Origin of the sequence: Erythrobacter sp., assembly GCF_036351135.1 — a bacterium.
Taxonomy (GTDB): domain Bacteria; phylum Pseudomonadota; class Alphaproteobacteria; order Sphingomonadales; family Sphingomonadaceae; genus Erythrobacter.
In genome coordinates this window covers 225,000-268,010 of the sequence record NZ_JAZBON010000026.1, presented here as the reverse complement: position 1 = coordinate 268,010, position 43,011 = coordinate 225,000, and the positions used below count along the sequence as shown (strand labels likewise).

40 protein-coding genes and 2 pseudogenes (1 of these 42 cut by a window edge) are annotated in these 43,011 nt (G+C 59.8%); 23 read left to right on the top strand and 19 right to left on the bottom strand.

The genetic code is table 11. From position 1 onward, the window contains the following. Positions 1-330, bottom strand: a 330-nt coding sequence (locus tag V2I30_RS09580; protein ID WP_330661921.1) for a multicopper oxidase domain-containing protein, incomplete at its 3' end; no start/stop codon positions are given. 79 nt (positions 331-409) lie between these two features. Here V2I30_RS09580 and V2I30_RS09575 point away from each other — a divergent pair. Together V2I30_RS09575 and V2I30_RS09570 are read left to right on the top strand one after the other, a co-directional pair. Then, positions 410-679, top strand: coding sequence for a metal-sensitive transcriptional regulator (locus tag V2I30_RS09575; protein ID WP_330661920.1), 270 nt, complete (start codon positions 410-412; stop codon positions 677-679). Between the two features lie 60 nt (positions 680-739). Continuing rightward, positions 740-1,237, top strand: coding sequence for a DUF411 domain-containing protein (locus tag V2I30_RS09570; RefSeq protein WP_330661919.1), 498 nt, complete (start codon positions 740-742; stop codon positions 1,235-1,237). 170 nt (positions 1,238-1,407) lie between these two features. Here V2I30_RS09570 and V2I30_RS09565 read toward each other — a convergent pair whose 3' ends face one another. Continuing rightward, positions 1,408-1,920, bottom strand: a complete 513-nt coding sequence (locus V2I30_RS09565; protein ID WP_330661918.1) for a DUF305 domain-containing protein — start codon at positions 1,918-1,920, stop codon at positions 1,408-1,410. Positions 1,921-2,001: 81 nt separating this feature from the next. On the opposite strand from V2I30_RS09565, the gene V2I30_RS09560 reads away from it, so the two are divergent. Beyond that, entirely contained in the window at positions 2,002-2,748 is a 747-nt protein-coding gene (locus V2I30_RS09560) for a glutaredoxin family protein (RefSeq protein ID WP_330661917.1), read from the top strand. 81 nt (positions 2,749-2,829) lie between these two features. Here V2I30_RS09560 and V2I30_RS09555 read toward each other — a convergent pair. Then, positions 2,830-3,461: pseudogene (locus tag V2I30_RS09555) on the bottom strand (tyrosine-type recombinase/integrase). Between the two features lie 169 nt (positions 3,462-3,630). Between V2I30_RS09555 and V2I30_RS09550 the strand changes: the two are divergent. Then, positions 3,631-4,800, top strand: a pseudogene (locus V2I30_RS09550) (IS3 family transposase). Between the two features lie 259 nt (positions 4,801-5,059). On the opposite strand, the gene V2I30_RS09545 reads toward V2I30_RS09550, so the two are convergent. From V2I30_RS09545 to V2I30_RS09520, 6 genes are all read right to left on the bottom strand, one after another. Continuing rightward, positions 5,060-5,764: an endonuclease/exonuclease/phosphatase family protein gene (locus V2I30_RS09545; RefSeq protein ID WP_330661916.1), complete on the bottom strand. Its 705-nt coding sequence runs from the start codon at positions 5,762-5,764 to the stop codon at positions 5,060-5,062. Next, positions 5,764-7,152, bottom strand: coding sequence for a cardiolipin synthase (gene cls, locus V2I30_RS09540; protein ID WP_330661915.1), 1,389 nt, complete (start codon positions 7,150-7,152; stop codon positions 5,764-5,766). Before cls ends, V2I30_RS09545 begins: the two co-directional genes overlap by 1 nt. Positions 7,153-7,282: 130 nt before the next feature. Continuing rightward, positions 7,283-8,335: a TIGR00341 family protein gene (locus V2I30_RS09535; protein ID WP_330661914.1), complete on the bottom strand. Its 1,053-nt coding sequence runs from the start codon at positions 8,333-8,335 to the stop codon at positions 7,283-7,285. A 113-nt stretch (positions 8,336-8,448) separates the two neighbouring features. Beyond that, a complete protein-coding gene (locus V2I30_RS09530) occupies positions 8,449-9,153 on the bottom strand; it encodes a VIT1/CCC1 transporter family protein (protein WP_330661913.1) in 705 nt (234 codons plus the stop codon). 95 nt (positions 9,154-9,248) lie between these two features. After that, positions 9,249-9,614: an STAS/SEC14 domain-containing protein gene (locus V2I30_RS09525; RefSeq protein ID WP_330661912.1), complete on the bottom strand. Its 366-nt coding sequence runs from the start codon at positions 9,612-9,614 to the stop codon at positions 9,249-9,251. Positions 9,615-10,348: 734 nt separating this feature from the next. Next, on the bottom strand, positions 10,349-10,651 hold the full coding sequence (locus tag V2I30_RS09520; protein ID WP_330661933.1) for a formyltransferase family protein: 303 nt from the start codon (positions 10,649-10,651) through the stop codon (positions 10,349-10,351). A gap of 326 nt (positions 10,652-10,977) precedes the next feature. Between V2I30_RS09520 and V2I30_RS09515 the strand changes: the two genes are divergently transcribed. Together V2I30_RS09515 and V2I30_RS09510 are read left to right on the top strand one after the other, a co-directional pair. After that, positions 10,978-12,012, top strand: a complete 1,035-nt coding sequence (locus tag V2I30_RS09515; RefSeq protein WP_330661911.1) for an ester cyclase — start codon at positions 10,978-10,980, stop codon at positions 12,010-12,012. Between the two features lie 107 nt (positions 12,013-12,119). Next, positions 12,120-13,148 carry a LacI family DNA-binding transcriptional regulator gene (locus tag V2I30_RS09510; protein ID WP_330661910.1) on the top strand — a complete coding sequence of 343 codons (1,029 nt, stop codon included), beginning with the start codon at positions 12,120-12,122 and terminating at the stop codon, positions 13,146-13,148. Here V2I30_RS09510 and V2I30_RS09505 read toward each other — a convergent pair. Continuing rightward, complete coding sequence (locus tag V2I30_RS09505; protein ID WP_330661908.1) at positions 13,131-14,027, bottom strand: amidohydrolase family protein; 897 nt, start codon at positions 14,025-14,027, stop codon at positions 13,131-13,133. The two genes, V2I30_RS09510 and V2I30_RS09505, sit on opposite strands and share 18 nt — an antisense overlap. On the opposite strand from V2I30_RS09505, the gene V2I30_RS09500 reads away from it, so the two are divergent. From V2I30_RS09500 to V2I30_RS09480, 5 genes are read left to right on the top strand one after another with little or no spacing between them, the layout of a single operon-like run. Next, entirely contained in the window at positions 14,010-15,107 is a 1,098-nt protein-coding gene (locus tag V2I30_RS09500) for an arginine N-succinyltransferase (RefSeq protein ID WP_330661906.1), read from the top strand. The two genes, V2I30_RS09505 and V2I30_RS09500, sit on opposite strands and share 18 nt — an antisense overlap. Before the next feature lie 9 nt (positions 15,108-15,116). Further along, positions 15,117-16,190, top strand: a complete 1,074-nt coding sequence (locus V2I30_RS09495) for a nuclear transport factor 2 family protein (RefSeq protein WP_330661905.1) — start codon at positions 15,117-15,119, stop codon at positions 16,188-16,190. A 10-nt stretch (positions 16,191-16,200) separates the two neighbouring features. Then, positions 16,201-16,926, top strand: coding sequence for an alpha/beta fold hydrolase (locus tag V2I30_RS09490; RefSeq protein ID WP_330661903.1), 726 nt, complete (start codon positions 16,201-16,203; stop codon positions 16,924-16,926). Next, on the top strand, positions 16,923-18,050 hold the full coding sequence (locus V2I30_RS09485) for a cobalamin-independent methionine synthase II family protein (RefSeq protein ID WP_330661902.1): 1,128 nt from the start codon (positions 16,923-16,925) through the stop codon (positions 18,048-18,050). The genes V2I30_RS09490 and V2I30_RS09485 overlap by 4 nt, the downstream gene beginning before the upstream one ends. Next, positions 18,047-18,811 carry an HpcH/HpaI aldolase family protein gene (locus V2I30_RS09480; RefSeq protein WP_330661901.1) on the top strand — a complete coding sequence of 255 codons (765 nt, stop codon included), beginning with the start codon at positions 18,047-18,049 and terminating at the stop codon, positions 18,809-18,811. Before V2I30_RS09485 ends, V2I30_RS09480 begins: the two co-directional genes overlap by 4 nt. On the opposite strand, the gene V2I30_RS09475 is transcribed toward V2I30_RS09480, so the two are convergent. Further along, the gene (locus tag V2I30_RS09475) at positions 18,808-20,283 is read right to left on the bottom strand and encodes an MFS transporter (RefSeq protein ID WP_330661899.1); all 1,476 of its coding nucleotides are present in this window, start codon (positions 20,281-20,283) and stop codon (positions 18,808-18,810) included. The two genes, V2I30_RS09480 and V2I30_RS09475, sit on opposite strands and share 4 nt — an antisense overlap. A gap of 73 nt (positions 20,284-20,356) precedes the next feature. On the opposite strand from V2I30_RS09475, the gene V2I30_RS09470 reads away from it, so the two are divergent. After that, positions 20,357-21,397 (top strand): ester cyclase, encoded by a 1,041-nt coding sequence (locus tag V2I30_RS09470; RefSeq protein WP_330661897.1) that lies wholly within the window; start codon positions 20,357-20,359, stop codon positions 21,395-21,397. A gap of 85 nt (positions 21,398-21,482) precedes the next feature. Further along, positions 21,483-24,365, top strand: coding sequence for a TonB-dependent receptor (locus V2I30_RS09465; RefSeq protein ID WP_330661896.1), 2,883 nt, complete (start codon positions 21,483-21,485; stop codon positions 24,363-24,365). Between the two features lie 104 nt (positions 24,366-24,469). Here V2I30_RS09465 and V2I30_RS09460 read toward each other — a convergent pair whose 3' ends face one another. Then, positions 24,470-25,417, bottom strand: coding sequence for a cupin domain-containing protein (locus tag V2I30_RS09460; RefSeq protein WP_330661895.1), 948 nt, complete (start codon positions 25,415-25,417; stop codon positions 24,470-24,472). Positions 25,418-25,519: 102 nt separating this feature from the next. Here V2I30_RS09460 and hisD point away from each other — a divergent pair, with 102 nt between their 5' ends. After that, complete coding sequence (gene hisD / locus V2I30_RS09455; protein WP_330661894.1) at positions 25,520-26,848, top strand: histidinol dehydrogenase; 1,329 nt, start codon at positions 25,520-25,522, stop codon at positions 26,846-26,848. Positions 26,849-26,859: 11 nt separating this feature from the next. Next, positions 26,860-27,630, top strand: coding sequence for an SDR family NAD(P)-dependent oxidoreductase (locus tag V2I30_RS09450; protein WP_330661893.1), 771 nt, complete (start codon positions 26,860-26,862; stop codon positions 27,628-27,630). Here V2I30_RS09450 and V2I30_RS09445 read toward each other — a convergent pair. Both V2I30_RS09445 and V2I30_RS09440 read right to left on the bottom strand, forming a co-directional pair. Beyond that, positions 27,627-28,865: an MFS transporter gene (locus V2I30_RS09445; RefSeq protein WP_330661892.1), complete on the bottom strand. Its 1,239-nt coding sequence runs from the start codon at positions 28,863-28,865 to the stop codon at positions 27,627-27,629. The genes V2I30_RS09450 and V2I30_RS09445 overlap by 4 nt on opposite strands. Further along, positions 28,862-29,806: an ornithine cyclodeaminase family protein gene (locus tag V2I30_RS09440; RefSeq protein ID WP_330661891.1), complete on the bottom strand. Its 945-nt coding sequence runs from the start codon at positions 29,804-29,806 to the stop codon at positions 28,862-28,864. Before V2I30_RS09440 ends, V2I30_RS09445 begins: the two co-directional genes overlap by 4 nt. A gap of 114 nt (positions 29,807-29,920) precedes the next feature. Here V2I30_RS09440 and V2I30_RS09435 point away from each other — a divergent pair, with 114 nt between their 5' ends. From V2I30_RS09435 to V2I30_RS09420, 4 genes are all read left to right on the top strand, one after another. Next, positions 29,921-30,646, top strand: coding sequence for a hypothetical protein (locus tag V2I30_RS09435; protein WP_330661889.1), 726 nt, complete (start codon positions 29,921-29,923; stop codon positions 30,644-30,646). A 132-nt stretch (positions 30,647-30,778) separates the two neighbouring features. Continuing rightward, positions 30,779-32,509: an FAD-dependent oxidoreductase gene (locus V2I30_RS09430; protein ID WP_330661888.1), complete on the top strand. Its 1,731-nt coding sequence runs from the start codon at positions 30,779-30,781 to the stop codon at positions 32,507-32,509. A gap of 54 nt (positions 32,510-32,563) precedes the next feature. Next, the gene (locus V2I30_RS09425) at positions 32,564-33,634 is read left to right on the top strand and encodes an ester cyclase (protein WP_330661887.1); all 1,071 of its coding nucleotides are present in this window, start codon (positions 32,564-32,566) and stop codon (positions 33,632-33,634) included. Beyond that, on the top strand, positions 33,631-34,278 hold the full coding sequence (locus V2I30_RS09420; protein WP_330661886.1) for a hypothetical protein: 648 nt from the start codon (positions 33,631-33,633) through the stop codon (positions 34,276-34,278). The genes V2I30_RS09425 and V2I30_RS09420 overlap by 4 nt, the downstream gene beginning before the upstream one ends. A gap of 539 nt (positions 34,279-34,817) precedes the next feature. Here the strand turns inward: V2I30_RS09420 and V2I30_RS09415 are convergent. From V2I30_RS09415 to V2I30_RS09400, 4 genes are all read right to left on the bottom strand, one after another. After that, positions 34,818-35,540 carry a hypothetical protein gene (locus V2I30_RS09415; protein ID WP_330661885.1) on the bottom strand — a complete coding sequence of 241 codons (723 nt, stop codon included), beginning with the start codon at positions 35,538-35,540 and terminating at the stop codon, positions 34,818-34,820. Beyond that, a complete protein-coding gene (locus V2I30_RS09410) occupies positions 35,537-36,868 on the bottom strand; it encodes an O-antigen ligase family protein (RefSeq protein WP_330661884.1) in 1,332 nt (443 codons plus the stop codon). Before V2I30_RS09410 ends, V2I30_RS09415 begins: the two co-directional genes overlap by 4 nt. 208 nt (positions 36,869-37,076) lie before the next feature. Continuing rightward, a complete protein-coding gene (locus V2I30_RS09405) occupies positions 37,077-37,394 on the bottom strand; it encodes a hypothetical protein (RefSeq protein WP_330661883.1) in 318 nt (105 codons plus the stop codon). Positions 37,395-37,565: 171 nt separating this feature from the next. Then, complete coding sequence (locus tag V2I30_RS09400) at positions 37,566-38,048, bottom strand: lasso peptide biosynthesis B2 protein (RefSeq protein ID WP_330661882.1); 483 nt, start codon at positions 38,046-38,048, stop codon at positions 37,566-37,568. A gap of 133 nt (positions 38,049-38,181) precedes the next feature. Here V2I30_RS09400 and V2I30_RS09395 point away from each other — a divergent pair, with 133 nt between their 5' ends. From V2I30_RS09395 to V2I30_RS09380, 4 genes are all read left to right on the top strand, one after another. Then, the gene (locus V2I30_RS09395) at positions 38,182-40,050 is read left to right on the top strand and encodes an asparagine synthetase B family protein (protein WP_330661881.1); all 1,869 of its coding nucleotides are present in this window, start codon (positions 38,182-38,184) and stop codon (positions 40,048-40,050) included. A 16-nt stretch (positions 40,051-40,066) separates the two neighbouring features. Next, the gene (locus V2I30_RS09390) at positions 40,067-40,195 is read left to right on the top strand and encodes a lasso RiPP family leader peptide-containing protein (protein ID WP_330661880.1); all 129 of its coding nucleotides are present in this window, start codon (positions 40,067-40,069) and stop codon (positions 40,193-40,195) included. 558 nt (positions 40,196-40,753) lie between these two features. Continuing rightward, entirely contained in the window at positions 40,754-41,446 is a 693-nt protein-coding gene (locus V2I30_RS09385) for a hypothetical protein (protein WP_330661879.1), read from the top strand. Beyond that, entirely contained in the window at positions 41,443-41,739 is a 297-nt protein-coding gene (locus V2I30_RS09380) for a PqqD family protein (protein ID WP_330661878.1), read from the top strand. The genes V2I30_RS09385 and V2I30_RS09380 overlap by 4 nt, the downstream gene beginning before the upstream one ends. Here V2I30_RS09380 and V2I30_RS09375 read toward each other — a convergent pair. Beyond that, positions 41,736-43,011 carry the 3' portion of an ABC transporter ATP-binding protein gene (locus V2I30_RS09375; protein ID WP_330661877.1) on the bottom strand. Its footprint extends 404 nt past the window's final position, so only the last 1,276 of its 1,680 coding nucleotides appear in the window; its start codon lies off the right edge, out of view; its stop codon occupies positions 41,736-41,738. The two genes, V2I30_RS09380 and V2I30_RS09375, sit on opposite strands and share 4 nt — an antisense overlap.

Below are 43,011 nucleotides of genomic sequence, written 5' to 3'. Positions count from 1 at the left end.
GAACGGCAGCAAAAGGCCATGCCAGTGGATCGAGCTGTCCTCGTCGAGGTTGTTGGTGACGTGCAGGCGAATGTCCTGCCCTTCGCGCAGGCGGATCAGCGGGCCGGGCACGGTGCCATTGACAGCAAAAGCATGGCCTGAACGCGAGCCGGTCGTAAAATGCGCATCGCCGATCGATAGCTCGATGTCTTCGCCGGAAAGCTCGCCGAAACCGTTCTTCGCATGGGCCAGCGCCTTTCCGCGTGCCCAAGCGGGCATGGGCAGAGAGCTGGCAGCTGCAAGCGCAGCGGTGGACGCGATGAACTTACGGCGGTTGAGGCATATGGTCATTCTTGACGATACGGTAGGTTGCTTCGAAAGGTTCACTTTCATATATACCCCCGCGGGGTATTTCAACGGAATCTGACCTATGAACGACAAAACCACCGCTAAGATCAATCGCCTGAACCGGATCGCGGGGCAGGTGCGCGGCGTTGCCAATATGGTCGAAGAGGACCGCTATTGCATCGATATTCTCAATCAGATCCAGGCCGTTAAGTCTGCGCTCTCCCGGGTCGAGGCGCAGGTGTTGAAGGATCACGCCGCTTGCTGCGTCGCCGAGGCCATCGCAAGCGGTGACGCGGACGAACAACGCGAGAAATTCGAGGAGCTGGTCGAGCTTTTCGAAAAACGGCGCTGATTTCGCAGCGGGGCGAGCGAACTTGGCTTCCGCTACATTCGTTTGAACAAAGGGAACACGATGATCGCAACTCTCAAACGGTTTGCCCATTCCGCTCCGGGGCTGGCGGCCGCTGCATTTCTCATGGCGTGCACCGGCGGGGCTCAGGCGGCCGAGATCGTGATGCACCGAGACCCCAATTGCGGCTGCTGCATCAAATGGGCGGAGCACGCCCAAGAGCATTTCGCCGAGGCGCACGGTGCGCAAAACAGCTCGGTAGAAATCAAGAACGAGCCCGATATGCGCGCGGTCAAGGAACGCCACGGCGTGCCGGCCGATCTTGCTTCGTGTCATACGGCGATCGTCGAAGGCTATGTCATCGAAGGTCATGTGCCTGCCGCCGATATAGCCCGCTTGCTTCGTGAAAGGCCGGAGGGCGTAAAGGGGCTAGCCGTACCCGGAATGCCGCTTGGTTCGCCGGGGATGGAGATGGGCGATCGTCAGCACGCCTATCAGGTCATTGCGTTCGGCGATGACGAACGCAGCGTATGGGCGAGCTATTCCGCGTCGGGCGGCTGAACCAGATGCCAAATGGTTGGGTGTCTTTCGGTTCCGAAAAAGCGCCAGGGCTTCCTAGCTGCCAGCGGCAACCACCTCCCGAATTTCCGGTGTTACTTCGCGCCCACCCTCGCGGATGCGCTCTTCTGCTTGGTCCAGCAGTTCGGGGCTAAGCACTGCAGGGACAGATTTCAGCGGGGTGCCGTGCCCCACTCGCCGTTTAGCTCGATGTCCTTCAGCAGCATTTCCATCTCCGCGATCTCGCGCAGCTGTGCCTCGATGATCTCGTCGGCAAGTCTCCGCACGCGCGGATCGCTGATCTCGGCGTAGGTCGAGGTCTGAATAGCGATCGAATGGTGCGGAATCATCGCTTTCATCCAGGCTTCGTCTTCGACCGTGGCCTGCGAACGGGCGAGAAACAGGAACAGCGCAAAGCCGATTACCGCCCCGATCATCACCAGCAGTTTGGTCATAAGCGATTTATACATCCCCCACATGAAGCCGAGCATGATGACGATCATCGCCATTCCCATCATCAGCGCCATCCACATACGCGTCTGACTGAAGAAAATGTGGTCGGCCTCGTATATGTTGGAGTACTTGAGCACGAACATCGTTACGATCGAAGTCGCGATCATCGCGAAGAATGTGGTCCATTTGCTGTGCTGGCCCGAGCTTTGGTGCAGATTTTTCAGTTTCGCCAAAATTTCCTCCTTATTTCGGAACAAACCCCCGGGGGGTATATTGTTCTTTGTGAGAGATACGAAAATTCGGGACTGGAAGCCATGAAACAGCCGCGCACCGCAAAGCTCTATCGCATGGTCATGGAGGACCATGTTTGCCCTTACGGGAACAAGTCGAAATGGCTGCTTGAGCGTAAAGGATATCAGGTCGAGGACCACCATCTAACCACCCGCGAGGAGACCGACGCCTTCAAGGAAAAGCACGGCGTAAAGACAACCCCGCAGACCTGGATCGGTGGCGAGCGGATCGGTGGCTACACCGATCTCGCGGCCCATTTCGGGAACCCGGTCGAAAAGGGCGGCACAAGCTATCAGCCGGTTGCCGCGTTGTTCGGGATGATGGCGTTAATGGCGGTGGGCGCGGCATGGGTCGCGACCGGCCAAGCACTGTCGATCCTGACCGCGGAGTGGTTCGTCAGCTTCTCGATGTGCGGCTTGGCGTATCTCAAGCTGCGCGATGTCGAGAGCTTCTCGACCATGTTCCTGAATTACGACCTGCTGGCGAAGCGCTGGGTGCCATACGGCTATATCTACCCGTTCGCAGAGGGCCTCGCGGGAGTGCTGATGACGGCGCATGTCCTCAACGTCATTTCGGTCCCGGTCGCGCTCTTCATCGGGACCATCGGCGCGGTGAGCGTGTTCAAAGCGGTCTATATCGACAAGCGCGAGCTAAAATGCGCCTGTGTCGGCGGGGACAGTAACGTGCCACTCGGCTTCGTCTCGCTGACCGAGAACCTGTTCATGATCGGCATGGCGATCTGGATGCTGGCGAAGCCGGTCCTGCTTTAATCGGGCGGAGTTTGTCGCGGCATCAGCATAATCCCGCCTTAAAAGGAGCGCCGAAAATGAAGGCGCTCCTTTTACTCGAGGTCAGACCTCGGTCGCTTCGGCAAGCTCGAGCGCATCCTCGATATCGACACCGAGATATCGCACCGTCGTTTCGATCTCGGTGTGACCTAGTAGGATCTGAAACGCTCGCAAATTCCCGGTTCGCTTGTAGATCAAAGCCGCTTTCGTCCTGCGTAATGAATGCGTTCCGTAGTCTCGCGGTCGCAATCCTATGGCACTGACCCATTCATCAACGAGGCGGGCGTATTTACGTATGCTCAAGTGCCGAGAATTATCGACGCGGCTTGGAAACGCTTGCTCGTCAAAGCTCCCACCGCGTTCTTCAAGCCAGTCAAGCAGGCTTTGGCGCGCCGTGCTCATAAGCTCGAATTGGACGGGCTTGTTGGTCTTTCGCTGGACGACCATCGCGCGATGTTTGATCTCCGGTCCATTCGTCAGGTCCCCTGTCTTGATCGAAACCAGGTCGCAGCCCCTGATCTTGCTATCGATAGCAAGATCAAAGAGAGCCGGTCTCGAACTCTGCGCCCTCGCTCTAGCCAGAACCGGATCTTCCAGACCTGTTTCGGTTTCAGGGGTTTCTTCGCGCCAACAATGCGCCCGGCATTCCAGGGTTTGCGTCCCATTCCAGCTGGATCATATCGTGAATAGCCCATCTTACTTCTCCTTCGGTCGGTGTCGCCGAAGTGATTTTACCATTGTCTATTCAACTGGTTGATGGTTGGTGGTGTGCGGGCCGGAAGCGGACGGTCCGCTTTCTGGTCTGAGCCCCTAGATTTCCTCCAGCGATGAGTAGAGTCCGGCCTTCGACAAGGAGACGGACGAATGAAGCGGAGCAGGTTTAGCGAGGAGCAGATCATTGCTGTTTTGAAGGAGCAGGAAGCCGGGATGCCAACGGCGGAGGTTTGCCGCCGTCACGGGATCAGCTCTGCGACCTTCTACAAGTGGAAGTCCAAGTATGGCGGGCTGGAGGTGTCGGACGCCCGTCGGCTGCGCCAGCTGGAGCAGGAGAACGCACGGCTGAAGAAGCTGCTGGCGGACTTGATGCTGGACAACGCCATGCTCAAGGAGATCAGCGCAAAAAGTTTTAGCGCCCAGTGCCAGGCGGCAGGCGGTGGCTCATCTCCAGGAGGTTTTCGAGGTGAGCCAGCGCCGTGCCTGCACGGTGCTGGGCGTAGACCGGACCATGGTGCGCTGCGTCAGTCGTCGGTCTGACGATGCCAAGGCGCGCGAGCGTATCAGGGAACTGGCCAGCCAGCGACCTCGGTTCGGCTATCGGCGGCTGCACTGGCTGCTGTGCAGGGAAGGATGGGCGATGAACCACAAGGAGTTCCGGCGGCTGTATCGCGAGGAACGGCTGCAGGTGCGCCGCCGTGGCGGTCTCAAGCGGGCTTTGGGCACACGGGCACCGATGGTGTTACCACAAGGACCGAACCAGCGCTGAAGCCTGGACTTCGTGTCCGATGCCTTTGCCTGCGGACGGCGGTTCCGCATCTTCGCCGTGGTCGATGATTACAGCCGGGAGTGCGTACGCCTCATCGCCGATACGTCGATCTCCGGCGCACGGTCGGGCGTGAGCTCGATGCAGGGGTGTTCGAGCGGATGGCGCGGCCCCACACGATCGTCAGCGATAACGGCACCGAACTGACCAGCATGGCAATCTTGCGCTGGAGCAAGGAGCGCAATGTCGAGTGGCACTACATCGCGCCGGGCAAGCCCTAACAGAACGGGTTCATCGAGAGCTTCAACGCACGCCTGCATGACGAGTTCTTGAACGAGACGATCTTCACCAGCCTCGCCCATGCCCGACAGGAGCTGGAGGCTTGGCGGCATGACTACAACCACTTCCGGCCCCACTCGAGCCTCGGGAACAGAACCCCGGCAGAGATAGGAGCAGGATAAAACGGCAAACCGTATTGGGGGCATGCCCCCAATACGGTTGTTGCCATCACGCCCAGCGACGGGCATCAAGACGGCCTAAGGCTCTACTCGTAGTTGGTAGAAACTTCGGGCTCAGACCACCGACGATCGCAGCCGCAATCAGAAAGGAAATCGGCGCGTAGATGCCTGCCTGTTCAGCAGTCGCCCCGACAATCACATACATCCCTGCCCCAAGAGTGACGCCTAGACCGTAAAGGCTGAGCAAAGGCCATGAGAGGGCGCGTTTGAGCTTCGGGCTACCCTCGGGCTCCTGCGCAATCGCGGGGCCGGCAAATGGGTCTGATCCGGTCATGCAGCGGTTTCTCTGCCCATTTCAGACCCTCAACCTCGCCCATACCGGGAGATGATCGGATGCTTGTGTAGCAAGGGAGCTATGATGGACGCCCCATTCTAGCGCTTCGACCCGGTCGCAGTGCATAATGCGGTCAAGACGGGCGAGAGGGCGCTGGCTATGAAAGCTGCGCCCACAGTCCAGCACTGAAAAATGCTTGCCAAATACTTTGAGGCATCCGGCGTTTCGACGCCATTCGTTGAGATCACCGGTCAGGATGGTTGGACTGTGCTCTTGTTCTTCCCTCGCACGATCGGCAATCACATTGGCCTGCTTTGTCCGCCACAGGCCGGATAGATCGAGATGCATGCCGAACACTGAAAGTGCTTGGCCTTTCACACCAAGTCTTGCGGTGATTACGCCCCGCGGTTCGAGATAGGGAATATGGATGATATCGTGATGCCTGACTTCGATATCCTCGCGCACCAGGATGGCATTGCCATGCCATCCCATCGAGTCTCGCTGGACGTCCAACGGTACAGGTTTGTAGTCGGAATGCGCCTCGATCAGAAATGCAGGTAGCGCACTTTGACGTCTGCCAAATCGACGATCGGCTTCCTGCAGGATGACGATATCCGCATCGATTTCTTCAAGGACATTCAGGATGCGGATGGGCCTGCGGGTCCGGTCGGTGCCGATCGCCTTGCGAATATTGTAGCTCGCAACCTTGATTTCGATGCTTGTCATCAGATCAGATCGGCCATCAAACGTGCTGTGTTTTGAGCCACTTTCGAGGGCAGAGAGCGCTGGGTCCACGCCTCCAGATGCAGCCTTTTGCAGCTTTCCAAAAGCTGTTGCTCGATCTGCCGCAACTCTTCCGAGAAACCGGGATCGAAGGAGATTAAATCGATCTCCGCGTTCAGCTCAAAGGATCGTACATCCATGTTGCTCGTACCGACGATAGATACCTCGTGATCGACCCGGAAGTGTTTGGCGTGGAGGAATTCTGGACCGTGAAGATAGATCTCGAGACCGGCTGCCATAAGCTCGGAGTAATAGCTCTGCTGCGCCAGGCCGACCAATCGGTGGTCGCTGCGCTCCGGAGTGATCAGACATACTCGCACCCCGCCCAGTGCCGCAGCCTTGATGGCCGAGATCATTGCATCGTTTGGAATGAAATACGGGGTTGTGATGACGATCTCTTCGGCCGCGTTATACATCGCTTGCGCGAAGATCAGGTCCACTCCGACTTCCGGGTTCTCCGGTCCTGTCGCCACGATTTGCGCACTGCAGCCTTGTGAATTCGCAGCGCGAGGAAAGAACTCCGCGCTCACTAACTCTTCAAGAGTTTCGAGATACCAATCTAAGGCAAACACTGCTTGGAGCTGTGTGACTGCCGGCCCCACAATCCGTAGCAGCAAATCCTTGTTGACCCTGCGCGAATGCTGGGCCGGGTCCCAGATGTTTTGCGAGCCTGTGTAGCCCACTTTGCCGTCGACAATCACGATCTTGCGGTGATTACGCAGATCGACTCTCGAGCTTCGAAGACGACGGCGCAGCGGGAGAATATCGTGGACTTCAACCCCAACACTTTTCAGGCGTCGTTTTAGCTTTCGCAGCGAACCATAGGAGCCGAGCGCATCGACTAGGACACGGCAAACAACACCTCGCTCTGATGCCTTTTCGAGCGCTTCGATGATGAGCCTGCCTATGCGATCATCCCTGAAGATGTAGAACTCAAGATGGACATGATGGCTGGCCGCATCGATATCCTTGATAATCGCATCGAAAGCCTGCTCATAGACATAGAGCATCTCGATCCTGTTCCCCGCGGTTGCCGGAAAACCGGAGATGCCTCTGGCAAGGCTCTCGACTGACTTGTTGTCGGAAGACAGTTCTGGTCGTGGGCCTGTATCTTCGATCTGCGACTGGATGCGATCCAAGAGCGCAGGAAGCCGGTCGATCCGGGACCGCCGATCTGCGGCGAAATACGGTCGCCCGATCATGGCGTAGAGAACCAGCGCGACCCACGGGAGACCGAGAAAGACAAGCAGCCAGCTGCGCGCTTCGGCAGGTGCCCTGCGAAAAGGAACGAGCACGAAGGCGACGGCGGCAATGATCCATCCGGCAACCACGAACTTGTTCGTCCACAGCCATGATGTCCAGCTAGGCAGCAGGTCTGCAATAATCGTAGGATCGAGCGGCGTCAGAGCAGTGCTCCTGCCAGCGACATTCGCTGCGATTGCGTGGCATCGAACGCCAGCATCAGCTTCGCCTCGAGATGAAATCGAGCACGACTTCCCAAGACCCGAAGCCCAGGATGATCCGGCCAGCCATCATGGAAAGAAGCATAACCAGTAAGACAGACCAAACGAACAGGATTCCGCCGGTAATGCGCCAGCTTTTTGGCGGCAGCCCCTGACACAGGAACGTGGCGATTCCGGCGACATTCACGCAGACCAGATTGGCGGCGAAGAGAAACGCCGCGTTCGCGCTGGCGACCGGAAAACCAGCGCCCATGTAGATGCCGACAGCAGCGAGCGGAGGAACCAATGCAACCGCTATCATGACTCCCACAAGTGCAAGTGACGCACCGCGGCTGAAGGCAAGAACACCCGCGGCACCGCATGCAAGAGCCAAGGCCACGTCCGCAGGTTGGACAAGGGTGCGGTTTCTGAGCTCAGGAGTTAAAGGGTCGATCTCGACTATCAGTCCCAGTATCAATCCCGAAATCACCGCAAAAAAACACCCGATGGCCAGAGTGAGAGAGGCTTGCTTGCCGAGTTTGCTATCGCCAACTGTGGCAGCGAGCGCCACTCCCATCGTTGGGCCCAGCAAGGGCGCGATAATCATCGCACCGATGACTACCGCTGTCTGACCGCTGTGCATTCCAAGCCCTGCGATGATGGCCGAAAGCGTGACCGTGATGAGGTACGATGGCCTGACATGCAGGCTTTCTTCGATATCATCGTACAGCTCATCGGTGCTGAGCCTGTCGCGACTGAAAAACCGCTCCAGCGCCGTCGGGGGAGGAAGATCGGTATCGAGCGGCAGTTCTGTGTCAGGAGTTTCCTCGATAGGGGGTATGACAGCTTCAATTGCTTCGACATAAGCGGTGAATTGGGGCTCTTGTTGAAAGACTTCCCATAACTCATTCAGCAGGCGCTCTGTGTAGCGTTGCTGGACGATGCAGCTGAACTTTTCCTGTCCACCTGGGACGGCTTCCCTCCAGAAGCGCCGCACATGCTTTTGCAGAATCTCTTCCAGCTCCTCGATGCGCGTTTCCAGCAGATAGATTTTTACAATCCGTGCGGACATCCAACCTCTTTCAGATCTGCCCAATGAACCCATCTACGCCCTAGCGAGGTCGCCAAGGCTGTATCTATGGAAACATCCTTAGTCGCTGTTCATCTTCAGTGCGCCCGCGCGGATCAGACTTTCACATCGAACAATGAGCCGATGAGAGCGGTTACAGCCATGGCGAGAGCGCCCCAGCCTACGACCCGGATGATTGCCCTTCCCACCGGTGCGGCTCCGGCTTTCGCTCCTGCGGCACCGAGTATGGCCAACGATAGGAGGGCGGTCGCGACAATGCTTGTGACAATCGCGGATGAGGGAGCAACAACTGACGCCAGAACTGGCAAGAATGCCGCTACACTGAACGTAACGCCAGAAGCAATAGCGGCCTGAAGAGGCCGGGCTCTTTGCGCTTCGATGATCCCGACTTCATCGCGAAGATGAGCGCCAAGCGCATCGTGCGCCATCAGCTCTCTTGCAACTGTCGCTGCTGTGTTGTCACTCAATCCGCGCTCTCGATAGATTGTTTCCAGTTCGTTGAGCTCTTCATCGGGTGCGTCGGAAAGTGCTTGCCGCTCCCGGTTGATATCGGCCTTCTCTAAATCCCGCTGCGATGAGACGGAGATGTACTCTCCAGCAGCCATGGACATCGCGCCGGCGGTCAAACCTGCAATACCAGAGAGAACAACTACGGCTTGATCGGCGCCTGCGGAAGCGACGCCGATGATCAGAGAGGAAACGGAGATAATTCCGTCATTGCCACCGAGCGTAGTTGCCCGCAGCCAGCCACCACGATGGACGTAATGCGGATCGTCAGGATGAGCGCTTGTGATACCCATTCATGTCCAGCTTTGTCTGTTGCGACTCCGCCATGTGGCTCTTGAGAGAAGCCACGCTACTCAACAGGCGAGGTGCCTCCATCAAGCCCATAAGACTATTTCGACAACCAACTCTCGGCGGCTTCGCTTTCCTGTAGTTCGAAGCTCTTGATCTTGATACCTGGAAACACCGCCCCTTCAATCTCTGCGGTAGTCCTGATCCACGCGGAATCGCTGAGAACTGCGCATTTGTCGAATTTGCCGAGCAGCCCAAAGAGTTTGGGCAAGCGGCTGAACTCCACTGCAATCGCTCCTACGGTCGGCAGCTCGAAGTCGGTAATTCGATAGAGCATCACACCATTCCTAACGCCTTCAGATGCCTCAATTAGCTTATCAAGAGCCCTTCGCATCTGGTCCGAATTGAGCTCGCCGTCGAGTTCGATATCGACCCGGCTGGATGATGTCTTCGTTACGTTGAGCATTTGTGAACCTCTCGTGTCGGTGGGGCCTCGTCTGTGCAAAAGCTACAGACCACCAACAGAAAGCGCGGTGATGAGCATTGCAGCGTGGCTTGTGGCTCATCCTAGGTGGGGAGGAAAAATCCGCTCTCAGTAATTGTCCGTAGTCGACCGCCGCACTGCTGCGGTCGGGACGCGTAGGCCTTTCGGAAGGCTTATCCAGGCTGTGGCTGGCTTTTGTGGGCCGTTAGCGGAACGTCGGCTTCTCTTTTTTGGGATCGTCAGAATTTCATCGAGTTCTCGGAGAATGAACGGCAGAATCGAATACTTAGATATATCTGCACTTAGTTCTCTTTTGAGATGCGCTAGAGATCCGAAAGAGCGATTAGTACATCAGGCGTTCATGAGAAAAAATAAACGCACAATTCCCGAAATTCGAGCTCGTTTGCGTGAAATCGCTGATGAATGTCACTTAGAAAAATCGTCCGATCTCGTGGGCGAGTGTGAAGTTTATTCGCCCGGGCGACGTTATCGCAGAGTTATAGATGATTGCCCACTCGCCGCGGTCGCTCGGGTGCTTATAAATTCCACCCTCAAACCAAATGAGGTCCCCGCCCTACACAATAGTGATCGGATCATCCGAGAAGACCTGATGAGAATAGTCTTTGGCCAGCGACTTAACTTTTACGGGAAAGCGATCATCTCCATCTTGTTCAGCGTTAACCCCCTCTTCTTGCGCCGTTCACGAATCTTGTCGCCTAGGACATTGGCCATAAGCGTCCTTCGAGAGCAGGAGGAGCCTCACTGGAAAGGACTTGCATGTAACGGGCCAGCACGACGAAGTCGGCGCTGAAGTCCTGCACCAGATCGAGCGTGGATCGTTCGGCTGAACGCTTTGTCTCGGCGGTGACCGGGATATAATGAAAGGTGATCCCGTTTACCTCCGCGTGCCAGCAGGCCGTTTCATAGTTTGAGACGATCGCGACGATGTCGGGTCCGAGCTTGTTTCGTCGCGCTCGGTACAGCAGATCCATCACGCAATGGTCGGCCTCCGAAGCCATAACTAGCATCAGCGGTCTCAAAGGTCTGCCGGATATAGAAGCGGGATGTATCCAGATCTGCAAAAATCACTGCTTTTGAAAGTATCGATGTGGTTTTGCGCGGCAAGCGTCGAGATGTCCGCAATGATACCGATCGCGTCGGGCGCAAAGGCTCGGAATATGTATCGCCCGCCGCTCACCCTGTTTCACCTTAAGTTTGCCGGCGCATTGCCGTGTCGCCCGCTACAGATTCGCAGCGCGCCATATTGCGAAAGATCGACAATGACTACGCATTCAAGATACCGAATGTGCGGGGTCAAACATCAAGTTCAAATCGGAGTCCTAAAATGGACGAATTCACGTCGCAGCGCATCCAATCAGCGAAAAAAGTTGTTCTGGCCATAGGCGAAACCCTGGCCGACAACGGGTCCGAAACAGCCGCACAATGTCTGGCGCATCATACAGCCACCGATTGGTTGTGGCGAGGAATGCACCCGTTTCACGAACAGCGCGGGGCGGAGGCGGTCGCATCGATATTCTGGGATCCGCTGAACGCCGCGCTTACCAGCCTTCAGAGGAGGCCCGATATCTTCATCGCGGGCCTAAACGCGATCGATGACTTCGAGAGCGTTTGGGTGGTTGAAATGGGGCACCTCATGGGTCTTTTCGATCAACCCTGGCTTGGCATCCGTCCGACGAAACGCATTGCCATGCTGCGATATTGCGAGTTTCACCGCGTAGAGGACGAGCACGTCGTCGAAAGCGCGCACTTCATCGACATACCGCACTTCATGGCGCAGGCGGGGCAATACCCGTTTCCGCCGGAAACCGGAGTCACTCTTGTCCAGCCGGGGCCCCGCACGCATGATGGGTTGTGCATTGAGCCTCGCGATCCGTCGACTGGCGCTGCAACCCTGGCAGCGATCGATGCCATGCTGGCCGACATGTCACCCGAGGCTAGAAGCCAGAGCCCCGATGCGGCTAGTCATCTGAGGCGAACCTGGGTCGAAGACATGACGTGGTGGGGCCCAACCGGAATTGGAGCGACCTACACCATCGAGCGTTACCTCAAGCAGCATTCGCAGCCTTTTGCGAATGCACTGACCGAAGGCTATCGCTTCAACGGACACGTCGCCAAGATTGCCGAGGGCAGCTGCGGCGGGTTCTTCGGATGGCCCAATCTGACCGTCGCCAATGCGGGGGGGTATCTGGGTATGCCGGCAGGTCCGGACCCCGCGGATATGCGCGTGGTTGATATGTACCGGGTTGAAGACGGCAAGATCGCGGAAAACTGGATTTTCATTGATCTGTTGCATTTTCTGGCAATGCAGGGTCTGGACGTTCTGGCTCGCATGGAAGCTATTCAGGAAGGAGCCGGTTGACATTACGGCGATTTATCGTCTGCAACACCGTTCATGATCTTGTTCCCTAAGCTCTGTCCCGGGAAAACCATTTTTGAACGGCGGGCTCTGCGCCAGAGGGGTCGATCATGACAGAGGCACCCGCATCCCCCTCGTCTGAACCATCCGTTCGTCCAACTTCATACGATGTTGCGAAAAGGGCGGGCGTCTCGCAATCAGCGGTCTCGCGCTGTTTCAGGCCGGGCTCGAGCATTTCCAAAAAAACCAAGGCCAAGGTTCTCAAGGCCGCGCGCGAATTGGGCTATTTCCCTAATGCCATGGCCTCCGGCTTGATGACCAGGCGCACGGGCATGGTCGCGGTCATCATTTCAAGTCTGACCAATCTCTATTATCCCGAAGTTCTCGCCGAAATTACCCAGCGACTGTCGGACAAAGGCGCGCGCGTCCTTCTCTTCGCGCTGAGAGCGGAGAGCGAAGTGGGCGAGATACTGGAGCAAGTCTGGCGGTATCGTGTCGACGGGGCGATCGTCGCGGCGCATCTTTCGCCCGAACAGATCCGTCAATTCGTTCGGCATGAAGTGCCGGTGGTCCTCTATAATCGCAGTGGAGGAGACGAACCGGTTTCCAGCGTAAGCTGCGATTCTTTCGGGGGTGAGAAGTTACTGGTCGACAAGATGGTCAAGGCCGGACACAGGTCCTTTGGCATTCTATCCGGCCCGCCGGATTCCTTTGTTGGTTGTGAACGCGTTCAAGCCGCGATCGATAGTCTCGCCGCTCATTCGCTCAATGCAGCTGTTGCATCGGGGAACTTCGATTATGCTAGTGGGCGATCGGGGCTTGCACAGCTGATTGAAGACGCGGGGGGGCAGCTCGATGCGGTTCTTTGTGCCAACGATCTGATGGCAATCGGCGCGCTGGACGAAGCCCGGGCGCGTGCGATTACAGTGCCAGACAATCTCTCGATCGTCGGGTTCGATGGCGTGGCCCCGGCCTCATGGGAGAGTTATCGCCTGACCACGATCCGTCAGCCGGTCCGCAGAATGAGCGCTGCCGCGGTCGAAATGATACTAGCCCGTATTGCCGATCCCTCGTGCCCCCCGGAAGCGCGCAATTTCGCCGGGTCATTGATCGAGGGTGCATCAGCCCGCCTCGCTTGAGAGGCCGAGCCTGTAAAATCGGTTCGCCGTATCGAAGAAAACCTGATGACGAAGTTCTGCCGGGACGATCGAGCGGACGGCTTCGAACATGTCGCGATATTCGTGGTAAAGGCTATCGACCGGAAAGTTCGAGCCCCACATTACCCGACGGCCGTCGAATATTTCAAGCACGGTTTCAACGATGGGTCTAAGGCTTTCCGCCGACCATTCGCGATCGAACATTCCGAGACCTGACAGCTTGCAAACGACAGACGGAATCTGTGCCATCGCCTTCAGGCCTTCGCGCCATCGAGCAAGCCCTGCCGCGTCCTGCGACCATGGTGAGCCGGCATGACATATTGCGACCGGCAGGCCTTGGGCAAATGAGAATACTTCGGCTGCGCGAAGCAGGTGGGGCGGTGTAAGCTGCAGATCGAACGAAAGATCCTGTTTGCGAAGGTAGCGCAGATTGTGCGCAAATTGAAGGTCGTCTAGGAGTGCGCGCCCCTCCGTGCCGGTATCCTCCGATGGATGGCGGCTGACTATGTGCCGAATGCCCCGCACTCGGCGGCTAGCGGCGAGATGATCTTCAATCACCTCCGCGGCGTTTGCCCTCGATAGATCGGCAAAAGCCACGATCGCGCTGGGCAGGCCAGTCGCGTCGGCTCGCTTTGCGAGCCACTGCGTTTCCTTAACCGCATGATCGAGCGTGGCGCCGACCTGGATATGAACGCTGCCTGCGATTGGAAGATCGGACCAGTCGCCGCGAAAGTCCTCGACATCGTAGTTGCGCTGAATGGGAGTCGGATCACCGAAGAAGCGCTTGACGCCTTTCGCTTTGAGCCAAGGGTAATCGACCACCGCCAGGTCCCAAAGGTGATGATGAGCATCGATGATCATTCGATGCTTCTTGCATGCGAATGCAAATCTTGGCAACACAGCGCCGTGGCGGGAGAGAATTCAGGAGGTGGTGTCACATCGGGCAAGCCGTTCGTACGCGTAGCGCGGACGGGCGATATCGATGACTTGCTCCGTCTGGCGATGGTGGGCGGAGACGGCCTTACCAACCTCCCGCCGAACCGCGCCAAACTGCAAGCCAAGCTTGAGGCAAGCGAAGAGGCGATCGCGTCGCCCGAGGCCCGGGAGGCGGGGGCCGCGATATTGCTGATGGTCGAGTATAAGGGGCGCATCGTAGGCACGTCCTGCGTGTTTCCGAAGGTCGGCGCTGAATGGCCGTTCTACAGCTATCGATTGACCCGCCAGGCCGCTCTGTCCACCGCCGTAGGCCGCCGCCATTCGCAGGTCCTTCTTAATCTGGTGAATGACTTCGATGGAGAATGCGAAGTCGGTGGTCTGTTCGTCGACCCCGACTGTCGCGGCATGGCGTTGGGCCAGCTCGCGGCGCGTGCGCGCTATCTATTCATCGCTTCTCATCGCGACTGGTTCGGCGAGAAGGTGATCGCCGAACTTCGTGGTTATCAGGACGCCAACGGTCAATCGCCGGTCTGGAACGCCATAGGCCGGCACTTTTACGACATGGATTTTAGCGAGGCGGATCGAACGGGCGCGCTCAAGGGCAACCAGTTCATCGCCGATCTCGGTCCGCGCTATCCGCTATATGTATCGCTGCTACCCAGAGCGGCGCAGGATGCGCTCGACAAGCCCCACGACGATGGACGCCCAGCCTTGCAAATGCTCCTTGCCGAAGGATTCAGGTCGGGCGAGTATGTCGACATATTTGATGGCGGTCCGACGCTGACGGCGGATATCGACGTGGTGCGAACGATCCGAAAAGCGAACCGCCTTACGTTCGAGGGGGCCGCGGATCGAGGAGAAACCCGGATTCTAGCCGCATCGAAGGAAGGCGCAAACTTCCGCGCCGCGTTCGGAGAATGCAATGATGCCGGAAACCTCGACAGGCCCACGGCCGAGGTGCTCGGTCTCGAACTCGGCGAAGACTATATCGCCGTGAATTGTTAGGAGCCTGTCGTGCCGCTGCCATTCAATCTTCCCGAACGACCGCAAACCACGCAGGTGCGTCGGCGCGACAATGCCGAGTTGTTGCGCGCCAAGGGGGAGCGAACGCAGCCTCTGGCGGGATACGAAGACCGCTTTACCGATATCGTCGATTACATCGTTCGCATCACCGACGAGATATGGATGAACCGGGCGGTCGGCAGCATTTACGATACGTATGACGCGAGTTGCACGATCTACTCGTCCTACGGCATTACCCGTTCGGTGGAGGAGGTCATTGCGGGGACCTTAGCGACCATCAACGCCTTTCCGGACGGCGAGATACATCACCTGAACGTCGCGTGGAGCGGTGATGAGGATGCCGGGTTCTATACCTCGCATCTGGGCCATAGCCGGTCGACCAATGTCGGGCGCACCGCGATGGGTCCGGCCAGCGGCAGGCGATCCTCGATCCGGTTTGCGGCGGACTGTATCAGCAAGGACAATCGTATTCACACTGAATGGCTGGTACGCGATGCGGGGGCCCAGGCGCGCCAGCTCGGTTTTGAGCCCCATGATGTTGCGCGCAAGCTGGCCGAAGGGACGCAGGCCGAGCTTGCGCTTGTTGCCCCTGAAACCCGTCTCGAGGGGCAGGCGCCCCGGCAACGGCTCGAGATCGGGAATGACACGATCGAGGGATGGGCGCGCCACCTCTTCCACGATCTATGGAATCTCAAACGCTTCGACTGGCTAGAGCGTGAATATGATCCGAGCGCCGTAGTTCACGCTGGAGGAGGCCGCGTCGCGCAGGGCTTGCGCAATATCGGAAGTCTGCTGATCCACCTGCAAACCGCGATCCCGGATGGCGTCTTGCGGGTCGAACACGTCTGTCACAACGAGGAGAGCGACGGCATTATTGTCGCCGTTCGCTGGATTTACGAAGGAACCAGCGCGCCAGGTGGTTTCCTTGGCGAATGTCCGCCCGGCAAAACCGTCTTCATGATGGGGATAAGTCATTTGCGCCTCTCCGACGAGGGTAAGATCGTCGAGGAATGGATGCTTTTCGACGAGATCGGCATTCTGACGCAGATCTACCGCCAATGTTAAGTCGCCCCCGATGACCGCCCGCGCGACCGTGCTGCTGCTGCCGGGCCATATGTGCGATGAGCGCATGTGGGCCGGCCTCGACCTTGCAACGGCCGGTGCGCGCATTGCAGCTCCGGTTCTCCAAGGTGCCACGATCGATGAAATGGCGGACCTTTGTTTGAAAGCCGGTTCGGGACCTCTCTTACCGGTCGGCTTCTCGATGGGTGGGATCGTTGCGCTGGCCATCGCCGCGCGAGCACCTGAGCGTCTGGTCGGGCTTGGTTTGCTCGACACCAATCCGTTTGCGGACGCGCCCGAACGGGCCGCTCAACGCCCAAGGCAGCAGGAGAAGGCACGCGCTGACGGCCTGTCCGAACTCGTCGCGGAGGAACTCAAGCCAAATTACCTCGCCCGGATAAATCGCGGTAACGCGAGGTTGCGGGCGGGAATTCAGGCGATGGCCGAGGATCTGGGTCCAGAAGTATTCGTCTCGCAAAGCGAAGCGCTGCGCATACGTCCCAGCTACAACCATGTGCTGGAGACGCTCGACTTCCCGGTTTTCGTCGCATGCGGCGCGGAAGACCGCCTTTGCACGCCCGCCCTGCACGCCGACTTCGCGAGCCGTATAGAGAACGCTCAGTTGCATGTCGTGGAAGGGGCGGGTCACATGCTTCCGATGGAACAGCCACACATTTTGTCGAAGCTTCTCAACCCATGGCTCGCCAGCGTCCTCGCACGAGAGGAAACCAAAGCATGATCCGGACGACGCATGTCGGCTCGCTTCCGAGAAGCAAGCCGGTGACCGACATCATCTTCGCCAAGGAACGCGGGGAGCGGGTCGACCTCAAGGAGGCTGATCGCATCCTCGCCCAAGCCGTCGAAGCCTGCGTTGCGAAACAGGTCAAGGTCGGCATTGATCAGGTTTCGGACGGGGAGATGAGCAAGATCTCCTATGCGACCTATATCTCCGAACGGATCAGCGGTTTCGAAGGCGACAGCCCGCGCCGTGCACCCGCGGACCTCGAGGCTTTTCCCAAATTCCTTGCGCGCCAGGCCGAGCGGGGCGGCACTCCCGAATACAGGCGCCCATGCTGCGTTGGCGAAGTTGGTTCGGTTAACCTGGCGCCGCTCGAAGACGATATTCAGCGATTCGATGAAGCCAAGGCAAAGCACGGGTCGCCCGAGGGCTTCATGAACGCCGCGTCTCCGGGCGTCATCGCGCTGTTCCAGCCGAACGAATACTACCACGACGAAGACGCCTATCTGGAAGCCGTCGCAGAAGCGATGCGGCCGGAATACGAGCAGATCGTCGATGCCGGACTTATGCTCCAACTCGACAGCCCCGACCTTGGCCTGGGACGACACATGATGTTCAAGAATCAAGAAGATTCCGAATACGTCAGAACCGTCGATCGCCATGTCGAGGTTCTGAACCATGCGCTTCGCAATATTTCAGCCGAAAAGCTTCGCATGCATGTGTGCTGGGGCAATTACGAAGGCCCCCATACGCACGATGTCGCGATGGAGACGATCCTGCCATCGATCATGAAAGCCAAACCTGCCGCGCTGCTGTTCGAAACGTCCAACCCGCGCCACCAGCACGATTACGAGGCCTTCGCGGATTTCGCTAAGTACATTCCTGAAGACAAGATGCTGATCCCCGGATGCATCGATACGACTACCAATTTCGTCGAGCACCCGCGCGTTGTCGCAAACCGCATAGGGCAATTCGTCAATATCGTTGGGAAGGACAGGGTAGTGGCTGGCACCGATTGCGGCTTTTCGACCTTCGCCGGCTTCGGGACGATCGACGAGGATATTGTCTGGGCCAAGTTGTCTTCGCTGGTCGAAGGCGCTGCAATCGCGAGCGCGCGGGTATGAATGGCGAGCGCTGGTCGGGCTTTGCCGCGAGGCTTCGGTCCGCAGAGCCGATCTTGGCAAGTTGGGTCAAGACCCCGCATCCGCACGTTGTCGAGGTGTTAGCCCGATCGGAGCTGGACGCGCTTGTGCTCGATGCAGAGCATGCGCCGTTTGGCCGCGAGGCTCTCGATGCCTGCATTCTCGCCGCGCGTGCAACCGATATGCCGGTTCTGGTTCGGCCCGCGGCGAACGATGCCGCGGCGATCCTGCAGGTTCTCGATGGCGGCGCGCTGGGTGTCGTCGTGCCTCACGTGCGCAGCGCGAAGGAGGCTGCTGCTGCGGTCAAAGCCTGTCGCTACGTGCCGGGCGGCAGGGGTTTTGCCGGAAGTACGCGCGCGGCTGGATATACAACCAGGGGCATGGCCGCGCATCGGGCGACGTCGGGCGAGCCGCTCGTGATCGCACAGGTCGAGGATGCCGAGGCGCTGCACGATCTTCCTGCGATCTGTTCGACCGACGGGCTCGATGGCGTCTTCGTGGGCCGGGCCGACCTTACCGTATCGCTCGAGGCTGCTACTCCCGATGACGAAGGAGTCATTGCAGCCGTCGAGGCCATATGTGCCGCTGCAACGAATGCCGGCCTTCCCGTCGGCATGTTTCTTGGACGAACCGGCGATACGGCCATGTGGCGCGAGCGCGGGGCGAGCTTCTTTTTCCTGCAATCCGATCAGGAATTCCTGCTCGCTGGCGCCAGGCGGCTGGTCGAAAGCGTCGAGCTCTAAGCCGGTCCGGCCAAGACGGCTTCCTCTTCAGCTTCGGCGACCCGCCGGGCTTCGAGGGTTTCGCGCGTGGTATCGTAGGTTTCTTTCGTCACGCGCAACATGCCGTAGAAGATGGCCGCGACGAGACCCGGAATGGTCGAAAGGACGAACGCACCCGCCAATGCCATGAGAACAGGTTCCGCGACCTCACCTACCCGCGCGTTGTCAGGAAAGGCGATGATAGTCAGCACCCAGCCCGCCAAGGCGGTGCCGATGGCCTGGTCGACCCGGGCAAACAGGGTTCTCGCCGCGTAGAGGATGCCTTCCTGTCTGAGCCCATACTTTACCTCGTTTTCGTCCGCGATGTCGGCAAGGGCCGAATAGACCGTTGTTGTCATCACGCTGTACGGTGCATGCTGGAGCACCGAGAACGCGATGAGGATATAGAGAAGACCCGGCGTTTCGGCGGTAAGTATGCCAAGATAGCCGAGCGCGAGCGGGAGGGCGGGGCCGATACTGTAGAGGATGACTGCGAACATGCCGGTCCATCTTTTGTCGAACCGGTCATGCAGGCGGGTCACCGCAAAAACCCCGAACAGGTAGCCTGCAAAGCTGCCGATCGCGAAGAAGCTGATCTGCGTGTTGTTGATCTGCCAAAAGAAGCTCGCAGAGTAGAACCACAACCCGGCGCGCACGCCCGTCATCAGGGACAGGAAAAACATGCCAATCAACAGGACGATATAGTTTCGGTTCGAACAGGCCCTGATGAAATCGCGGAAAAATTCGACCGGCCCGAATTTTGGTGTGTCAGGCGCGGCTTGGGGCAAGGAGGGGATGAACTTCGCGGTCGAGAGAGCCGAGATCGTGCAGAACAGGATGATCAGTGCTGCGAAACTGATGCCGAATTCATCATATCGCGATGGATCGAGCGCACCGTTGCTGAACTCCTCCGTTGTGCGAAAGAACCACGCGAAGGAAAGAACCCATCCCAGCGTATCCCCGACCCACAGGAAGAAGGTGTTGTAGGCCATGATGCGGGAACGGCCGAGATAATCGTCCGACAGTTCCCCGCCCAGCGCCATGTGCGGTGTGTGATAGAGCGACATACATTGCAGGAGGAGCACATTGAAGCTGGTGAGCCACACGAGCTGCCATGTTCCGGTCAGCGCTTCGGGCGGATTGAACAGAAAATAGAAACAGATCGCGCCCGGTAGTATCGAGCCAAACAGAAACGGATGTCGCCGGCCCAAACGGGTCCTGACGCGATCCGACCACGATCCTACCAGCGGATCGAAGACGGCGTTCACGATCATGCCGACAGCGAGCGCAATGCCAACATAGCTGGCCTCAATTCCGCGCACCTGGTTGTAGAAGATGAGCAGGAAGCTGGCCGTGGTCGTGTAGACGATGGCTTCGGCCGTGCTCCCCAGACCATAAGCAGCCTTGTCGAACGAGCTGAGCTTTGGTTTGGGCGCGCCCGCAATTACCGACAATCTAGTTCTCCCCGCCACTCGATTGACCGTAGTGCATTCGCATGCAAATGACCATACGCTGCGCGGGGGGTATATGGAAGCCAGTCCGAAAACCACCTTATTGACCCTTATCGATCGTCTCGGAGCCTCGCAGCCGGCTGAGATCGAGAAGGCTCTTTCAACCGCACTGGCAGAGGGCTGCGAGAGTTACTTCTATTTTCCCTTTGCTTCGGCCCGCGGCGTCATGAGCGCGGCGAAAGAATTCTGGATTCCGCTTCGCGAGGCCTTCCCGGACTACGAAGTTCGGCCTGCCATGGCGCTTGAGGGCGAGTATGAAGGCAGGCAGCATGCCAGCATGCTGGGTTTCCTCTCCGGCAACTTCCAGCGACCTTTCGTGAAGATCGACGCTACGAAGAAGCTCGCGCACCTGAGATTTGCGATAAACCTGGTGTTTGAAGCTGAAGGTGCCGTCGCGTGCTTCGTAATGTTCGACCTCCTCGAGCTGATGCGCGGAGCTGGACTGTATCCTTTACGGCCCATGCCCGGTTCGCCTGAACAATGGCTGTTCCCGCCAGCCGACCGTTCGAGCGGAATGCAGCACAGTAGCTCGCAAACTCTCGAAGTGGTTCGCGAGATGCAGGCGGGGCTTCCGGAGGGCCCTGCTATCGTGGACCGAGCCAGCGCGGCCGCGCACCATAGTCCCCATTGGTCGAAAAATATGAATTGGTTCGGCCCGGCCGGTATTGGCTCAAGTCGCGGAATGGAAGGGTTTCGAGACTCACACGGAGCCTTGTTTCTGAAAGCATTTCCCGACCGAAAAGGTATTTCGAGAGCGGAAAACGATGCGATCGCGCGTGCAGGACATTTCTGCGAGGTTGGCGACGGGGGATATGCCATGACAGCGGGTTGGCCCAACATGGAAGGCATTCATAGCGGCGGGCACTGGCTCGGGCTTCCTCCTACGGGCCGCCGCGTGCAAATGCGGGTAGCGGATTGGTATCGGCTCGACCGTACCGGACAAATCGCGGATAACTGGGTGCTGATCGACATCCCGCATATCCTCGATCAGATGGGCCTCGATATCTTCGCGGAACTTCCCTTCGTGATCGACCCGGAATTGCCGCGCCTGCCCTGACGAGCTTTTGCATCCGCGCGCAATTTTGTTGCACGACTGCAATGTTTGGCATTGCCGGACAACCCTCAAAGCCAGCGCTTGCAAAATGACTGCGCTTGCAATAAGTCATCGAATTGTCACGGGTAGGGAGAGGGCCATGAAAAATTTAAACCGTTTGAAATCCGCAGGATTGCTGTCGAGCGTAGCGGTGCTGGCGCTGCTTTCTCCAACGCACGGTCATGCACAAGACGCCGAAAGTGGCGATTATGAGGACGGGACGATCGAGTCCGGCGTCAATACCATCATCGTCACCGCACAGCGCCGCGAGGAAAACCTGCAAGATGTTCCGCTGTCCGTGACCGCGATTGGACGCGAGGAGATCCGCGAGAAGGAGATCAGCGACATCAGTCGTCTGGAGCAGGTGGTTCCCGGGCTGCGCCTCAATCGCACCGGATCGGCTCAGCGACCGGCCATTCGCGGTGTCTACACCGAGGCCATCGGACTCAATTCCGATCCCCGCATCGGCTTTTATATCGACGAGATCTACCAAGCTCGGCCGCAGCAATTGACGGCGGCACTGGTCGACCTCGAGCGGATCGAAGTGCAAAAAGGTCCGCAGGGTACCCTCTTCGGCCGCAACAGCTACGGTGGTAACATTGCTCTCACGACCGCCGATCCGGTCGATTATGTCGAGGGCGGAGCGGATCTGATCGTGGGTAATTACGATCGGATTCGCGCCGAAGGTTTCGTCAACCTTCCGGTATCGCAGGATATCGCACTACGCTTCGCGGGCGCGATCGAGCGCAGGGACGGCTTTTTGGAAAGCGTGGTCCGTCCGGAAGCCGACCTGCAGGATAAGGACGAGGATTTCATCCGCGGCAAGCTGCGCTGGTCGCCCTCGGCTCTCGATAATCGTCTCGAGGTGTTGCTTGCCGGCAGTTATTTTCAGCGTGGCGGCCAGGGCTTCAATGCCGTCAACGGCAAGGTGATCGGCGTCGCCGTCGATCCGTCATTGATCGTCGCGCCCGGCGGGTCGGTCGATTTCAATAACGAAACCTATACGTTTTTCGAGCGGGGCTCCGGGGCGGGCGGCTTCAACGGCCTCAATATCGGCACAGGCACGCTTTTCGATTTCACCAACGCATTGCGCGACGGCATTCCTGACGTGAACGGCGCGGATGTCGGCATTCCGATCGGCGGCCCCTATGCCAACGTCTACGATGCCGAACCATTCGAGGATCTCGAACAGCAGCAATTCAGCGCGGTCATCAACTACGACATCTCGGACGCGGTGCAGCTGCGTTCGATAACCTCGTACACTGATTTCAGCACGGTCGCCGGAGGGGACGGTGATGGCACGCCGCTTCCCCTTCAATACTTCGTTGCGGGAACCGAATCGGAAGTTTTCACGCAGGAATTGCAGATCCAGTCCACCGACGTGACGAGCCCGTTCCAGTATACGGTCGGTGCCTTCTATCTGAACGAAAAGGGTCGCGACGGAACCTCGTTCTATTATCTTAACCGGAATTACACGACTGATACGGCGGACGAACTCGGCCTGCCACGGTATTTCGGCGCCGGCGGGGGAATCGGCGGCTCCGCCTTCGAATGCCAGTTTAGCTTCACGACGCCCGATTCCTGCGCGCTGAACTTCACGCAAGGGAACCTGTTCGATTTTCGCACGGCAAACCAGGCCGAAACGGACTCCTACGCCATCTATGCGCAAGGCGCCTACGACCTGACCGAAAAGCTTACTTTGACGCTGGGCGGACGATATACGATCGACGACAAGTCGTTCAAAACAATCCTCCAGTCACCGGCCAACGGCACTCTGTTCGCTGGACAGTTCGCGGCGCAGGAGAACCTTCCGGGCGACAATGCGTATTACGCCGTCAACCCCTTCTTCAGCCTCGATTTCAACGAGACATGCGGGGGCTTCACTTCACAGGGTATTTCGACGGATCAGAGTGACGAGCCGGTAGCGGTTGTGCCGAACTACTTCTTTACGGTCTGCGAGGAGGAGCAATTCGACTTCTTCACGTTCCGCGCAGCAATCGATTACGATATCACGCCCGACAACCTGGTCTATGCGAGCTTCAACACCGGAGCGCATTCCGGCGGGTTCGGCGCCGGTGTGACGGCCGCAAATAACCCGGGGCGAATAACGACCTTCGACACCGAAAAGGTCGAGGCTTACGAGATCGGCACGAAGAACCGGTTTTTCGATGGCCGGCTGCAAGTAAACTTTGCAGCGTTCTACAACCGCTTCACCGACCTGCAGGAACAGGGCACACAGATCGTGACGATCGACGGGCAGGACCGGAATATCACAACGATCTTCAACGTCGGCGGACAGGATACGCCGGGGGCCGAACTGGACATTATCGCGACCCCCTTTCCGGGCCTGACGTTGAACGCCGCGGTCGTTTACCTTCGCGCGCGATACGATGAGTTCCCGCGCTTCGCGCCGCCGAACTTCATCTGCTTCTATATTTCCGAGCCATCGTGCGGCGACGGAGCTTTCCCGCCCACCGCTCCACAAAATTTCGGCGTCGGCGGGGGCTATTTCCCGAATGCGCAGACGAATCCGGACCTCTTCACCGGAACGGGTATTCCGGGCTTCGAATTTGCCTTCATTCCGGCCGATCGCCGCGTGCAGAACACGCCCGACTGGTCCGGGCAATTCGGCGCCACGTACGAGATCGACCTTGGCTCCAACGGGATCCTGGCCCCCGGCTTCAACACGCAGTGGACGGGATCCTACCTGCTGTCGCCGCTTGCCCCGAATATCGAGCAGGAAGGCTTTACCAAGACCGATGCGCGGATCACCTGGACTTCGGAAAGCGGAGCTTTCAGCGCGCAAGTCTTCGTGCTCAACATTGAAGACGAGGCGACCCTGGGGCGTATAACCGTGCGCTCCAACGCGGAGGTACAAGGGACATTTGCCGATCCGCGTACCTACGGTGTGCGAGTAGGGTATCGGTTCTAGATCTCAGGCAAAAATCGAAAGGCCGCCGAACCTGAGGGTCGGCGGCCTTTTTCGTATATGTTAGCGTTTGGCGCGATGGGCGGCAAAGTTCGGTGGTCGGACGATCAGTTGCCGCGCGTGGTGACAAATATCACTGCGTTTTCAAATGCCTTTAGATCGTGGCTCAAGGTCGGCGGCACGCTGAAGGTGTCACCTTTGCGCAGTTCGAGCGTTCCCTGATCGCTGTTAAGCTCAACCCGGCCTTCCTGAATGAAGACGACCTCGGGACATCGGGGTGCGCTACGATCGAGTTTCTCTCCTTCGCGTAGGGCTTCGCGTCGCAAGGTGAAGCCGTGGTCCCACGGGTACATGCCCTCGGAGCCGATCAGTTCGAGGGATCTCGAGGCTTCGTCCTTCTGACGCCAAACATACTGCTCGGCCTTTTCGCTGGTGATACGGGCCATGCGCGCAAGTTCGGCTTCTTCCGGAGGCGGCATCACCATTGCTCCAGCCGGAACCTTCTCGCCTTTTTCAGTATCGACCAGCATACCATTTTCTAGGAGCACGAGGCCATGGTCCTTGGCGAGCTCGAAAACCGTGGGAGCCCAGGTCACACGGCCCGGATCGTCCTTCCCCAGCACCGCGTAGAGATAGCCCACCTCCATGCCGATATTGGTAAAACCTCGGAAGACGTTCGTGGGTATCGAAACGACGTCTCCTTCGCTCAGGACAACTTGGGCATCATCGCCGTGTTCTCCGAAGTCGAAACGCCAAGTTCCGGTATGCACGACGAAAACCTCTGCGGTTTTGTGACTGTGCTGGGAATTGACGCAACCTGGCGGTTGTCGCGCGCCCCCGATGTTGAAACCGTGAGGTTCTGCAATATGGACGAACTGGTCCGGATTTTCGGACACGCCCGGACCGATGATGGTGAAATTCTCCTTCGCTTCGGAACCCGGGGTACGCGTGTCGACGAACGCATTGTAGCATGGAACAAGATCGGCGTAGCGAACCACGCGCTGCTCCAGGCCATCGCCCTCTTCGATGTTCCTTTTCCGGCTTTTTGCCACCATTGAGTCTCTCCCGTTCTCCCTTTCTCTATTGTGTTTTTTTGCATACGCAGTCAATACATTGCTATCGGAGATAGCAGTTCTCGAATGGAAGGGAGAGTGCTGGTGGCTAGATGGCTTAAAAGAGGCGCAGCGATCGAGGACCGGGCCGATGCTGACCGCAAGGTTCGGGAAACTGTCGAACGTGCGCTCGAGGATATCGAGAAACGCGGTGACGCGGCCATTCGGGAAATGTCCAACACCTTCGATAAATGGGATCGCGACGACTACCGCCTGAGCGACAGTGAAATCGCTCGATGCGTGGACAGTCTCACCGCGCAGGAGCGCAAGGATATAGAATTCGCGCAGCAGCAGGTTCGCAATTTCGCGCAGATCCAGCGCGAGAGCATGAAAGACGTCGAGGTTGAAACCATCCCCGGCGTCGTCCTAGGTCACAAAAATATCCCGCTCAATTCCGCCGGATGTTACGTTCCCGGGGGGAAATACCCGCTCCTTGCTTCGGCTCATATGAGCGTTATAACCGCGAAGGTTGCCGGCGTGCCGCGTGTGATCACCTGCGCACCGCCCTTCAAAGGCAAGCCAGCGGAAAAGATCGTGGCCGCGCAGGCGATGGCAGGAGCGGATGCGATCTATGCGCTGGGCGGCATCCAGGCGATCGGCGCTATGGCGCTCGGCACCGAGACGATCGATCCGGTCGATATTCTTGTGGGACCCGGCAATGCCTTCGTCGCCGAAGCCAAGCGTCAGCTGTTTGGCCGGGTCGGCATCGACCTTTTTGCCGGCCCGACTGAAACCATGGTGATTGCAGACGAAACCGTCGATGGTGAGATTTGCGCGACCGATTTGCTGGGTCAGGCGGAACACGGACCCGAAAGCCCGGCTATCCTTATTACGAATTCCGAAAAACTGGCCCGCGACACGATGCGGGAAGTCGAGCGGCTGCTCGAAATCCTGCCAACGGCCGATCATGCCCGGCCCGCCTGGGAGAATTTCGGAGAGGTGGTTGTTTGCGACAGCTACGAAGAGATGTGTTCGGTCGCTGATGAATATGCGAACGAGCATGTTCAGGTAATGACAGAAGATCCCGACTACTTTCTCGACAAAATGACGAACTACGGGGCGCTATTTCTGGGACCGCGAACCAATGTCAGTTATGGTGACAAGGTGATCGGCACGAACCATACTCTTCCGACCAAGAAAGCGGCGCGCTATACTGGAGGCTTATGGGTCGGAAAGTTCCTCAAGACCTGCACCTATCAGCGCGTCCTGACCGACGAGGCGACGGCCCTGGTTGGGCAATATTGTAGCCGACTGTGTGCCATGGAAGGCTTCGCGGGTCACGGGGAGCAAGCAAATATCCGCGTCCGGCGTTACGGCGGGCGCAATATTCCCTATGCGGGCGCTGCTGACCCTACGCCTGAAACGGCAGCTTGAATTCACCTGTCTTGTCGATCGATCTGCCTCGCATTCCCAACTCGCGACTAAATGGGCGCCGTGCGCTGGTGACAGGCGCCGGGCGAGGGATTGGCCTCTCTTGTGCAGCGGCTCTGGCAGAGGCGGGGGCGCACGTGGTTTTGGTCGCTCGCAATCATGACGAAATCGAGGAGGTAGCACGCACCATTTGCGAGCGAGGCGAAAGTGCGGAGGCGCGGGTTCTCGATATCAGCGACTTGGCGGCGGTCAGGACTTTCTTCGACGAGCAGGATGGCTTTGATATTCTCGTCAACAATGCCGGGACGAACCGGCCGAAGCCGATGATCGAGGTCAAAGAGGACGATTACGACGCGGTGCTCGACCTCAATGTCAAAAGCCTCTTCTTCGTCTCGCAATTGTGCGCTCGAAGAATGATCGCGGAGAAGCGCCGGGGCAGCCTCATCCACATGAGTAGCCAGATGGGGCATGTCGGCGGGCCCGACCGCTCGCTGTACTGCGCCTCGAAATGGGCGGTCGAAGGTCTGAACAAGGCGCTTGCACTCGATCTGGCTCCGCATGGCATACGCTCGAACACGATTGCCCCGACCTTCATAGAAACTCCCATGACGAAGCCGTTCTTCGAGGACGAGGCCTTCAAAGCCAGCGTGCTCGAGAAGATCAAGCTCGGGCGGCTAGGAACGGTCAAAGATCTGATGGGCGCGGTGGTTTTCCTCGCTTCCGATGCGTCAGCAATGATGACCGGAAGCAGTCTTGTGATCGACGGTGGTTGGACCGTAGACTAGGCAGTGTCTGTTTTGCGGCGGTGGGTTTCGGGCAGCATGAACCACAAGACTGCGCCGATGGCGAACCCGACGACGGCAAGCGACATGGCGGTTCCGAGGCCGAACGAGGCCGCGATCTCGCCCGTTACCAGGGGGGCCGTCATTGAGACGACGCGACCCCAGTTGAATATCGACATGGCTGACGACCGGACGCGCGTCGGGTACATCTCGGAAATCCATGGAGCCCACGCGACCGACGCGGTCATGGTGAAACCCCACGCGAAACCAAAAATGGCAAAGGACGTCGGTGTCTCGGCAAGGGTCAAATAGGCCCAGATTGCAGATGCGCCGACAGCGAAACCGATGCCGACGGGTTTGCGCCCGTAGCGATCGCTGAACCAGCCCCAGAAGAAACCCCCGATCAGCGCGCCAGTAAACTGCAACGAGATGATATGGCCGATGGTTTCGGGACCAAAGCCGCGTTCGTTCTGCAGATAGGTCGTCGTCCATCCGGCAAAGGCTTGATAGGCAAAGAAGTTGAGCGAAACGAGCAGGAAGAGTAACCAGGTGTTGCGGCGCAGAACGGGCGAAAAGAGTTCGAGCAGGGGCAGTTGCGCGCTCGCTTCTTCATTGGGGTCTGTCCCCCACGGGATCATCCGCCTGTCGTCCGGCACCAGCCACAAGATCAACGGGGAGAGCAGTAGCGCCGGAACGGATCCAATCAGCAGCAAGATTTCCCAGTCCGGACGCTCGGCGTAAAATCCGTAAGCGAACCCAAGTGCAATCACCGACAGATTGTAGGTGCCTTGGCCGACACTAGTCAGTTTGGCGCGGACGCGGCCCGAGAACAGTCCCATATACATGGCGATAAGCACGGGGAAGTTGGCCCCGAGGAACAGGCCGAGGATGAAGCGTTGCGCCATAAGTTCGATATACGAACCGACGAATGCGCCCGCTGCTGCGGCTGCGGCGGTACCCAGAACGATGGCGAAGAGGACGGGCCTCCTGCCAAACCGATCAGCCAAGGCTCCGAAACCGATCGCACCTATGAGGGCTCCCAGGCTCTGCGCGGTATAGGCGGAACCGGCTTGGGTCAGCGTGAGGCCAAGTTCCTCCCGGATTTGCGGGCGCAGGACATCGACGGTGTTCCAGGACCATCCGTAGAAAAACTCGAACACCATGAGAAGGATGAACGCGATCGCCCGCCGCGAGAGTGGTATGTCCTCCGCCCGAATACGATCGGCAAATGCTTTCACGGTGCAATTCCCTCAAGCTCGATGCCAAGCTTCCGGCAGGCAAGCCGCGCGGCGACGCTGTCCAGTGCCGCATGTCCGACCGATTTGAAGACGGTCACCGTTTCCTCTCCGCGCTCGAAACCGCCCAATACCATCTCGGAAATGAGCCTCACTTGTGATCTCTCCAGCGTGCCGGATGCGATCGGGTCGATGAGGTCGCCCGTCTCGTTCAGGGCATCGGACGTGTCTGCGAACACCTGCGCGCGTTGCATAAGCGCGTCGTCGCCTTCGCGCATGTCGGGTCGAAAGCTGCCGACCAGATCGACATGCGCACCTGCTTTGACGTGCATACCGGAAACGATCGGTTCTCGGGAGGCGGTGGCAGAGGACATGATATCTGCATCGCCGATTGCCAGTTTCCGCGACTGCGCTGTATCGACCGCGCAGTTCAGATCGCGGAGACGCTTAGCCATATCGGCGGCGGCCTCTTCGCGGCGCGCCCAGATCGTCAATCGTTCGATTGGCATGGCGGAAATATAAGCACGCGCTTGCGCCTCAGCCTGTCGGCCCGATCCCAGGACAAGGAGGTGCCCGCCCGAAACGCCAAGCGCCTGCGCCGCGTGAACCGACGCGGCAGCAGTGCGAAGCGCTGTTAGTGCGTGTGCTTCCAAGATCGCGATCGGTTGCCCGAACGCGTCGATGACGGCGAGTTGGCTATTGAGCCGGTTTCGATCCCCTCTGCTTACCGAGACGATCTTCACGACTGCTACGCCGTCCCTGTCCAGCGCGGGCATGGCGAGGGTGGTCAGCGTTTCCGTTCCGATAGCGAGTTCCGCAACAGCGCGGGTGCCAGCCGCAATCTGGTCTGAAAAAGCCTCGCCGATCACGGACAACATTTCGTCAGGGGTGACGGCGCGAGCCACCTCCGCTTCCGTTACAAAAATCGGTCGGTTGGCCATCATGCCTTAATCAAACCCGAAGAATTGACTTCGCAGTCATAATGAGTATCTCATCTCGCGCAAGTGACAGTACGCGCTCGCCTTTTTTCCATTTTCGGATGCCGGCTGCACCGCGTGTTGGCCTTGGTGCTGGTTGCGGGGGCGCTTACGTCGTGCACTGACGGGTCGGTCACCCCAGCACGCGGTATTCCGGCATTCGAAACCGTCCCACACGGCGAACCGAGCTTCTTCGTGACCAGCCGCGGATTGGACGGCGGTGATCTTGGCGGACTGGAAGGGGCGGATGCGCATTGCCGCGCCCTCGCAAGCGAAGCGGGACTAGGCGCGCGCGACTGGCGCGCCTATCTCAGCACGCAGGCTCTTCCCGGCGCTCCTGCCATCAATGCGAGGGATCGCATCGGCGAGGGACCATGGTTCAATGTCGAGAATATCCGTATCGCGATAAATCAGGCGCATCTGCACGGCGATACGCTCGACCTCGCGCGGGAGGGCAACCTGGTCAGTCAGGGTTCGGCCTTGACCGAAGCCGGCGAACGCACCGGCGGGAAGGGCGACCCGGTCCTGCGCCATGATATCCTCACCGGCTCGCGGGTCGACGGGCGCGCTTACGGCAACGAGTTCGACCGAACCTGCCGCAACTGGACGTATTCCGGAGAAGATGGCAGCGCACAGGTCGGCCATTCGGATCGAGATACGATCGGCCTCAGCATCTCGTGGAATTCGGCCCACCAGACGATCGGTTGCACCAGTAAGAAACTGCAGGCGACCGGTGGCGACGGTCTGTTCTATTGCTTTGCCGCCGATCCGGCGCGTTACATCGAGACACCGGAACGGGCGGAATAGGACTGCTCGAGCATCATGGCGCAGCGCAGCGATACACCTTTGCTTCCTCACATAAGCAGGCGGGATTTTTGCAACGGAGTGCTGGTTGGTGCAGGCGCGGGCCTTCTGGGCGCGTGCGACGGTGCCAATCCTGTGTCCCATGTAGCGTACTCTGCGCGACCCGCATGGGACGGCCCCAGCGGGATCGGCGAATATGCCGGCTCCAACGGCAATACGTGGCATACGATGCAAGCGGGCCATGCGATCCGGGATGGCGAATATCATGGCGACCGGATCCCTTCGGGCCGCGGCGAGCATTACGATCTCGTTGTCGTAGGGGGTGGCTTCGGCGGTCTTGGGGCGCTTAACGCCTTTCGCAAGGAGCGCCCCGAGGGCAAGGCGTTGCTGCTCGACAATCACAAGATTTTCGGAGGTTACGCGAAAGCCAATCAATTCGAGGTCGATGGCTACAAAATAGAAGGCGCGCAGGCATCGCTGAACTTTATCGCGCCGCAAACGCCCGAAGAGGACGCATGGGCCGTATGGAATGATCTCGGCCTGCCGCGTTCGTTCGAATTCGCCAGTCGCGAAGACGATGCTTCGGACACGGTTTTTGCCGCTTCGAGCAGCGGGCCCCTCTACGTGGGAGAGCAGAGCGCCACGACTGGCTATCATTTCGGAGACGAGCGGTTCGTGATCGACATGTGGCGTGACGATCTTGCGCGCGCGCCATTTTCAAACGAGACTAAGCGAGCGCTCCTATCGTTGCGAGACCGCAAACGCCTCGGCACGCCGGAGGGCCGGGAGGCGCGCCGGCTCGACTCGATGACCTTCGCCGAATTTGCGAGCGAGGAATTTGGAGCGACGCCCGAAGCGCTCGAATTCGTCACCAAGGGCATGTGCATAACGGGGCCACAGATTTCCGCCTATGGTGCGCGAGCACTTCCGGGACTCGAGCGCTATCCCGAGGGCAGTCCGGGCGCGCAGTTCGCCGAGCGTTTCGTCAGTTTTCCGGCGGGAAATACGGTTCTTGCGCGCGGATTGGCGAAGCTCGCCGTCCCTGAAGCCTTTGGGGACGGTGGCGCGGCGCGCAGCTACGGGGATCTGGACCAGTCTTTACTCGATCGTCCGGCGAATGCGATCCGCATTCGCAGCGGTGCGACGGTGTATCGCGTCGCCAATCGAGCCGATGGCGCAGTCGATATCGCCTACGAGAAGGATGGCGAGGAGCGCGCGGTGACAGCCGACGGCGTGGTCCTGGCGATCGGCGCATGGGTCGCCAAGCATATCCTGGCCGACATCGAATCCGAGCGATACGCCGCGCTGTCGCGCTATCATTATTCGCCGATACTCATGGTCAACATCGCCCTTCGCAACTGGCGTTTCCTGGACAAGCTTGGCATTTCGGCGGCGCGGTGGTTCAAGGGCCTCGGCTTTTACGCCAGTATCCGTAAACCAATGGTCTGGGGAGGGGAGGCTCTCGCTCCTTTCCATCCTGACAAGCCGATCGTGATGACGCTCTATGCGCCTTTCCCGATGGCCGACCTCCCGCTCCAAGCTCAGGGCGCTGCTGCGCGCATGAAGATGTTTGAGACGCTCTTCGCCGAATACGAGGCGGCAATCCTCGAGCAGCTGATGGAAATGTTCGGCCCCGCCGGTTTCGATATTCGGCGCGACGTGGCGGGCATCGTGCTCAACCGCTGGGGACATGGCTTCGTGACGCCGCCGCCCGGTTTCTTCTTCGCAAAGAAGGGCGAAACCGCGCCGGTCGACATCATGCGGATACCGCATGGTCGCATAGCTTTTGGTCAGAATGGCCTTGAAAGCTGGGCCGGGGCGGTGGCAGCTGGCGAACGGGCCGTGCGACAATTGCTCGATGCTTGACTGCTAATGCAAAAGCGTTACCCGTTAAAGGATGATGAGATGGAGGCGGGGCGGATGAAATGGGACCAGGATCCCGAGGTGCTTTCGCCTGTCGGGCGGCCTATAGGCGAACAACTGGAAACCGGCCCGCCGCGCCAGAAGCTCGAGGGCTTCGAGCCGGTTTATCGCGATATCATCGATTATATAGCCCGCTGCACGCACCGCATCTGGGAAGAGAAGAATATCGGCCTGTGCCGTACGCATTACAGCAATGATTGCGTCATGCACACGCTCGCCGGACCCTCGGTCGGCGCGGAAGTCGTAACCCAGAACACAGTCGGGGCGCTTTCCAGCTATGCCGATCGCATCGTGATTGCTGAAGACATTATCTGGAGCGAGGATGCTCCGGGTGAATATTACAGTTCGCACCGCATCACGAGCCGCGCGACCCATTTCGGCGATGAACCGATGGTCGGCCCGGCCACCATGCGCAGCACCGGGGTCGCGACGATCGCCGACTGCAAAGTTATCGCAAACAAGATCGTCGAGGAATGGCTGGTGCGCGACAACAGCACCGCGCTCTGGCAGATCGGGGCCGATCCGAAGGCGATTGCCAGAAAGCTCGCCGAAGCCGACCGCGAAGGCGATCAGGCGCGTCATGGCTGGCGAGAAGAAGCCATCGCCGCGACGAGAGAGTTGGACGATGTCGATATTTCCCGGGACAATCCGGCGATACCGCTCGCACGGATGCTGAGACAGGGCTTTGCCGACGACCTCTATGGCGAGGCAGCGGCGATGCTGTCTCCCTCGGTCGAAGTGCGCTGGCCTTCGCGCAGGCACGGTTTCGGTCGCGGTTTCTGGATCGGATGCCTGATGCAGATCTCGAACGCGATGCACGATCGCGCCTTTCGCTGTGAGCACGTCGCCGCCCGGCCACTGCCCCACGGAGATACGGCTGTCGCCATTCGCTGGTCCCTCGCCGGAACGCACAGGGGGGCAGGCGTCTGGGGGGAAGCGAGCGGCAGGGAGCTATACCTGCTCGCCGTGTCGCATTATCGGCTGCGAGCGGGAATCGTCGTCGAGGAGGCGACCGTCTTCGACGAGGTTTCGGTATTGCGGCAGATCTTCGGAGGGCTTGGCGCATGAGCGGCCTTGCCAATCTCGAAACGCTCGCGCGCGGAAACCGACCGGAAAATGCTGGTCTGCTGGGCACGGCCAAACTGTCTTGGTCGCGCGTCGATCGGCTGAGTGAAGAGGACATTCTCGCGGTCTTTGCGCGCCATCCCTTCGATGCGGATGAAAATGCGCTCAAGATCGAAACGGAAATGGGCGCGGCAATCGTGAGCGATAGGGGCGCGTTGATTGCCGATTTGTATGGAGGAAGGATCGGCCGTCTTTGGCGGATCGGTGACGAAAGGGAGGAGGAGCGGGAACCCGTCCTTCATGTCGCTTTCGACACGGATATGGACCAGGGGCGGACCACGTCGGTTCATTTCAGGCCTGAAGATCATCCGGAATTGCCGCCTGAAAGGCACGAGATGATTCTTGGACTCGTTCAGGAGTTGGTCGATGAACAGCGCAAGGCCGGCGCGTTGCGCGTACGCGCCTTTGTGGTTCGCGCATTCGGCGAGGGACGAGGTGCGGCGGCACTAGTGTCGCTGTTCTCGCTCAGCAGCACCGGGCAGCGCTCCGCCAATATGGACTACGCCGTTGTCGCGTCCGATACCCATGAACGTAAATTTGCGGTGGTAGCGAAGGGCGGCTCGGGCGACTGGACGCCGCGTCTATAGGTCTGTCCAGGGCTCAAGAATGTCGACGCGAAGGGCAATCGAAAGCGCTCGGTAAAACGTCGGCGGTCTTCAAAGTTGTTTCGGGCGAAGTTTGTTCGCGCCAACGGTTCGCCAATTTCCAATGCTGTGCGCTGCTTCGATCCCATAAAGGGCGGTAGAATATCGTGCGGGTCCTCGGTTGCGATATCGAAGACCGGTTAAGCTTGATCACGCCCCCCCCCGGGGATTTGAATTGGTTGGTGCTGCACTGCTTTCCCGACACGATAGCCCAGAACCAGGCTGTTTGGAGTCAGCTCCGCTGAAGACCCTTTCACTCCTGCGCTCCCTTCTTCCACATCGCTCGCGGAATACTCTTGTAGCGACAGTCCCGATGCAACCCATTCAGGAAATAAAAGACTATATCGAATGCGAGTCCTAGTTTAGGAAACGCAGGGACAGACGCATACCAAAATGTGCCAAATCAAGTGTTTACCGTTCTAATTCGAGTCCTTTTCTGGCATCATCTACCCTTCGTTATTCGCCCTGTAAGCAGCTTCTCGTCATCCGCATCTTTCGGCAGCGAAGAGGGTCAATCGCTCGCCGGCCGCTTCGTTGCGGGCGGCGGTTGCGCGGGCGGCGCGTTCGATGATGTCGCAGGGCATGGGAGCGGCGTCGGCGAGCGCGCCTGTGATGATGTCGACGAAAGTCTGGGGCGGCAGCAGTTGCACCCCTCTTTGAAGGAAGGGCGCGTGCCAGCGCGGCGAGGCGCGCAAGAGATCGATCATGGTAGCGCGCGCCAATTGAGCGTCGTTATCGAACAGGGTCGGCCCGAGAGCGCGCAGCATGTCGCTCGATTCGGGCGAGAGCAACAGCAACGCGGTATATCGCCGCACGGCCTCTTCGTCGGCTCCGCCGGCGATCGCCAGCCGCAACATGGCTTCCTGCGATGCCCGGTCGCGCCAGCCGCGCTGCGCGGCAGCCTGAATGGTTTGCGAGCCGCCTACAAGATCCCCGGAGGCAAATTGCGCCTGCGCCAGTAGCCGCAGATGTTCGGCCGGCAGGGGGCGCTGGCGAACGAGGTTGCGGGATCGCTCCAACGCCAGATCGGCATCGCCCGCGCGTAGGGCTTCGCGCGCTCCGACTTGCAGCGCAATACTGCGCAGCGGCGAAGGAATGGCCGTTGCGAGCGCCGGGCTCTCGAAGCTTCGACGGTCGAGTTGCAACGCGGCGGTGCCGAGTGCCACCGTCGCGATCAGCGCCCACCAGACGATCCGCCCGATCATCGCGTGGCCTCGAGCCGCTCGAAGCCGAAGCGGGTCAGGAGCAGGAGACCCACTGCTGCGCCGGCAAACATGGCAAGATTGCGCAGCGGGTAATCGGTGATCGATTGCAGAGCGATGGCCAGCAGGATTGCGCTGCCGCTCCAGGCGATCCAGCGGCCCGGCGCCCGCCGTGCGTACCAGCTCGCCCAGGCGATAAACACCAGCCAGGCGAGTACCAATGCGGCGCCTGCGAAGCCCGCCTCGATCACGATCTCGATATAGTCGTTATGCGCCCGCCCGGCGCGACGCTGCGTCAGGTTCTCGAGCGATTCGTCGAGTTGGAAGACTTCGTCGAACGTGCCCATGCCCGATCCGGCGGGCCAGTATTTGTCCGCACTGTAAGTCGCATCGTCCCAGATATAGGCCCGCGCATCGACACGGTCGGTAGCGAAACGTGCCGCAAGGTCGCCGATGCGCCCCGGCGCGGCGAAGGCCAGACCCGCGGCGAGAACGGCGAAAAGCGCGGCTGCGCTGAGAGCGATCGCGATCCCCCGCCCGCGTCGCTCCTTTTCGCGCGGCTTGCTCCACCACACATGGCCGAGCCGGACCGCGTATAGCGAGACGGGGATGAGCGCGAGAACACTGGACGTGCGCGAGCGCGTCAACAGCACCCCGACGATCAGCAGCGCGCCAAGCACGAGACGGACGAACAGGCTCGCGCGGGCAAGGCGGGTGGGCAGCGGCAACAACAAAGCGAGCGCCAGACAGGCGACGAGGAACAGGCCGGTCGAATTGCGATTGGCGAATGTGCCGAACAGAACGCCGGGCATCTCTATCTCAGGATAGAGCAATGCCTGTTCGCCGTTCGAGAGCACCTGAAGCGTGCCCCATCCGACATTGACAAGGCCAAGTGCTGCCACCGCCCAGCCGAGGGTAATGAGGTCGCTCTGACGCAGGCTCCAGCCGGGGACGAGGATCGCCAGCGGGACCAGCAGCGCGCTCGCTGCGATCAGCGTGCGGTGCGGATCAATGCTTAGCGGCATCCAGGCGGTGCCGCCCGTCAGAACGTGCGACTGTTCGACCGCTTCGCGTGCCGGAAGCAGCGTCCAGGCGGGGGGAGGGAGCGGGACCGCTTGAAGAAGCGGCAGGAGCAGCGACAGTACGATCAGGACGGCGAGGGTGCGGGGCAGGGCTTTCCACCCGGATGCGAAGGAGCCTGCGAGCGCTGCCATCACCGTAAGTGCGGCCAGCTGAACGGTCAGATTGGCGAGCGGGTATTTGGATCCCCCGCCGCCGAACAGCACAGCCACGGCTACCAGTGCGATTACGGCGATCGCAGGTTTCGACATGCGCATCATGCGCCGATCACCGGCCCTGCTCGTTCGCCGCGTAACCGCGTTTCATAACTTCATCCTGAGTAAGCGCGGTCCGGCGCCGATTGTCCTATGGCCTCGTGCTTGCACGAGGGAGGAAGTGACGCAAAGAAAAAGCGCCCGGGAGACGCTCCCGCGCGCTTTCCGTAAATCTATGATCCCGTTCGCCCGGCGAAGGATACCGTCAGGTGCCCGGCGACTGATCGGGATCGGGTGCGGGATCGTTATTCTCGTCATCCGTAACGACGACCACTGTTGCGATGACCGCTGCGGTAGCGGCGGCGGCTGCGAACAGGAGTCCGATAGGAACGCCCACCACGCCTTCACCTTCGGCATCGCGGCCAAGACCCGGCTCGACCGACCCCCCGCTGACGAAAACAGGCGCGTTCTCGCTAGCACGCGTATTGTCGTTCGCGCGGGTGTTTGCGCTCGCCGCGATCGGCGCGAATGCCATGCCGGCGGCCCCAGCCGTCAGCAGCAATTTCGACATGATGTGGCGCATGAAACTTATCCTTCTAACTCAAAACTTTGGGTATCTGTTTACCGCAATGCCGCATTTTACGCAAGCATCGGTTCTGGAAAGGTAAACGGGCAGGACGCACCATTGATCCCGGAAAGCCACGCGTCGATGCGGTGGTCAACGGTCGATGCGGGTGGTCACGGGGCGTGCATGTCAACTGGCGCCTGCTTCACCCGGCGCGTCTCTCGATTCTCCCAGCAACAATTCGTAGCGGGCAATATCGCCGCCAGTCACCACTTCGCCGTCGCAGACCAACCAAGCATGGGCGCCGAATTCGCCACCGGCCGGCTTTTCCACGCCGAGATGGATGATTCCGGCGCTGCCATGCGAGGCGAGCCAGTCCTGAGCTGCGATCGCCTGAACAAGGCAGTCGCTGCGCCACGGCAGACGCCGCGCGATACGGGGGAGAACGAACGCGATGCGCGCGCGCTCCTGCGATATGGCGCCTTCACCGCCGGCTTTCGCCCGGTCAGCCGCCGCCTCGTTGCGCGCAAGGATTGTCTGCGCATCGACCCGGCGAAAGGTCCAGCGTGCCCTGGCAAGACTGGCCAGCGCGCGAACGCCATAGGCAAAAAGCCAGGGCGCATCACGCCAGCCAGGCGCGCCTTTTCGCTTGAATGCCTGCGATGTTTGCATGAAGGCGTGTTCTCTTTTCCCGCAACGCGCCCCGCCGAGGGGTTTACGCGCCATGCCATAGCGACGGCCGCTGTGCCAAGCGCTAGGGCTGCGGCGCAGAAGTAGTGAGCGGGACCGGGAAAGGCGAGGATAATTGGCGGCGATCGGGGCCATTTTCGAGCCGGGCGGGGACATGGCAACGCTGCGCGAGCGCCTGACCGAGTCGCTCGGCCGGTTTCCGCACGATGTCGAGCGGATCTGGTCGAACGAAACGATGATGGTCGCCGGCTGCCTTAACCATACCCATGGCGGCGAACCCGGCTTTGCCATCAGCGCGGATGGCAAGGTCGCGGCGATCCTGGACGGCTATTTGATGAACCCGGACGAGTTGGTGACCGACCTCGAAGCGCGGGGCGTCGTCCTCGACCTACCCGGCGACGCGCAGATCGCGCTGCGAGCCTACGAAGCCTGGGGCGAGGATTGCGCCAGGCGGATGCTTGGCGAATTCGCTCTTATTATTGGCGATGGGCGGCAGGGGCAGTTGTTCCTTGCGCGCGACCATATCGGGTTCTTCCCGCTCTATTATCGCATGGAAGGCAAACGGCTGATTGTAGCCTCGGACTTCGCGACCATCACGGCGCTCAGCCAAACGCCGCCGCGCCCCGATCCCATGTTCCTGGCGCAGACCATCACCAACCGCTGGTATTTGCGCGAGGCGACGCCGTGGCGAGGGGTCAAGCGGCTGGTCCGCGCGCATGTCGCACATTACGCCGGGCGGAGCCTTGAAACCCAGCGATACTGGACGCCGCCGACCGAGGTCTCGATCCGCTATCGCCGCGACGAGGATTATGCCGAACATTACCGCGAGCTGCTGATCGAATGCGTGAAAAGATGCGGGCGCTCGGACCACCGTGTTGCGGTGGCCTTGAGCGGGGGACTCGACAGCTCCGCAATCTTCTCGATCGCGCATCTGTTGGATCAGCGGGACGAATGGCCTGCACCGGGCTTTGCCGCCTACACCCTCGCCGCGCGCGAGGGCGAGAACGCCTATGAGCTGCCTTATGCCCGCGCCGCCGCCGCCTTTTGCGGAGCGCCGCTGGCAGAAGTGCCGCTCTTCGATCCGGACATCGACTGGTATACGAAGGATGCGCGCTGGCACCGCGATCTGCCGATACCCTCGAATGGGGCGATGATGCTCGACATGGAGCGCCGGATGGTCGCGGATGGCTGCCGTGTCGTTCTCAATGGCAGCGGCGGGGACGAATGGCTGCAGGGGCCGAGCCACTATCTCGCCGAACATCTGCGCGCGGGAGAGTTTGACGGATTCTTTCGCGCGTTGAGTGAGGACGCCGGCGCGGATGGCTGGCCGCGGTCGCTGCGCCGAGCGGTTCACCAATCGGCGGCGGAATATGCGCCGCGATGGCTGAGAGCGCCGCTGCGCAAGGCTTTGCGCGCCCGGCGGCGTCGGCGCGATGCGGCGATGTCATGGTTGCGGCCCGAATGGCGTGAGGCGCTCGGCGAAGCGCAGGAGACCTTCGAGGCCTCGCTTCCGGACAATCCACTCGCGTGGTCGAAGGTCAATCTCGCCACCACGCCTTTTGGTGACCTCGCGCATCAGATGATGGGGCGGCAGCGGGCGAAGATCGGTCTGCACTCGCGCCACCCGATGCTGTCGCGCGCCTTCATCGAGTTTTCCGCGCGCACGCCTGCGCACATCAAGCGACGCGGGGCGATGCGCAAGGTGGTTCATCGTCAGGCAATGGCTGGTCTCGTAGCGCCCGAAGTGCTCGAGCGCGAAACGAAGGCCAATTTCACGAACACGAACATCGATACGCAATTCGCCGCCTATGTGCGCAAGCATGCCGGGGAACAGCTGTCGCTTCTATGCGTTGAAGATAAGCTAAGTTCGATCCTCGATGTCGACTTCACGTCGGAGGACGGTGACTTCTGGGCCTGGGAAATCTGGGGCCTTTACGCATCTGCAGCATTTTTGTATGATTGTGAGACTGCTACAAGAACGTAACAGGATAGAATTTCGAATGAAAAAGAGTGAAAGCAAGAGCACTTATGAGAGCCCGCGCCTGACGGTGTTCGGTTCCGTGCGCAATTTGACCGGCGGGAGCCAGACGCGCTTTCGCGACGGTGCCGTCACGTCCAGCCGTTCCTGAGGAACCGGCAGCAGCAGACCCCTAAATCGTCGGTTTATCAAGGCGTTGCGCGGATGCAGCGCCTTCGTTTATGTGCGCGAACCTGTGCTCATACCAATGGGTGCGCGCTTTTAGCATTTCCAAGACATGCCGACGATATGCATGCTGGACCATCCACCTTACATGCGTTCGAGGGCTCTGTAGAGGTGTCGCCCGTGCGCTCCGCTTTGTCCTTTCGGCCGCAAGTTATTTGATTCGTTTAGAAACTGGCTTGTTCGTCCGCCCGTGTGGTTTTTGCGCTTAACGGCCTGCCGCTTTATGTCGGCTGATCCGACGATCGCCACGCGGCTGGTCCTTCCAGCTGCGAAACGTTAGGGCCATTGTCCCAAGATGTCCTGGTCGCTCCAGCCCCCCCGCGCGCAGCTGCCACTCGCCGAGAGCCCGTATGATCGCTGGGTCGCGCCTTCGGGTGCATGCGTGGCAGAGTTTCGGCGGCAGAACGGCGGGCACCACCTCCGCTTCCCGCAACAGGTCGATTTCGAAATCGCATGCGCGGGCGATGAAAACCGCTCCGCCGAGGTGGTCTGCTATCCGGTGCCGGAATACGACGAGATGCGGGCGCACACGCTCTATCGCAACGCCATCGTTCCGCTGCTCGGCAATTTCCGGGGCGGACTGTTCCTGCATGGCAGCGCGGTGCGCGTGGACGCGAATGGCGTTGAGGGGGCGGGGGCAGTCGCTTTTCTCGGCCTCTCGCGCAGTGGCAAGACGACACTGGCCGGCGCCTTCGCGCGTTGTGGTCACCCCTTTCTCACCGAAGACGTAATCGAGCTCGAGCGCACCGACGGCGCTTACCTGCTCCAGCCAAAACATACACCGCTGCGGCTGTTCGCTGATAGCGCTGCCCACCTCCTGAGCGACCAGATTGCAAACGACGCGATCAACGAGAAACGCGAGATCGAGTCCGACGATACACTCCCCTTCGCCGCACACGCGGCACCGTTGCGACACATTTATATCCTGGGCAAAGATCACGCTGCGACGCTTGCTACCAGGAAGCTGTCGCTCTCCGAGGCGCTGCCTGCGATCATGCCGCACGCCTTCATCCTCGATGTGGAAGACAAGGTCCGACTGAAAGCGCATTTCGGGCGGCTGGCCGATCTCACCCAGCATATACCTTGCTACACGCTTGACTTCCCTCGCGACTATTCGGAACTGCCGTCGGTTATGGAACACGTGCTCGAACGATATCGCCAAGGACCGGAGGCATGAGCGCCCGGGTCGCTGGCGAGCGTTTCAAGATCTCAAGCGAAGTGGTGGCGCGCGAGCTTGGCGGGGAAGCCGTCCTGCTCGATCTCGAAAGCGGGCAATATTTCGGTCTGGACCCGGTCGGATCGCGTATCTGGACGCTGCTTGCGCAGACGCCGCTTACGTTGGCCGAACTCGCCGACCGGATCGAGGAGGAATTCGATGCCCCTCGCGCGCGGATCGAGAGCGATCTCGAAGCCCTTATCGCCGATTTGCAGGCGCAGGGTCTGATCGTTACCAGCGCCGCGGCGAGCTAGTCTGCGACCTCTATTTCGGCGATCGTCCCGCCCTCGCCGATCCGCACGATGCGGTCGGCCAGCGTAAGGCTTGCCGGACGATGGCTGATGATGATCGTCGTGCGACTGGCGACCGCTTCGAGGCAGTTTTCGACGAAACGCGCCTCGCTTTCGAGGTCGTACATCGCCGTCGCCTCGTCGAGAACGATGATCGGCGGATCGCGCAGCAGCGCACGGGCCAGCGCGATGCGCTGACGCTGGCCCCCGGAAAGGCGCACGCCGTGATCGCCGATCCGCGTCTCTAGACCGTCCGGCAGTTGTGCGATGAACCGCTCCGCTCCGGCGAGCCGCACCGCGCGCTCGATGGCTGCCTCGGCATCGCCAAGCGGCTGCGCAAACCGGATATTCTCGGCCACCGTGCCGTCGAACAGCAGTGCGCGCTGCGGGACATAACCGATCTGGCGGCGCAGCGCCTGTACCTGCGGCCGAGCGATATCGGTTCCATCGAGTGTGATGCGCCCGCCCTGCGGTTCTGAAAAACGCAGTAGCAAACGGATCAGCGTCGATTTGCCGACCCCGTTCTCGCCGGTCAGCGCTACCGTCTCACCCTGCGCGATCGTAAGGTCGAACCCGGTGAAGAGGGGCGGGCGACCGGGATAAGCGAAATGCACGTTCTCGAACGCTATAGCGCCTTCGACGCGGGGCATGGCGCCCCCTTGTGCGTAGCCTGGCTCCGGATCGAGCGCGAGCACGCTTTCCAGTCGTGCCAGCGTACCGCGCGCCATTTGATATGTGCCATACATCCCTGCAAGCGCCCCGATGGGCCGGGTGAGGAGGGCGGCGTAAAGCAGAAAGGCGAAGAGTTCCCCCGCCGACCTTTCGCCGCCCTCCCCCACGCTGCCACTTCCACCGCTTACCAGCAACAGCACCCCGATCGCCGCCAGCGCCGCGGCAAGCGTCATCACCGGTCCGATGAAGGATTTGAGCCGCGCCAGCTTCACGCCCGCCTCGCGTGCTCGACCGGCGGCCTCGGCGAATGCTTCGCTGTGCTCGGCCTCGACGGCGAAAGCCTTGATCGCCGGAAGGATTTCCAGATCGCGCTCGGCGATCGCGATCAGCTCGACATCGGCTGCGCGTACCTTTGCCGACATCGTGCGCAGCCGTCGGCCGGCAAGTTTCGCCAGCAGGTAGAAGAAGGGGATCAGCACGGGCACGATCAGCGCCATTACCGGATCGAGCCAGAACAGGATCGCCACCGCCCCCGCCGCGGTTAGCAGCAGGGCCGGCGCGTTG

What these genes read in the sequence shown, in the direction of transcription:
- V2I30_RS09575 (WP_330661920.1), top strand. Translation starts at nt 410, where the DNA reads ATGAACGACAAAACCACCGCTAAGATCAATCGCCTGAACCGGATCGCG.
- V2I30_RS09570 (WP_330661919.1), top strand. Translation starts at nt 740, where the DNA reads ATGATCGCAACTCTCAAACGGTTTGCCCATTCCGCTCCGGGGCTGGCG.
- V2I30_RS09560 (WP_330661917.1), top strand. Translation starts at nt 2,002, where the DNA reads ATGAAACAGCCGCGCACCGCAAAGCTCTATCGCATGGTCATGGAGGAC.
- V2I30_RS09545 (WP_330661916.1), bottom strand. Translation starts at nt 5,764, where the DNA reads ATGACAAGCATCGAAATCAAGGTTGCGAGCTACAATATTCGCAAGGCG.
- V2I30_RS09535 (WP_330661914.1), bottom strand. Translation starts at nt 8,335, where the DNA reads ATGTCCGCACGGATTGTAAAAATCTATCTGCTGGAAACGCGCATCGAG.
- V2I30_RS09530 (WP_330661913.1), bottom strand. Translation starts at nt 9,153, where the DNA reads ATGGGTATCACAAGCGCTCATCCTGACGATCCGCATTACGTCCATCGT.
- V2I30_RS09525 (WP_330661912.1), bottom strand. Translation starts at nt 9,614, where the DNA reads ATGCTCAACGTAACGAAGACATCATCCAGCCGGGTCGATATCGAACTC.
- V2I30_RS09520 (WP_330661933.1), bottom strand. Translation starts at nt 10,651, where the DNA reads ATGGCTTCGGAGGCCGACCATTGCGTGATGGATCTGCTGTACCGAGCG.
- V2I30_RS09515 (WP_330661911.1), top strand. Translation starts at nt 10,978, where the DNA reads ATGGACGAATTCACGTCGCAGCGCATCCAATCAGCGAAAAAAGTTGTT.
- V2I30_RS09510 (WP_330661910.1), top strand. Translation starts at nt 12,120, where the DNA reads ATGACAGAGGCACCCGCATCCCCCTCGTCTGAACCATCCGTTCGTCCA.
- V2I30_RS09500 (WP_330661906.1), top strand. Translation starts at nt 14,010, where the DNA reads ATGAGCATCGATGATCATTCGATGCTTCTTGCATGCGAATGCAAATCT.
- V2I30_RS09505 (WP_330661908.1), bottom strand. Translation starts at nt 14,027, where the DNA reads ATGATCATCGATGCTCATCATCACCTTTGGGACCTGGCGGTGGTCGAT.
- V2I30_RS09490 (WP_330661903.1), top strand. Translation starts at nt 16,201, where the DNA reads ATGACCGCCCGCGCGACCGTGCTGCTGCTGCCGGGCCATATGTGCGAT.
- V2I30_RS09485 (WP_330661902.1), top strand. Translation starts at nt 16,923, where the DNA reads ATGATCCGGACGACGCATGTCGGCTCGCTTCCGAGAAGCAAGCCGGTG.
- V2I30_RS09480 (WP_330661901.1), top strand. Translation starts at nt 18,047, where the DNA reads ATGAATGGCGAGCGCTGGTCGGGCTTTGCCGCGAGGCTTCGGTCCGCA.
- V2I30_RS09470 (WP_330661897.1), top strand. Translation starts at nt 20,357, where the DNA reads ATGGAAGCCAGTCCGAAAACCACCTTATTGACCCTTATCGATCGTCTC.
- V2I30_RS09465 (WP_330661896.1), top strand. Translation starts at nt 21,483, where the DNA reads ATGACTGCGCTTGCAATAAGTCATCGAATTGTCACGGGTAGGGAGAGG.
- V2I30_RS09460 (WP_330661895.1), bottom strand. Translation starts at nt 25,417, where the DNA reads ATGGTGGCAAAAAGCCGGAAAAGGAACATCGAAGAGGGCGATGGCCTG.
- V2I30_RS09440 (WP_330661891.1), bottom strand. Translation starts at nt 29,806, where the DNA reads ATGATGGCCAACCGACCGATTTTTGTAACGGAAGCGGAGGTGGCTCGC.
- V2I30_RS09425 (WP_330661887.1), top strand. Translation starts at nt 32,564, where the DNA reads ATGAAATGGGACCAGGATCCCGAGGTGCTTTCGCCTGTCGGGCGGCCT.
- V2I30_RS09420 (WP_330661886.1), top strand. Translation starts at nt 33,631, where the DNA reads ATGAGCGGCCTTGCCAATCTCGAAACGCTCGCGCGCGGAAACCGACCG.
- V2I30_RS09415 (WP_330661885.1), bottom strand. Translation starts at nt 35,540, where the DNA reads ATGATCGGGCGGATCGTCTGGTGGGCGCTGATCGCGACGGTGGCACTC.
- V2I30_RS09410 (WP_330661884.1), bottom strand. Translation starts at nt 36,868, where the DNA reads ATGTCGAAACCTGCGATCGCCGTAATCGCACTGGTAGCCGTGGCTGTG.
- V2I30_RS09405 (WP_330661883.1), bottom strand. Translation starts at nt 37,394, where the DNA reads ATGCGCCACATCATGTCGAAATTGCTGCTGACGGCTGGGGCCGCCGGC.
- V2I30_RS09400 (WP_330661882.1), bottom strand. Translation starts at nt 38,048, where the DNA reads ATGCAAACATCGCAGGCATTCAAGCGAAAAGGCGCGCCTGGCTGGCGT.
- V2I30_RS09390 (WP_330661880.1), top strand. Translation starts at nt 40,067, where the DNA reads ATGAAAAAGAGTGAAAGCAAGAGCACTTATGAGAGCCCGCGCCTGACG.
- V2I30_RS09380 (WP_330661878.1), top strand. Translation starts at nt 41,443, where the DNA reads ATGAGCGCCCGGGTCGCTGGCGAGCGTTTCAAGATCTCAAGCGAAGTG.